The sequence below is a fragment of the Nocardia sp. MH4 genome (assembly GCF_019266065.1).
Lineage (GTDB): Bacteria > Actinomycetota > Actinomycetes > Mycobacteriales > Mycobacteriaceae > Nocardia > Nocardia canadensis.
In genome coordinates, this window is record NZ_LPNR01000096.1 from 1 (window position 1) to 57,339 (window position 57,339).

Below are 57,339 nucleotides of genomic sequence, written 5' to 3' on the forward strand. Positions count from 1 at the left end.
GCCCACGCGGCCCGGGCCGCCGCGGCCTACGAGGAGGCGATCCGCTTCGGGCAGTGGGCGATCGACGCGGCGGGCAGCACCGCGCCGGAAGCCGACCGCGCCGACCTGCTGCTCGACCTCGCCCGCGACGAGTTCGCGGCGGGCCGGATCGCCGACAGCCTCGCGCACTGCGTCCAGGCCGCCGCCCTCGCCGAGCGGGCCGCTCGCCCCGACCTGCTCGCCGAGGCGGCGCTGGTGGTCCACGGCGTCACCACGCCCACCGTGATGACCCAACTCGACCTGCTGTGCGACAACGCTTTACGTCGACTCGAACCGGGCACGCACGACGACCTGATCGCCCGGATCCTGGCCAGGCACGCCCTCTCGGCCGCCGACCGTGGCGCGGGCGCGACGGCCAGGGCGCTGTCCGAGCAGGCCATGCGCGCCGCCGCGCACTCGACCGACCCCGATGTCACGCTCGATGCCCTCCACGCCCGGCACCTGTCGCTGGCCGCGCCCGACTATCTCGACGAACGAACCGCCTTGGCCGCCAGGGCGATCGAGATCGCGGTCGACGCCGAGCAACCGCTGGCCCAGCTCTGGGGACACGTGTGGACCGCCGACGCGAGCCTGCAACGCGGCGACCTCACCGCCTTCGACAGCGCCCTGGACCACATCGACCTGCTGGTCGAGCGCCGTCGGCTGCCGCTCGCCCGCTGGCACCTGCTGCGCCTGCGCGCCACCCGCGCCGTCCTGGTGGGCGAACTCGCCGCCGCGCTCGACTTCGACGCCGCCGCCTATGAACTGGCCGTCGGCATCGGCGACTTCTCGCTGGCCGGACTGCACCACGCGTTTCGCGGGATGTACGCGGTGATCATCGGACATGTCGACCGCGCCGAGCTGACCGAAGCGGTCGCGTCACTGGCCTTCGCCCCGAAGATCCCGATCGCGCAGCTCTTCGCGCCGCTGATGCACGCGCTCGCCGGCGATCTCGACGAAGCCAGGGCCCTGTTCGCGCCCTTCCGGGAGCTCCCCGACACACTCGAGATCGGCGCGCGCTGGGCGGGCACCGTGTTCAGTGTCGGCTTGGTGGCCGAACTGCTCGACGACGCCGAGACCGCCGATCGCGTCTACCGCGCCCTGGCCGGGCAGGAAGGGCACTACTGCGCCGACGGCACCGGCGCGCTGATCTGCGTCAGCTCGCTGGCCAGGGTCCGGGCCGACAACGCGCGCGTCGCCGGACACCTGGACGCCGCGGTCGAGCTGTACCGGCGTGGCCTGGAGATGGACACCAGGATCGGCGCGCGCCCCTTCGTCGCGCTCGGCCACCTCGGGCTGGCCCGCACCTTGCTCGCCCGCGCCGAGTTCACCGCCGCGCGCGCCGCGGCCGAACAGGCGGCCGCCGGCTTCCGCAGGCTCGGCATGACCCATCGCCTGGCCGCCGCCGACGCGCTGCTCACCCGCATCACCGCCGCCGCCCGCTGCGCCGATCCGCTCACCCCGCGCGAGCGCGAAGTCCGCGAGCTGGCGGCGGCGGGACTGACGAATCGCGAAATCGCCACCCGCCTCGTTCTTTCCGAACGCACCGTGGAAACCCACGTCCGCAACATCCTCGCCAAACTGGGCGTCACCAACCGGACCGAGCTCGCCCGCGACACCCGCTGACGCAGGTCATGCCCCTGACATCGTGGCCGGTACGAGGGACGATCTTGCGGTTACAGTGGCCGGGCAAGTAATGCTCGTGCTCGGAGGGGACCGGTGGTGGAACAGGTATTCCAGGTCGATTTGCGTGGTGTGGTCGACCTGCTCAGTCACCACCTGTACGGCAGTCCGCGGGTGTATGTGCGCGAGCTGATGCAGAACGCCGTCGACGCGAGCACCGCGCGCCGGGCGCTCGACCCGTCGGCGCAGCTCAGCGTGCGGATCGAGACCGCCGACCGCACCGGCGACGGCAGCATCCGCATCCACGACACCGGCATCGGGCTCACCGAGGCCGAGGTGCACACCTTCCTGGCCACCATCGGCCGCAGCGGCAAGCGCGACGATCTCGGCTTCGCCAGGCACGAGTTCCTCGGCCAGTTCGGCATCGGTCTGCTCTCGTGCTTCCTGGTCGCCGACGAGGTCACCGTGCTGACCCGCTCGGCGCGCGGCGGGCCGACGGTGCGCTGGACCGGGTTCGCCGACGGCCGCTACCGCGTCGAACCCGCCTCGCGGGAACGCGAGGAACCGGGCACCACGGTCATCCTGACGCCCCGGCGCGGCGCCGAGCAGTGGCTCACCGGCGCCACCGTCACCGAGCTGGCCGCGCTGTTCGGCAGTCTGCTGCCGTTCGAGGTCACCGTCGACGGGCACTCGGTCACCGAGCCGGAGCTGCCGTGGCGGGCCAACCACCCCACCCCCGACGACCGCACGGCCGCCCTCGCGGCCTACGCCGAGGACACCTTCGGCTTCACCCCGTTCGCCACCTTCGATCTCAGCTGTGCCGAATCCGGCGTCACCGGGGTGGCTTTCGTGCTTCCGCAGCCGGTCAACCCGGCGGCCAAGGCCGGGCACCGGGTGTACCTCAAGCGCATGCTGCTGGCCGAGAGTGTCGCCGGGCTGCTGCCCGACTGGGCCTTCTTCGTGCGCTGCGTCGTCGACACCACCGAGCTGCGGCCGACCGCCAGCCGGGAGGCACTGTACGAGGACGACCTGCTCGAATCCACCAGGGAGGTGCTCGGCGGGCAGATCAGGGACTGGCTGGTGGAGTTGTCCACCGCCGACCCGGCCGCGCTCGCCCGCTTCCTGCGCGTCCACGATCTCGGCGTGAAGGCGCTCGCCCTGCACGACGACGACATGCTCCGGCTGGTCGATCGCTGGCTGCCGGTGGAGACCAACGCCGGGCAGATCCCGCTGGCCGAGTTCCGCCGCCGGTTCGGCGGGGTCCGCTACACGCCCTCGGTGGAGGAGTTCCGCCAGCTCGGCGCGGTGGCGGCCGCCCAGGGCCTCGGCCTGGTGAACGGCGGCTACACCTACATCACCGAGATCGTGGAGCGCCTGCCCGCGCTCGACCCCGAGATCCAGGTGACGCGCCTGGACACCGCCGCCCTGGCGACCCACTTCGACCTGGTCGACCCGGCGACCGAACTGGCGCTGCGCCCGTTCCTGACGACCGCCCAGCGGGTGCTCGACCGGCTCGAATGCGAGGTCGTGCTGCGCACTTTCGATCCGCCGTCGCTGTCGGCGCTGTATCTGCTCGACCGCGACACCCAGCATCGCGCCGAACTGCGGGCCACCCGCCAGGTCGCCGACGACCTGTGGGCCGACGTCCTCGGTGCCTTCGATTCCGGCCAGGACAGCGACCGGCCGCAACTGGTGCTCAACCACCGCAATCCGCTGGTGCGCCGCATCGCCGGGCTCGCCGACGCCCGGTTGGTGACGATGGCGGTCGAGGCGCTCTACAGCCAGGCGCTGCTGCTCGGCCAGCATCCGATGCGGCCGGTCGACACCGCGCTGCTGAACAAGTCGTTCGTCGGTCTGCTCGACTGGGCAGTGCACGATCCGCAGGGAGAGCTCTGATGTCCGACACCGTCGACGACCTGTGGCGGCTGCTCGCCCAGGCGGGCAACATGCCCTACGGCGACAGCAAAGACGCACTGCTGGAACAGGTCCTGCGGCACGCCGACGCCGGCGGGCACACCGACCTCGCGTTCCGCACCCGCATGCGGTTGATCACCGCCTACGCGCAGGGCATGAGCCCGGCCAAGCTGTTCGTCCCGTTCGCCCGCTGCCTGGCCGACTACGACCGCGACCCCGGCGCCTACGAGGAGTGGGTGGCGTCCGCGCTGCGCTGGGACTTCAAGTTCGCGGTGCGCGCGATGACGAATTTCCCCGAGGTGCCCAAGGATCGGGCGTTGGCCGCGCTGGACCAGATGGAGCAGCGCTATCGGCTGGAGGGCCAGAGCCTGCACGCGGTGCACGCTTACCGGCACTATGTCGCCGAGCATCTGGGCGACCTGGCCGAGGCCGAGCGCTGGTACGAAAGGTGGTGCACCACACCGCGCGACGAGAACTCCGACTGCGCAGGCTGCGACCCCACCGGCAAGGTCGCCTGGCTGGCGATGCGGGGTCGCGATGCCGAGGCCGTCGAGCTGGCCGCCCCTGTCCTGCGCGGCGAACTGCACTGCAACGAACAGCCGCAGCTGATCCTGACCGCGTTGCTGCTGCCCTACCTGCGCACCGGCCAGCTCGACGCGGCGCGCGACGCGCACCGCCGGTCCTACCGGGTGCTGCGCACCAAACCGCAGGACCTGCGGGCCATCGCCACCCACCTCGAGTTCTGCGCGTTGTCCGGCAATCAGGCACGCGGCCTGGAACTGCTCGACCGGCATCTCGGCTGGCTCGACCGCTCGCCCAATCCGTCGGCCGCCATGGACTTCGCCGCCGCGGCCGCGCTGCTGCTGCGCACGGTGGACGACGCGGGCCACGGCGACACCGTCGTCCGGCGGCCCGCGCACCTCGAGCGGCCCGCCGCCGAATCGACCGCGCGGGACCTGCGGCAGGAGCTGACCGCCGAGGCGCTGGCGATCGCGGCCCGGTTCGACCAGCGCAACGGCACCGCGCATCAGACCGAGCAGGTGCGCGCGGTGCTGGCGCGCACGCCGATCGTCGACCGGCTGCCGCTGTCGGCCGCCGCGGCGCACCGGGCACCCGTCGAGCCCGCGCCCGCCCCGATCGCACTCCCCGCCCTGACCACGGCCGAGCTGATCGACCGGGCCGAGCTGGGCCAGGAGCGCGACGCCACCGTCGAGGTGACCGCGTTGGCCCAGCGCCTGACCGAGGCCGCCGAGCCCACCGATCCCCTGCTGGCGGGCCGGCGCGCGGCCGTCCTGGCGCGCGAGTCCGCCCGGCACGGCGACAGCAACGAGACCGAATCCCTGCTGCGCCGAGCGATCGAGCACTACACCGCCGCCGGTGACGAGGACCGCAGGCAGGGGGGTCTCGGCCGCCTCGGTGCGCACCTGTGCAGGCACGGCGATCCCGCCGAGGCGACATCGCTGCTGCGTGCCTCGCTCGCGCACCTGGGCGCGTCCGCCGATCCGGCTGTCCGGGCCGGCGCGATCCTGCGACTGTCCGGCGGTCTGCTCGACCTGTTCGACCGCGGCCTGCTGGCCGACGACGATGCCGCCGAACTCCCCGAGCTGCTCGACCGCGCCGCGGCCGAGGCAGCCGCGTCGGGCGGCGACGAGCTGATCGGCGACGTCGCCAGGCAGCGGATGTATCTGTCCGAGAACAACTCCCGCATCGACGACGCCGACGCCGCGGCGCGCACGGCGATCTCCGCCTTCCATCGGGCGAACCTGCCGTTGCGGGCCGCGACCACGCTCTACCATCTGTCCGGAATCCGCCGGTCCGCAGCGGAGTTCGACACCGCGCTCACGCTGCTCGACGAGGCGATGCCGCTGCTCGATACCGACACCCCGATCGGATTCCGGATGGCGGTCTACGCCCGCCGTGGTGACCTGCTGCTGCACCTGGACCGTGCCGCCGAGGCCGTCGGCGAGCTGCTCACCGCGATCGCGATCGGCGCGCCCGTCGACCTGCCCCAGGTCCCATACGCGCGATGGGATCTGGCCATCGGCTACCGGTCGACCGGGCAGCTGCTCGATGCCGCCGAACAGGCCGAGTCGGCGATCCTCGCGCTGGATCGCGCCGGCGCGGGCGGCCCGGCCCGGGGCTGTCGCTACCTGCTCGCCGGTCTGCACCGCTCGCTGGGCGAGCACGATCAGGCACTCGCCGTGTACGACGCGATCATCGAATTCGACCGGGCCGTCGCCGATCTCGGTGACGAGGCCTACGTGCTCGCCGAGACCGCCGATCTGCTCGACTCGCTCGACCGCGATGCCGAGGCCGCCGAACGCTATCGCCTCGCCGCCGAGGTGGCGGCCCGGGTCGACGATCCGATCCGGGTCGCCTACTGCCGCTACAGCGCCGCGCTGTCGCTGCACTGGGCCGGGGATTCCGACGGCGCGGTGGCGGCCGTCGACGTCGCCGATGCCGCACTGGCCGAGCTCGCCGCGACCGGACCGGACGCCGATCTGCTCACCTGGCACCGGGCCCGGCTCGACCACAACGCCGCTCGAATCCTGCACTCCGCCTCTCGTTTACCCGACGCGTTGCCCCGCGCGGAAGCGGCGGCCGCCGGGTTCCGCGCGATCGAGGTCGTCGATCGGGCCGTGCGCGCCGACTACGACCAGGCGAGAATCCTGCTCGGCCTCGACCGCGCCGCCGAGGCCGAGAAGGTCCTCGCGGGCGCCGTCGCCGAACTCGACGACACCCACCCGGCCTACGGCCCGCTCTCCGGCCTGCTGACCGAAACCCGTTCCCGCCTCGGCTGATACGAAGGACCACGCCATGCAACCGCTCGGCAGCGACGATCCACGCCAGATCGGGGCGTACCGGCTGCTCGGTGTCCTCGGCGCCGGCGGCATGGGCAAGGTGTATCTGGGCCGCAACGCGGGCGGACGCACGGTCGCGGTGAAGGTGATCCGGCCGGACCTGCTGGGCGACCCCGAGTTCCGGACCCGGTTCCGCCGGGAAGTGGCCGCCGCGCGCCGGGTCGGCGGGGCGTTCACGGCGCCGGTCCTCGACGCCGATGTCGACGCCGATCCACCGTGGCTGGCCACCGGATACGTCGCCGGACTCGCGCTCTCGGACGCGGTGTCGCGGTTCGGGCCCTTCGCCGAGCCGTCGCTGCTCGCCCTCGGGCACGGGCTGGCCGAGGCGCTCGTCGCCATCCACGACGCGGGCATCGTGCATCGCGATCTGAAGCCGTCGAACGTGCTGCTGGCCGTCGACGGGCCCAAGGTGGTGGACTTCGGTATCGCGCGCGCCGTCGAGGACACCGCGCTCACCACCACCGGAAAGGTCATCGGCTCACCGGGTTTCATGTGTCCGGAGCAGGTGACCGGCGAAGCGCTCGGCCCCGCGTGCGATGTCTTCGCCCTCGGCGGCGTGCTGACCTTCGCCGCGTCAGGCCACGGCCCGTTCGGCACCGCCGAGATCGTGCAGATGCTGTGGCGCATCGTCTACGAGGAACCCCGCCTCGACGGCGTGCCCGCGCGGCTGCGTCCCCTGGTCGCCGCCTGCGTCGCCAAGGACCCCGCCGCCCGCCCGACTCCGCGGCAAGTTCTCGCCGAGTTCGCCGCCATCGGCCTGCCCGAGCGCACGGGTTGGCTACCACCGGCGGTCCTCGAAGACGTCAGCAGGCGCGCGGTCGCCCTGCTTGACCTCGATTCCGGCCCGGTCGACGGCCCTGCCGGTCCCAGCACGCCACCTCACCCGTCTCGGTCGAACACCAGTAGTCAGGCATTCTTGCCCGGCTCCACGGGTTCCGGTGGGCAGATACCGGTGCCAGGTGCCGCTGCGAACTTCAGCGGACCGGCATCGTCGCCCGGAAAGGCGGCAGGCCTCGACGGTCAAACGCCGCCGCCCGGCTCCGGAGCGGGGTTCACCGGGACTCCACCGCTGTCCGGCACTGCGACGGGCTTCGGTCGGCGCACGTCCTTTGCCGACAGCGGCGGGCCGAAACAGTCGGGCTACGCGACTGTCAGCGGGCCGGCCGGTGACATCACCGGTGGTACCCACGCGCCTTGGCAGGCACCGCCTGCCCGCTCGCGCCGAGGGCGCAACGCTCTGGTGGCCGCGGCGGTGGTCGTAGCGCTGGCGGTGGCCGGGGGTGCGTTCCTGATCGGCGTCCAGCTGCGCGGTCAATCGGACGGCAATAGCGTGGCGAACTCGACGTCGATCTCCACCGGCACCGAAGACTCCGAGCTCCCGCCCGCCACCGGAGCGGCGGTGTCGACGGTCCCCGCCGCGTTCGTGGGGAGCTGGCAGGGGCAGGCCACCGACGGGCCGGTGCGCTTCGACATCACCCTCACCATCAACGACGGCAAGGTCGGGCAGAAGGTAGCCACCGCGTCGAATACCGGCACGCTCTCCGGCGAGCGCTGCGAGCGCTCGGAAACCCTGGTCGAGGCCACCACCGACGGCCTCGTCTTCCGGGCGAAACTCACCGGCAAGAGCGCGAGTGGCTGTGTGGACGACGGTGCGACCTCGACGGTCACCCTCGGCTCGGACGGCACCCTCACCTACCGCACGCCGGGGCTGCTCGGTGGCACCATCACCGGGTTTCTGCGCAAGTCCTGACCACTCGCGATGACGATTGCCGACCAGTTGCCGACCACCTCGAAACGGGATCGAAACGGCGAACCGGGCACCCCGCGCGGCTGGTGGTGGTTCACTACCACCACGAGCTTGTCTGGACCTCCGACCAACACATCACCCCTGGTGATGCCGATCTCAACTTTCCAGCCGTTGCTATCTGGGTCACTACTATGCCAGACTCTCGTCCCACACTGTGAAGCCGTCCGGTCTCACAATGTCCGGAAAGGGAGTGGGTTGAGCGAGCGGCAAGAGCGCGAAGTTGCCACCCTCCCGACGGCTGCGCGGAAATCAGCCCCAGTCCACCAGCGTGAGCGCGGCGGCGGTCAGCAGATCGACCAGTTCGCCGACCGGCGGACGCGACTCCCGCAGCAGCCATTCGTGCGCGACGCCGTTGACCGCGCCGGTCAGCAAGCCCGTGGTGAGCTCCGCGTCGCCGCGCAGCCGCACCCCCTTGGCGGCCAGCGCCGTCTCGATCAGCGCCGACCAGGCGTGCCTGCGGGCGCGGCGATGGTTCTCCATCCGGTCGCTGACTCCGACGACCTCGATCAGCGCCACCTGTGCGCGGTACGGGTCGGAGCCGAGCGATTCCAGGTACGCGGCCAGTCCGCTGCGCAGCGCCGGCTCCGGTTCGGTGTGCTCGACCACCGCGGCGACGACCGCGGCCGCGGCGTCGTCCTGGATGCGGTCGTAGGCGGCGATGAGCACGTCCTCGCGAGTCTCGAACTCCTCGTAGAACTGCCGCTTGGACAGTCCCGCCGCCGCGCACACCTCGGCGAGCGAGCACGTCGGGTACCCGCGTTCGGCGAAGATTCGCGTCGCTGCTTCCAGGAACCGCTGGCGCCGTTCGGCTTTACGCGCGACGACTGTACGACCCCCATACCGTCTGTCCGCTGTAGTCACCTCTCCAATGTATCTGAAACCCCGGATCACACTTACATTTCCGGGCTGCTCCAACCAATCCCCACAAAGAAGGACGGCTGACCAGTGCTGCGCACCCGAGGCTCGCGGACCGCATTGTCCGCTCTCGTACTAGCGGTGAGTGCCTCACTCGCCGCACCTGCATCGACCATGGCTGCCCCGCGGCCTGCGGCTCAGCCGAGCGTCCCGGCGATCGCGGAGAACGTTCCCTCCGAGACGCTGGCCGCGCTGGCACCGTCGATCGTAAGCGCCGTCTCCGCGCCGGCCCCCATCGCCGACGGCGCGCAGGCCGCGATCCTGGCTCAAGCGCGCGTGCTGCTCGCCACGCCCGGCATTCCCGCGCAGGTCAAGGCGACCCTCGAGAAGGTCATCACCTTCCTCGACGGCAGCGGCGGTGGCGGTCCCGAGCTCCCGCCGTCCGACGGCCCGCGGATCGCGCAGTTCCTGTACCCGACCATCGGCAAGGGCTGCATCGGCCCGACCTCCGATTCCGTCGGCACCGCGCTGGCCGTACCCGGCCCGGCCGAGCTGCCGCCGCCCGGGCCCGCCGCGGGCCAGACCGGTTTCGTCTTCACCGCGCTGGGTACCAAAACGCCTACCGTCGCGCAGAACCCGCCGATGACGGTGCAGTGGGTCAACCTGGACAACCGGCGCACGGGCACCCAGCCGCTCACCACCGCGGCCGGGATCAACCCGGACGGGCCGGCCACCCTGTCCGCCATCGCCGACACCGGCTCGGGCCGGGTCGCCGCGGTGATCACCGGTTCGCTCACCACGACCACCGCCGACGGTGACCGGACCTGCTCGTTCGCCCCGACCCTCGGGTTCTTCTCCGTCGCCTGAGCCGACGCCACGTATTGGAGTTTCGTTCAATGAAGTTTGCCGTCCCCGGCTTGGTCAGTGGCCTGGCCGGCGCGATCCTCGGGGTGATTGCCGTGCTCGGCATCACCGCGGGCGCGCAACAGAATTCGATCCCCGCCCCCGAGACGACCGCTGATCCCGGTTCGTCGGTGCTGGGCAACGTGCAGTACGGAAGCCGATGAGCAACGGGCGCAGGCTCATCGCCTGCATTCTCGTCGGGCTCGGCGCGCTGCTGCTCGCCGCCGCCGTCATGATCCCCACCTACACCGTGGACAAGGTCGCCAAGACCCCGCTGGATCTGCGGATCACCACCGTCGCCAAGAGCGTTCCCGGCGAGGAAAGCCTGGTGCTGGACGCGAAGTCGCTGACCTCGCCCGAGGGCGCGGCCAAGATCGACAAGAACGTCCCCGTGGTCTCGCAGCGCTTCCTGACCGTCGAGGAGCCCTCGGGCGCCGACGAGATGACGGTCCAGGCCGGCCAGACCCTGCGTCGCGACGACCGCGACGGCGACACCGGCATCCTCACCGCCTCCATCGACCGGGTCACCATCGACCGCGTCACCGGCGAGCCGGTCGCCACCTCGCCCAACGGTTCCCTCGCGGTCACCGTCGACAAGTCGGGCGCCTCGGTGGCCGACGCGCTGACCCGTCAGGGTCTGCAGTACCGCTTCCCGATCGGCACCGAGAAGAAGTCCTACCCGTACTTCGACACCAACGCCCGCGCCACCCGGCCCATCGACTTCGTCGAGGAGTCCGAGATCAACGGCGTCCCGGTCTACCACTTCCGGCAGTCCATCCCGGTGACGAACATGAACGACGTGGTGCCCGCCGCGACCAACAAGCTCACCCTCCCCGCCGCCAAGTGGGGCCTCGAGGGCGACGAGCCGGTCACCATGACCCGCTTCTACACCAACACCCGTGACCTGTGGGTGGAGCCGAAGACCGGCGCGGTCCTCAAGGGCGGCGAGCAGATCCACCTGTTCTACGGCCGCAGCGCCAACCAGATCGACGTCACCGCGCTGAAGTCGCACCTGGTCTTCGACGAGGAGACCATCGACGCCCAGATGGCCGTCACCCAGAAGAGCCTCGACAAGCTCGACCTGTTCGGCAAGACCCTGCCGATCATCCTGGGCATCCTCGGCGCGATCCTGCTCATCGCCGGCGCCGTCCTCGGCGTCCTGAGCGCGGGCGGCTCCGCCGCCCGGCGCACCTACGACCCGCCCACCGAACAACTCCGCACCACGAACCTCTAGCTCGGTTCCCCTGCACAACGAAGCCTCCCCGGATCCCTCCGGGGAGGCTTCGTTGTCTCACGGCCCGAACGCGGACCAGTCCGGCCGGTTCAGCAGGCCCTGACAGCGAGTTCGCTCCGGCAACGCGCCATGGCGTCGACCACCAGCGGTGCGAAGCTCTCCGACAGCAGCCCGATCGTCTGCAACATGGGGATGTCGCCGTCCTCGGGCGCCGTCTCGAGCAGTGCCAGCCCGGTGGTCACCGCGCAGCGATCGGTGCCCCGCCGGATGAGCCACCGGCCGGTCGCACGGGCCCGTTCGGCATCGACGCGCTGTCCCGCGGCGACCACATGCTCGTTCCGGAACAGCGGCACGAACACCTGGTGACACGCGTCGGCCAGCTCGGCGGGCGCGCGGCCGGGGTCCGGATGTTCGCCGTCAGTGAACCGTGGCACGGGTCGGAACAAACCGGTATCCGACTGGGTTGAGTGAGCAAAGCTCAACTTTGGAAGGGTCGATATGACTACAGCTCAGAACCTGCCGGTGCTGTTCCTCACCGATCCGATCGTGCTGCCGGGCATGGTCGTGCCCATCGAATTGGACGAATCCGCGCAGGCCGCCATCGACGCCGCGCAGGCCGGGAAGACCGGCGCTGTGCTCGTCGCGCCCCGCCTCGACGAGGGGTACGCGTCCTACGGCGTCGTGGCCACGATCGAGCAGGTCGGACGGATGCGCGGCGGCGCGCCCGCCGCCGTGCTCAAGGCCGAGCGCAGGGCGCGGATCGGGCACGGCGTGACCGGGCCGGGCGCCGCCCTGTGGGTGGAGGCCGAACTCGTCGAGGAGCCCGCTCCCGACGCGCGCACCACCGAGCTCGCCGCCGAATACAAGAAGCTGGTCGTCGCGGTGCTCCAGCGGCGCGAGGCGTGGCAGATCATCGACATCGTCAATCAGCTCGACAAGCCCGAAGCCATCGCCGACACGGCGGGCTACGCCCCGTACCTGACCAACGACCAGAAGCGCGAACTACTCGAGACCCCCGAGGTCGCCGCTCGCCTGACCAAGCAGATCGAGTGGATCAAGGACCACATCGCCGAGGTCGAGGTCACCGACAAGATCTCCGAGGACGTCCGCGAGGGCATGGAGAAGAGCCAGCGCGAGTTCCTGCTCCGCCAGCAGCTCAACGCCATCCGCAAGGAGCTCGGCGAGGACGAACCCGACGGCGCCGACGACTACCGCACCCGCGTGGAGAACGCCGACCTGCCCGAGAACGTGCGCGCCGAGGCGCTGCGCGAGGTCGGCAGGCTCGAGCGGGCCAGCGATCAGAGCCCGGAATCGGGCTGGATCCGCACCTGGCTCGACACCGTCCTGGACCTGCCGTGGACGGTGAAAACCGAGGACAGCACCGATGTCTCGGCCGCGCGCGCCGTGCTCGACGCCGATCACCACGGTCTGGACGAGGTGAAGGACCGCATGGTCGAGTACCTGGCCGTGCGTGCGCGCCGGGCCGCGCGTGGTCTGGAGGTCGTCGGCGGACGTGGCTCGGGCGCCGTGCTCGTGCTGGTCGGTCCGCCCGGTGTCGGCAAGACCTCGCTGGGTGAGTCGGTCGCGAAGGCGCTGGGCCGCAAGTTCGTTCGCGTCGCCCTGGGCGGCGTGCGCGACGAGGCCGAGATCCGTGGCCACCGGCGCACCTACGTGGGCGCGCTGCCCGGCCGGATCGTGCGTGCGGTGAAGGAGGCGGGGTCGATGAATCCCGTCGTCCTGCTGGACGAGATCGACAAGGTCGGCTCCGACTTCCGCGGCGACCCGGCGGCGGCGCTGCTCGAGGTCCTCGACCCCGCGCAGAACCACACCTTCCGCGATCACTACCTCGACCTGGACCTCGACCTGTCGAACGTCCTGTTCATCGCGACCGCCAACGTCATGGACACCATTCCCGGCCCCCTGCTGGACCGCATGGAGCTCATCACCGTCGACGGCTACACCGAGGCCGACAAGGTGGCCATCGCCCGCGACTTCCTGGTGCCCCGGCAGCTGGAACGCAACGCGCTGACCGCCGAGGAGGTCTCGATCACCGACGCGGCGCTGCGCGAGATCGCGGCGAACTACACCAGGGAAGCCGGTGTGCGCCAGATGGAGCGCCTGGTGGCGAAGGCCCTGCGCAAGGCGGCGACCCGCCTGGTCACCGGCGATGCCGCCGACGAGAACACCCTGGTCGACAAGGGCGCGCTGGGCGAGGGCGCCGTGCTCGGGTACGACCCGGGGCTCGGCTACGACAACGTCATCGATATCGAGTCCGGTCCGCAGCCGGCCGGTCAGCTGACGAGTCTCGTGGTCGACGTCGAGAACCTGACCGACTACCTCGGCCGTCCCCGCTTCACCCCGGACTCGGTGGAACGCACCGCCGTCCCCGGCGTGGCGACGGGCCTGGCGGTCACCGGCGCCGGCGGCGATGTGCTCTACATCGAGGCCAACGCCGCCGAGGGCGAGCGCGCCCTGACCCTGACCGGTCAGCTGGGCGATGTGATGAAGGAATCGGCGCAGATCGCGCTGACCTACGTGCGCTCGCACCTCGAGGAGATCGGCATCGAGCCGAAGGTCCTGGACCGCAACATCCACATCCACTTCCCGGCGGGTGCGGTGCCCAAGGACGGACCGTCGGCGGGCGTCACCATGGTGACCGCCCTGGTGTCGCTGGCGCTGGGCCGTCAGGTGCGCGGTGATGTCGGCATGACCGGCGAGGTCACGCTGAACGGGCGGGTGCTGCCGATCGGTGGCGTGAAGCAGAAGCTGCTCGCCGCCCAGCGCGCCGGGCTGAAGACCGTCTTCATCCCGGCCCGCAACGAACCGGACCTCGACGAGGTCCCGGCCGAGGTGCTGGCCGCCCTGGATGTCCGCCCCGTCGCCGACGTGGCCGAGATCCTGGCCTACGCCATCGAGCCGATCGCCGAACCGGCCGCCGACGGCAGCTTCGCCGTCAGCGCCTGACCCACCACCGAACGGGCCGTGCACACCACCTGTGCACGGCCCGTTCGCTGTCCGTGAGAGCTATCGGCTGACGGTCGGCGGCAGTGCGGGCGCCTCCTCGGGCGCCGGGGTGACGATGGCCAGTTGGTCGGTGACGTAGCTGTCCTGGTCGTCGGTGTCGTCGTCCTCGTCGTCGAACTCGGTGTCCTCGTCGGCGCCCGCCTCCGCGACCCGCTCGAGGTCCTTCTCGACCCGTCGCGTCGTGCCCTGGGCGACCGCGCACAGGATCGGCTCCTCGCCCTCGGTCTCGGCGTAGACGTCGCAGTGGGTGACGGCCTGACGGCGGGTGGCGCCGAGCACGGTGGCGTGCACCCGCAGCCGCTCGCCGAGGGCGGGACGCAGGTAGGTGATGGTGAAGCCGCCGGTCAGCACGTTGGGACCCAGAACGGTGCCCGCGGCGAAGGTGAGCGCGTTGTCGGCCGCGTAGGCCAGCACGCCACCGTGCACGAATCCGAACTGCTGACCGTGCTCGGGCTGGATCTCGATCACCAGTGTGGCCGCACCGTCCCCGAATTCCGTGAGTTCGGTGCCGACGAGTCGGGCGAACGGTTGCGCGGCGAGTACCTGGCGGGCCAGGTCGAGGTCGAGGGTGGTGGCTTCGGTCGGCATCGGGTGTTCCGTTCTTCGAGCTCGGTCGTGACATCGGTTGGCGCGCTACGGATATTGCCATCCTGGGGCGGTGACGAGTACGCCAGTGCCGCACCGCGAGCTGCCCGGTTGCGCCGTTTTGTCGGTACCGTGCGGTAATACTTCACCCGTGCCCCAGTGGCTGCTGCATGTCGATCTCGACCAGTTCCAGGCGGCGGTGGAATTCCGGCGTCGTCCTGAGCTGCGCGGACTGCCGGTCATCGTGGGCGGCGAGGGCGATCCGGCGCAGCCGCGCAAGGTCGTCACCTGCGCGTCCTATCCGGCCAGGGCCTTCGGCGTGCGCGCGGGGATGCCGTTGAAGATGGCGCAGCGCAAGTGCCCGGAGGGCGTGTTCCTGCCGGTCGACATGGCCGCCTACGAGGTGGCCTCCGACGAGATCATGGCGACGCTCGGCCGGGTCGCCGGGGCCGTCGAGGTGTGGGGCATGGACGAGGCGTTCGTGGCCACCGACGGTGACCCGTGGCGGCTGGCCGCCGAGATCCGCCGTGCCGTCACCGAGCTGGGTCTGACCTGCTCGGTCGGCATCGGCGACAACAAGCTCACCGCGAAACTGGCCACCGGTTTCGCCAAGTCGACCGGCAAGACCTCCGCCGAGCCCGAGCACGACCCGGGCGCGGCGGCCGGGGTGTTCGAACTGACCGCGGCGAACTGGGCCGAGCTGATGGGCCACCGCCCCACCGACGCGCTATGGGGCGTCGGGGCCCGGATCGCCAAGCGGATGGCCGAGCTGGACATCGTCACCGTCGCCGATCTGATGGCCGCCGACCGGCAGCGCCTGGCCGCCGAGTTCGGCCCGAACACCGGCCCCTACCTGTGGGTCCTCGGTCACGGCAAGGGCGACACCGAACTCTCGACCACCCCGCGGATACCGGTGGGCCGCAGCAAGTCCGAGACCTTCCCGCACGATCTGACCGACCCGGACGAGATCCGCCGCGAAGTCGCGCGCCTGGCCACCGAGGTCGCCGAGGAGATGATCGAGCACCAGCGCATCAGCACCCGGGTCGCGGTCACGGTCCGCACGAAAACCTTCTACACCCGCAGCAAGCAGCGCAAACTCCCCCAACCGACCGCCGACGTCGCCACCATCGTCGACACCGCCCTGGCCATCATCGACCGCTTCGAACTCGACCGCCCCATCCGCCTCCTCGGCGTCCGCCTCGAACTCCTCCCGCCCGACGCGCCGGGCGGTTGAGCACCTCGGCGGGGTCTGCCGGTGCGCTGGTTCGCCTCGTATGCTCGGACCCATGGATTACTCCGCGATGGTGGCCCGTGAATCCGACGGTGGGATCGTGCTCGCTCGTGAGCAGGTCGGGGAGGATTTCCTCGGCGAGGGCGAGGTGACGATCAAGGTTCATTACTCGAGCGCCAACTACAAGGATCTCCTGGCGATCACGCCGCGCGGCGGCGTGGTGCGCAACTATCCGATCGTGCCCGGCATCGACCTCACCGGTGAGGTGGTCGCGTCCGAGACCGACGACTTCGCCCCCGGCGATCAGGTGATCGCGCACGGCTACGAGCTCGGTGTCTCGCGCAACGGTGGTTTCGCCGAGTACGCGCGGGTGCCCGCCGAATGGGTGGTCCGCCTGGACGGCCTGGACACCAGGGACGCCGCCACGATCGGCACGGCAGGCTTCACCGCGGCGATGAGCGTGCAGGCCCTGCTCGACAACGGTCTCACCCCCGACGACGGCGCGGTCCTGGTCACCGGCGCGACCGGCGGCGTCGGCACCGTCGCCATCGACATCCTCTCCGGCCTCGGCTTCGAGGTCATCGCCTCCACCGGCAAGACCGACGCGAGCGACCTGCTGGCCGAGCTGGGCGCCAACGAGGTCATCGGCCGCCTCCCGCTGGACCCGGACGCCAAGCCGCGCCCGCTCAACAAGGCGGTCTGGGCTTCGGCGGTCGACAGCGTCGGTGGCGCTTCCCTGGCCCACGTCCTGAGCGCCATCGGCTACGGCGGCGCCGTCGCGGCCAGCGGCCTCACCGGCGGCGCCGAACTGCCCGCCACCGTGCTGCCGTTCATCCTGCGCGGTGTCAGCCTGCTCGGCATCGACTCGGTGTTCCTGCCGATCGAGAAGCGTCGTGCGCTGTGGACCGCACTGGGCAAAGAGCTGCGCCCGCAGCACCTCTCGACGATCGAGTCGTTCGCCCCGATCACCGAGGTGGACCGAGTGCTGCGATCGATCAAGGACGGCACCCATTCCGGTCGCACGGTGATCGGGGTGGCGGGCGAGTTCTGAGCGGACCGGAGCACACCGTCGGCTGTCGACGGCGTACCGAGCGTCGCGCAGCCCTACTTCGCCGGGAACGATGGAGGGAACAGCTCCTCGACCGGCCTGCGCAGATAGTCGCGCTCGGAGTACGCCGCGCGCATCCGATCGAACAGCCCTTGCGCGCGGCACGACATCGCGGACAGGTCGATGCCGGGAATCGCGCCGTCCCGCAGGGTGATTCGTCCGGCGACCATCGAGAAGTCCGCCGCCCGCGCGGTGCTGTTCATGCACAGGGTGCGGATCGGATCATCGAGGACACCGTCGCGGGGATCGTCGAGGCGGAAGGCGACCAGGTCGGCGGTCGCCCCGGCCGCGAGTCTGCCCAGGTCGGGGCGTCGTAGGGCGTCCGCGCCGCCGAGCGTGGCCGCCGTCAGATACTCGCCGTAGGTCGCGCCGTCGAGCCGACGGGTGAGCAGTTTGGCGATGGTGACGCCGATGTCGATGCCGCGCACCAGATCCGGTGGGAAGGAGTCGGTGCCCAGCGCGATCCGCACGCCCGCCGCGCGGTAGCGGTCGAAGGTGTCCAGCGCCGAGGCGTGCCTGGCCGAGGTGAGCGGGCAGTGCACGATCGTGGCCCCCGACGCGGCCAGGGTGCCGAGATCGTGGTCGGTGTCCGCGTCGACCTGCGGGTGCGCGTCGAGGTAGATGCCGTGGGGGATCAGCAGATTCGGCCCGAGCAGTCCGGTCCGCGCCAGCACTTCCAGCGGCGGTGCGGCGAAGCGTTCCAGGATGAACTCGCGCTCCACCAATCCTTGGAGCGCGTGCAGGCGGACCAGGGCGCCGCTCGCCGAGGCGAGCTCGGCCGTGCGCCGCATCAGCTCCTCGGTGAGCGTCTCGATCCGGCACGGCAGCAGCGTGCCGTGCACGAGATCGGAGCCGCGCTCCGCGGCCCAGTCGAGAAACCTGGCCGCACCATCGAATCCGGCGCGGCCGAGTTCGTCGTTCCAGTAGACGGACCGCGTGCCGTCCGCGTCCACCACGTTGACCCCACCGCGATACGCGGGGCCGAGGTACACCCGCAGCCCGAGCCGTTGCGCCGCCTCGGCCATCGCGACGGCGTCGTCGAACGTCTCGGCCCAGTCGCTGTGTACTTCCGAGGCGATCGGCATCGCCGTCGTCACTCCGTGCAGCAGCAATTGGACGAAGCTGTATTCGCGGATGAACGCCCGCTCCTCGGCGTCGAAGACCGCCCGCCGTCGATGCGTGGCATAGTCCCGTGACCAGTGCAGGCCCAGACCCAGCTCGCGCGACTGCCACGAATCCAGAATCGTGTGGTCGATATCGGCGAGCGCGTCGAGATCGATGAGGCCGGGCAGCAACAGCGCGTTCCCGAGATCGATCACCTCGTCGGCCGGTTCCGCGCCGCGTGGCCCGACGGCCACGATGCGTGAACCCGCCACCACCACTTCGGCATCGGTGAGCAGCACGTGCCCACCCGCCGAGTCCGCCGCAGCGGCCTCGGTGCGCTCGGCGGAATACGCCAGCACATGCCGTGCGCGAATACTTCGTCGCACGCTCAGCTCCCTTCCCTGCCGAAACGTCCGGGGATCTCGAACCCCTCGATCGCTGTGTCGACCGAAACCACGGCGCCCCGATGGATGACGGTCCGGGCGGCGGGCCGATCCATCACGGCCGCCGTCGGGCTCACCGCGTCGACCAGGAAGAACTCCGCCGGATCACCGACCGCGACACCGGGATGCGGATCGAGCAGGTCGAGCGGACGCAGACTCCGATCGATCACGCTCGCGCCGCCCCAGGTCGCCACGGCCAGTGCGTGCTCCACGTGCTGATCCGACCCGTACCCGTTGACGAACGCGAGTTGCCACGCGCGGTCGAGCATGTCGCCGTTGCCGTAGGGCGACCAGTAGTCCCGCTGACCGTCCATCCCGACCCCGACCCGCACGCCGGCGGCCGCCAGGTCGAGCAGGGGCAGTGCCCAGCCCTGCGCGCCCGCCGCGTGCGTCAGCGCGATATCGAACTCCGCCAGCTGCGCGATTGCCCCCGGCACGCCGGGCAGGCCACTGGCCAGACACCGCGCGTGCGAGATGGTCACCCGACCGGTCATCCCGAGTGCCCGCACCCGCTCGATGATCAGCGACAACGTGAACAGCCCGAGCTCGCCCGCCTCGTGCAGATGGATGTCGACCCCGGCCTGATGCCTTTCGGCCAACCCGAATACCGCGTCGAGATGCCGTACCGGATCACGGTCGAGTTCGCACGGGTCCATCCCGCCGACCAGGTCGGCGCCGGCCGAGAGCGCCGCGTCCATCAGATCGACGACACCGGGTTCGAGCAGAATGCCGACCTGCGGGAACGCCACGATCTCCACGTCGCAGACGTCGGTGTAGCGTTCCCGCGCCGCGAGTTCACCCTCGAGCTTCGCGAGCCCGGTGTCGGCGTCCACCTGGGCGTGGCTGCGAATCCTGGTGGCGCCGTTGGCGACCGCGACGGCGAGGGTGAACGAGGCCCGCTCGGTCACCGAGCGCTCGGCCGTGCGCCACTGCGCCCGGTCGTTCATGATCCGGCCCCACCGGCCCGGCTCGCCGGTCTGCGCCCGGAACGGCAGCCCCAGGCGACTGGAATCCAGGTGCAGGTGCACGTCGGACAGGGCGGGCAGGAGCAGCCTGCCCGCGCCGTCGACCCGCTCGGCGGCCGTCCTCGTCGTGCCGGTCGCCGCGACCGCGGCGACCACGCCGTCCTCGATGAGCACGTCCACCGGCTCGGTGCCCCACGGGCGCACATCGCTGAGCAGCAGCGAATCCCCCATGGACTCAGTCCTTTCCGAAGCTCGCCAGGTCGACGGTGATCATCCCGTCCGCCCGGGGCTGCCACCGCAGCGCCGGGTCGACGGCGTAGCTGGCGTCCGGGGTGTAGAGGCCGATCAGCAGCGCCTTCGCGTCGTTGAGGGTGAACAGCTCGCGGTAGACGTCGATCCTGGCCTGCCCGGCGACGGTCCGGGTCTTGGCCACCAGCGCCTGGGTTTCCGGCAGCATCGCGTAGTCGTTCCACTGCCCGCCGAACATCGAGGCGATCGGCGCGTCACCGTCCATGGTGGAGGGGGCGTAGGTGTTGAGGTAGATGCCGGTGGCGGCCTTCTTGCTGTAGATCATCTGCGACAGGCTGCTCTGATCGGTGCCCTGCAACGTGATGGTGATGCCGACCTCGGCGAGGTTGGCCTGGATCGACTGGGCGATCTCCGAACTCAGCGGGATGCGCCCGTTGGTCGCGTACTGGAACGGGATCGGCGTCCCGCGGTAGCCCGCCGCGGCCAGCAACTGCTTGGCCTTGGCGGTATCACGCACCGGCGCCGGGTATTTCGGGTCGAATCCGCCGACGTTCTCGGCGACCAGCTGGTTGTCGACCGTCGCCCGGCCCGCCAGCAGGGTCTTCACGATGCCCTCGCGATCGATCGACAGCGCGATCGCCTCGCGGACCCGCTGGTCGGCCAGCGGACCGGCGGTGGCGTTCATGCCGAGGAAGGTGACACCGTTGGAGACCCGCGACTCGATCCGCACGCTGGATGAACCCTCCACGGCCGCTACCTGATTCGGGGCGACCAGCGCGATGTCGAGGCTGCCGGACTGGACACCGTTGAGCCGGGCGTCGGCGTCGGCCACCGTCTTGAAGGTGACCGCCTCCATCGTGGCCTTCTCGCCCCAGTAGTCCGGATTGCGCTTGACCGCGTATTCGACGCCGCGCGTGTAGTGATCGAAGACGAACGGCCCGGACCCGACCGGCGCGGCGGCGAATCCCGCGGACCCCAGCTTCGTGTACACCGACTCGGGCACGATCGAGACGCCGGTGGTGATCGTCGGCCACGCGGAGAACGGGGCGTTGAGGCTGAACACCACGGTGTTGCCGGGTCCGACGGCGGCGGAGGTGAACATCTCCATGTAGGTGGCCGGGTCGCCGGTCGGCGTCGCCTTGATCTGGTTGTAGGTGAACGCGACATCGGAGGCCTTCAGCGGCTCGCCGTTGTGGAATTTCACACCGTCGCGGATGGTGAAGGTCCACTGGGTGAAGTCGGCGTTGTGCTCCCACTTCGTCGCCAGCTTCGGCCCGATCACGCCTTCGCTGTCGAATCGGGCGAGCTGGTCGAAGGTCGCGAAGTAGTAGTTGTAGCCGGCCAGCGACCCGTCACTGATCGGGTCGGGCACGTCGGTCGGCTCGGTGACCGCGCCGACGACCAGCGTTGTCGCCGAAGCGGTGTCGGAACCCGCGGGCGCGCAGGCACTGAGGGTGAAGGTGGCGAAGGCGAGGACGGCGAGCCCTGTCGCCATCCCGCGGGTGATCGGTTTCATCGGTTTCCTTTCGACGGGCGTGCGAGCGGGTGCAGGCAGGCCGCGACATGGTCGGTACGACCCTGTGGTTCGAGTTCCGGTACGCGCGTCGCGCAGTCGGCGGTGGCGAGGGGGCAGCGGGTGCGGAAGGTGCAGCCGCTCGGTGGGTTCGCGGCATCGGGCAGTTCGCCGCGCACCAGCGTCGAGGTGTCGCGGCGGCGTCGATGCGGGTCGGGCACGGGCGCCGAGGCGATCAGGGCCCGCGTGTACGGGTGCGCGGGGCCGGTGAAGACGTCTTCGGTCGCGCCGATCTCGACGAGCTTGCCCAGGTGCATCACCGCGATCCGGTCGGACAGGTGGCGCACCACCGACAGATCGTGGGCGATGAACAGATACGACAGCCCGAGCTGTTCCTGCAGGTCCTGTAACAGATTGATGACCTGGGCCTGCACCGAGGCGTCCAGCGCGGAGACGGGTTCGTCGAGCACCAGCACCTCGGGCCCCGGGGCGAGCGCCCTGGCGATGCCGAGCCGCTGCCGCTGTCCGCCGGAGAACTCGGCGGGCTTGCGCGCCAGCGCGTCGCGGCCCAGTCCCACCTGATCCAGCAGCTCCACCACGCGCTCTCGCCGGTATCCGCCCGCGATGCGCAGCGGCTCGGCGACGATGTCGTGCGCGGTCATGCGCGGATCGAGGGAGGAGTACGGGTCCTGGAACACCAGCTGGACCCGGTTGCGCAGCGCGCGCCGGGCCTGCGGGCGCAGCGTCGCCAGATCGTGGCCGAGGATCCGGATCGAGCCCGCGCTCGGGGTATTGATCCCGAAAAGGGTGCGGACCAGCGTCGACTTGCCGCCGCCGGATTCGCCGACCAGGCCGAAGGTCTCGCCGCGGCGGACCGCGAAGCTCACGCCGTCGAGGGCGCGGAGCCTGCGTGTGCCGAGGAGCCCGCGCCTGCTGGTGAAGCTCACCTCCAGTCGGTCGACCCGGATGACGTCCTCGGGCTCGTCGATCGTCGTCATGCGGAGAGGTCCTGTTCGATCGGCGCGGACTCGATCGCGGGCGGGCAGGCCACCGCGCGCCCGCCGGCCAGCGGGACGAGAACCGGTGTGGTTGTCGAGCATTCGTCGTTCTTCCCGGCGAACTCGCAGCGCGGGGCGAAGCCGCATCCGGGCGGACGTCGCGTCGGTGACGGGGGCGAACCGGGGATGGCGTAGGCCCTGGCGCCGCCCGACTGTCCGAGCAGGCTGCGTTGCAGCCCCCGGGTGTACGGGTGGGTGGCGTCGTCGAAGATCTGCCACACGGTCGCGGTCTCGACGACCCGGCCCGCGTACATGATCGCCACCCGATCGGCGTACTGCGCGACCAAGCCGAGGTCGTGGGTGATCAGGACCATCGCCGCGCCACTGCGGGCGCGGGCCTGCGCCAGCACCTCCATGAGCTGGGCCTGGATGGTGACGTCGAGGGCCGTGGTCGGCTCGTCGGCGATGAGCACCGCCGGATCGTTGGCCATCGCCATGGCGATCACCGCGCGCTGCCGCATGCCACCCGACCACTGGTGCGGGTAGGCGCGGGCCCGCTCGGCAGGCTGGGGAATGCCCACGGCGGCGAGGAGTTCGACGACGCGCTGAGTGCGTGCCCGGGCGTCGAGCCGCTGGTGCACGGCCAGCGCGCGCCCGATCTGGACGCCGACCCGGCGGACCGGGTTGAGCGTGGTCATCGGGTCCTGGAAAACCATGCCGAGCTCGGCGCCGCGGAGCTTGCGCAGGGTCTCGTCGTCCGCACCGACGAGTTCGGCGCCACGGAAACGCACACTGCCCGAGAAGATCTCCAGCGGTGCGGGCAGCAGGCCGAGCACGGCGAGCATCGTCACCGACTTGCCGGAGCCGGATTCGCCGACGAGACAGAGCACTTCACCCTCGGCCAGCCGCAGGCTCACCGAGTCGACGAGCACCACCCGCTCCCCCGCCGCCGTCTCGTAGCCCACGGTGAGATCGGTGATCTCCAACAGCGCGCTCATGCCGCGACCTCCTTCGCGAGTGCGCCGCGCCGGGCCCGCCGCACCCGGCGCAGCCCCTGCCCCTCGTCGGTGAATCGCCTACTGGCCAGCAGGGTTCCGCCGATCACCAGCAGCAGGGCGACGGCGGGCACGATCGTCAGATACGGGGCTTGGCGCAGATATTTCTGCCCGTCGGTGATCATCAATCCCCAGCTCGGGGTGGGCGGTTGCACGCCGAGACCGAGGTAGTCGAACGAGGAGATCATGATCAGCACGTTGCCGAGATCGGCGGTCGCCAGGATCAGCACCGGCGCGGTGACGTGTCCGACGACGTGCTCGCGCATCACCCAGCCCGAGCGCGCACCGAGCAGCTTCGGCGCGATCACGAAATCGCGGCCGGACAGGCCCAGTGCCACCGAGCGCGCCACTCTGGCGTAGCCGACCCAGAAGGTGACGCCGAGGATCGTGGCCATCAGCACGGTGCTCGGTCCGCGAATGGCCGACACGGCCATGATCACCAGTGTCATCGGGACCGCGAGCTGCACGTCCGCGACGCCCATCAGCACGTTGTCGGTGACGCCGCGGAAGTAGCCCGACACCGTGCCGATCGCCATCCCGATCAGCGCGTTGACCGCCACGATCACCAGGACCAGCCCGAGCGTGATCCGCCCGGCCAGCGCCAGCCTGCTCGCCAGGTCACGGCCGAGCGAATCGGTGCCGAGCGGGTAGTGCCCGTCGGTGAACGGCCGGGTGAACGCGGACGCGAGGTGCTGCGCGTACGGGTCGTAGCCGGGAAAGAGCGGGTAGAGCAGTGAGAACAGGACGACGGCCAGGATCATCGCGACGCCGGCGATCGTGGCGTGCTGACGGGGGCGGATCACCGGACCCTCGCTCTCGGGTCGATGACGCCGTAGAGGACGTCGATGCCGAAGTTGACGATCACGAAGATCGTCGCGATCACCACCAGCCCGGACTGAACCACCGGAAAGTCCCGGTTGAACACCGCGTCGAGCATGAGCTGACCCAAACCCGGCCAGGCGAAGACGTTCTCGACGATGACCAGACCACCGAGCAAGGTGCCCAGGGTGATTCCGGAGATGGTGAGCACCGGCAGCAGCGCGTTGGGCAGGACATCGCGCAGCAGCACCGACGACCGGCGCTCGCCGCGCGCGTAGGCGGTGCGCACGTAGTCCTGAGAGCTCTCCGCGACCAGCGAGTTGTCCAGCAGCCGTGAATACACGACGAACTGCGCGGTCGCGATGGTCACCGCGGGCATGACGATCGCGAGCGGATCGGCACCGGCCAGTGACGGTAACCAGCCCAGCGTCACCGAGAACACCAGCACCAGCAGCAGCCCGAACAGGAAGTCCGGCACGGCGAGTCGGGCCGCGCCGAGTCCGAGTGCGACCCCGCGCAGCGACCAGCGGCCACTGAGATGGATGACGAGCACGACGGCGAAGGCCAGCGCGAGCCCGATCGCGAAGCCGGTGACGCCCAGTTGCAGGGAGGCGGGCAGACGCTGCAGGACCAGCGACATCGACGAGGTGCCGGTCTGCTGGTAGGAGTCCCCGAAATCACCCGACAGAATTCCGGTCAGGTAGTCGAGGTACTGGGTCAGCGGCGGCTTGTCGAAGCCGAGTTCGTGGTTGAGTGCCGCGATATCGGCCGCACTGGCGGTCTCGGGCAGCAGCGACGCGGCGGGGCTTCCGGTCAGCCTGCCGAGCAGGAATGCCAGTGAGATGACGGCGAAAACGGTGATCACCGCCTGCGCGAAGCGGCGGAGCAGATAGACGGCCAACTCGCATCCTCTCTGTGGCCGATGGTGAATCGGTATACAGAATTGGAGTTGGGTGTATCCCGCTTGTGTTCCGCACGTTTCGGTCCGGTGAATGATGCGGCTGGTCGAAAAGATATATATTTCGTGGTCAGTGGGTGTTTTCGAACCGCTGTCCGACGGCGTATCCGGCTTCGGTGCACCAGCGAACCCTGCGCGACCAGACGAAACAACGGTCGACCGAAGATATATTCGTAGACTTACTCCGTGGCCCGAGACCAACGTCGCCCGGCGGAAGCCGTCGACGACACCTCCCAGACCCGGCGGATCTACGACGAGCTTCGGCGCAACATCATCACCGGGGTATACCGGGAAGGCGAGAAGTTACCGGAGGCCCGCGTCGCCGCCATGCTCGGCACCTCGCGACTGCCGGTGCGCGAGGCGCTGGCGCTGCTCGAATTCGACGGCATCGTCAGCGCGCTGCCCCGGCGCAGCGCGGTCGTGCGCTCCTGGGATCGCGCGGCGGTGGAGGAACTCTTCGACGTGCGGATCGGGCTGGAACCGCTCGGCGCCCGGCTCGCCGCCGCCCGCATCCGGCAGGGTCACGACAGCGCACCGCTGCGAGCCGCGCTACGAGAAGCGCAGGTGGCCACCGACTCTCGTGATCCGCTGCGGATCGCCGAGACCAACGCGAAGCTGCACGGCGCGATCGTCGAACTGTCCGGCAACAGCCTGCTCACCCAGCTGATGCGCACCATTCTGGCCCGGATGGCGTGGCTGTTCTTCCTCACCGCCGACCGCGACACCGAGGAGCAGCGCGACGAACATCGCCACCTCATCGAGGCGATCTCCTCCGGCGACGAACGCCTCGCCGAGTACGCGATGCTCAGCCACACCGAGGCGGGCCGCACGCCGACGCTGGCCATCGTCACCGCGCTGCGCCACGCCGACCCCGCCTGACAGCGGGGTCGGCGCGGTTCGGTCAGGCCGCGGTGACAGGGACCGGGTCCTCGGCGAACTGGGTGCGGTAGAGCTCGGCGTAGCGGCCGTCGGCATTGAGCAGGTCGGCGTGGGTGCCGCGCTCGACGATGCGGCCCTGCTCGAGCACCACGATCTGATCGGCGGAGCGGATCGTGGACAGCCGGTGGGCGATCACCAGCGCGGTCCGGCCGTGCAGCGCCTCGGTGAGCGCTTCCTGCACCGCCGCCTCGGAGGTGGAGTCCAGCGAGGCGGTGGCCTCGTCGAGGATCACCACGCGGGGCTGCTTGAGCAGCAGGCGCGCGATGGTCAGGCGCTGGCGTTCACCACCGGAGAGGCGGTAGCCGCGCTCGCCGACGACGGTGTCGAGGCCGTCGGTGAGCGAGTCGACCAGCTCGCCGAGCCGGGCCCGGCGCAGCGCGTCCCACAGTTCGTCCTCGGTCGCCTCCGGCCGTGCCAGCAGCAGGTTGGCGCGGATCGTGTCGTGGAACAGGTGACCGTCCTGGGTGACCAGGCCGACCGTGCGCTGGATGGACTCGGTGGTCAGCTCGCGCACATCGGTGCCGTTGAGCCGGACCGCGCCGGAGTCGACGTCGTAGAGGCGCGAAACCAGCTGGGCGATGGTGGATTTGCCCGCGCCGGACGAGCCGACCAGGGCGATCAGCTGGCCGGGCTCGGCCCGCAGCGACACCTCGTGCAGCACCTCCACGCCGCCCCGGGTGTCCAGGGTCGCCACGTCCTCGAGCGAGGCCAGCGAGACCTTGTCGGCCGAGGGGTAGCCGAAGGTCACCGCGTCCAGCTCCACCGCGACCGGACCGTCGGCGACCGGGACCGCGCCGGGCGCGTCCTCGATCAGCGGCCGCAGATCCAGCACCTCGAACACGCGCTCGAAACTCACCAGTGCCGACATGATCTCCAGGCGCGCGCTGGCCAGCGCGGTGAGCGGGGTGTAGAGGCGGGTCAGCAGCAGTGACAGGGCGACGACCGAACCCGCGTCCAGACTGCCCTGCAGGGCGTACCAGCCGCCCAGGCCGTAGACCAGTGCCAGGGCCAGCGCGGAGACCAGGGTGAGCGAGGTGACGAAGGTGGTCTGCAGCATGGCGGTGCGCACGCCGATGTCGCGGACCCGGGTGGCGCGCACCGCGAACTCCGCGGACTCCTGCCGCGGCCTGCCGAACAGCTTCACCAGGGTGGCGCCCGGCGCGGAGAAGCGCTCGGTCATCTGGGTGCTCATGGCGGCGTTGAGCTGCGCGGCCTCGCGCTGCATGGCGGCCAGCCGATTGCCCGCCCGGCGCGCGGGGATCACGAACACCGGCAGCAGCACGAGCGCGAGCAGGGTGATCTGCCAGGAGATGCTGAGCATGACCGCGAGGGTCAGCGCCAGCGTCACCAGGTTGGTGACCACGCCCGACAGAGTGTCGCTGAACGCGCGCTGCGCGCCGATCACATCGCTGTTGAGCCTGCTCACCAGCGCGCCGGTCCTGGTGCGGGTGAAGAACGCGACCGGCATCTTCTGCACGTGATCGAACACGGCGGTGCGCAGGTCCAGGATCAGGCCCTCACCGATCCGGGCGGACAGCCACCGGATGACGATGCCGAGGCCGGCGTCGAGCACCGCCAGGCCCGCGATGGCGAGCGCGAGGATGACGACCGTGCGCGGCGCGGAGCCGCCGACGATGTCGTTGACGACGCGACCGGCCAGCACCGGCGTCGCCACGCCGAGCACCGCGGCGAGCACGCTGAGCAGCAGGAACGCCGAGATCCGCCGCCAGTGCGCCTCGGCGAAACGCAGAATGCGCCGCGCGGTGGACAGGCTGAACGGCCGCTCCTCCTCGGGCGCGTTCATCCGCCGGTACATCTGGCTGTAGGCCACCGATTCGATACTCACTGCCGCACTCCTCTTCGCTCCCCACCCATCGAACTCCTGCCCACCGACACTAAAACCTCAACAAAGGTTGACTGCAAATACATTTCCGGGACCGCCCGTTCCGCCGGCAGCGAACACCGGCGAAATAAGCTGGTCGGGTGGATGGCGACCGGAGTGCGGAGCTACTGGCCGATGCCCTGCGCGGCCGGCTCGACGGCGCGGTCGACGCGTCGGTCCGCCGCCGCGCCGAGTACTCCTCGGACGCCTCCAACTACCGGGTCCGGCCCACGCTGGTGGTGTTCCCGCGCCACGACGCCGATGTCGCCGCGACCGTCACCTTCGCCCGCGAACACGGGCTCTCGCTGACCGCGCGCGGCGCGGGGACCTCGGTGGCGGGCAATGCCGTGGGTCCCGGGATCGTGCTCGATTTCAGCAGGCATCTGCGGGGCGTGCTGGCGGTCGATCCGCAGGCGCGCACGGCCCGGGTGCAGCCGGGCGTCGTGCTGTCGGACCTGCAACGACGGCTGCGGTCCGATGGTCTGCGGTTCGGGCCCGACCCGTCCACCCAGGACCGCTGCACGCTGGGCGGGATGATCGGCAACAACGCCTGCGGGCCGCACGCGCTGGCCTGGGGGCGCACCTCCGATCGGGTGCGGTCGCTGCGCGTCGTCGACGGGACGGGCGCCGAACGGGTGCTCGGGGGCGACCTCGGCGTGGTTCCCGGTCTGGCCGGATTCGCCACCGCCAACCTCGCGGTATTGCGTACCGAGCTGGGCCGATTCGATCGGCAGGCGTCCGGGTACGGGCTGGAACACCTACTGCCGGAGCGTGGTTCGTCGATCGCGAAGGCATTCGTCGGCACCGAGGGCACCTGTGGACTGCTGCTCGAGGCCGAACTCGACCTCACCCCGGTGCCCGCCGCCACTGTGCTGACCGTGCTCGGCTACCCCGATATCGCCACGGCGGCAGACGATGTCGCCGCGGTCACCAGGTGCCGGCCGATCGCGGTGGAGGGCATCGATGCCGGTCTGGTCGACCGGGTCCGCGCGTATCGCGGCACGGTGCCCGCACTGCCGCGCGGGCGCGGATGGCTGTTCGTCGAGACGGCGGGGGCGAGTGCCGACGAGGCGTTCGCGCAGGCCGAGCGGCTGTGCCGGGAGGCGAACGCCGAGGACCATCGCATCGTCACCGATCCCGCTGCCGTGGCGGCACTCTGGCGGATCCGGGCCGACGGAGCCGGATTGGCCGGGCGCACACCGGACGGTCGTCCCGCCTGGCCCGGCTGGGAGGACGCCGCCGTCCCACCCGCTCAGCTGGGTCGCTACTTGCGCGAATTCGCCTCGCTCACCGCGGCGTACGAGGTCGACGGGCTGCTGTACGGCCATATCGGCGACGGTTGCATCCACGTCCGGCTCGATTTCCCGATCGCCGACGCGCCCCGGCGTTTCCGGTCCTTCCTGTTCGACGCCGCCGAACTCGTAGTGCGCCACGGTGGTTCGCTCTCCGGCGAACACGGCGACGGGCGCGCCAGATCCGAACTGCTCGCGGTGATGTACTCCCCCGCCGCGCGTGCCGCCTTCGCCGGGTTCAAGGCGTTGTTCGACCCCGACGACGTGCTCAACCCCGGCGTCCTCGTCGACGCGGCGCCCGTGGATGGCGACCTGCGAGTCGCGGGGCTGCGTCCGCTGCCCTCGGTGGGTGGTTTCGCGCTGGCCGACGATGCCGGCGATCTGTCCACAGCTGTGCACAGGTGTGTAGGAATCGGTAAGTGCCGGGCGGACACTCGCGCCTCGGGCGGCTTCATGTGCCCGTCGTACCTGGCAACCGCCGATGAGAAGGACAGCACTCGAGGCCGCGCCCGCGTCCTCCAAGAGGTCGTCCGCGGCGAACTCGATTGGCGCGCACCGGCGGTCGAGGAATCACTGGATCTGTGCCTGTCCTGCAAGGCCTGTGGATCGGACTGCCCGGCGGGCGTCGACATGGCCACCTACAAATCCGAAACCCTGTACCGCCGCTACCGAGGTCGCCCCCGGCCGCTCGACCACTACGTCCTGGGCCGACTTCCCCGCTGGCTCACTGTCGCCCAACGCTTTCCCCGCCTGGCCAACACTCTCGCCGCCCGCCCCCTGCTCCGCCGAACCGCCATGCGCGCGGTCGGCATCGATCCCCGCCGCCGCGCACCGGTCCTCGCGCCGACGCCGTTCCGCCGGATCTGGCAGGAAATCGGTGGCAACAGCCGCACCGAGCCCGCGGTCGCCGCCCTCGTGCGCTCCCGCCACCACCACCTACTGCCGCACTCGCGCACCGACGACCCCGCCGCCACCACCACGAAAGCGACGTCGACCGGGTCGTCGACGGGGAGCGAGCGCACGGTGCTGCTGTGGGTGGATTCCTTCACCGACACCTTCGATCCGGCGAACGCGATCGCCGCGACGGTGTTGCTCGAAGAACTCGGCTACCGGGTACATATCCCCACGGCTCGGGTCTGCTGTGGATTGACGTGGATAACCACCGGACAGCTCGACGGCGGGCGTGCTCGGCTGCGGGCGACGGTGGAGGCGCTGGCCGACCACGTGGCCGCGGGTGGACTGGTCGTCGGTCTCGAACCGTCGTGTACCGCCGCGCTGCGCGCCGACCTGCCGGAACTACTGGCCGATGATCCGCGGGCGGCGCGGGTCGCGGCTGCCGTTCGGACGCTGGCCGAGCTCCTGGTCGACCAGCCCGGATGGCGGCCGCCGCCCCGTGCGGGGGAACGGGTCGTGGTACAGCCGCATTGTCATCAGCATGCCGTCGGTGGGTTCGCCGCGGAGCGCAGGTTGCTGGCCGCGATGGGCGTCACCGTCGAGGAGCTGGCCGGGTGCTGTGGGCTGGCCGGGAACTTCGGAATGCAGAGAGGCCACTACGAGGTGTCCGTCGCGGTCGCGGAGAGTGCCCTGCTCCCGGCCCTGCGCGCAGCCCCGGACGGCACGACGTTCCTGGCGGACGGCTTCTCCTGCCGGACGCAGGCCGAGCAGTTGGCGAACGTCCGAGGAGTGTCGTTGGCGACGTTCCTCTTGCGCGGCTGAGGTGCGCGGCCGTCTGATGCGTGCGCCGTGTCCGGCGCCCGCGCGGTAGGCCCGCGGTCGAACGCGGCTCAGCTACCGCCGGGCAGGGTGCCGGGCGCGATCTGGTACCCCGAGCTGCCCGCCGACCCGCTGCCCCACGCCGCCAGCAGCCAGTTGAGTGCGTTGGTGATCATCGGGTACCTCCTGCATCGATGGGATGCCGGCTGTTTGCCAACACGATCTACATCGCGGTGAACGTGGCGAATATTACGAACACGCATCGGCGCGGGAGCGGGCGCGCACAATGGTCGGGTGCGCGATCAGACCCTCGACCCCGGCCTGACGACGGCCGGGCTGTCCAGGACCGTCCGGTCGAGCAGACCGTTCGACGTCGGGCTCACCGTGGTCCCGCTGCGGCGCGGCGGCGGCGATCCGTGTCACCACGTCGACGCCGACGGCGCGCACTGGCACGCCTCCCGGATGCCGACCGGGGTGGTCACCTACCGGCTCGTCCAGGACGGCCGCGACGGCGCGCACGCGCGCGCCTGGGGACCCGGCGCCGAGGAATTCCTGGCCGGGCTGGACCGGATGCTGTGCCTCGAGGAAGACCTGGCCGACTTCACGCCCGAGCATCCCAAGCTGGTCGAAGCCCATCGCGTGGTGCCCGGCCTGCGGATGCTGCGGACCGGGCTGGTGTTCGAATCGCTGGTGCCGGCGATCCTCGAGCAGAAGGTGCACACCAAGTCCTCGTTCGCGGCCTGGCGCAGCCTGGTCCGTGAGTTCGGCGCGCGGGCGCCGGGGCCCGCGCCCGCCGGGCTGATGGTCGCGCCCGACGCCGAGACCTGGCGGCGCATTCCGTCGTGGAAGTACCACCGGGCCAATGTCGGCCCGCAGCGGGCACAGACCATCGTGCGCGCGGCCCGGGTCGCCGACTCGATCGAGCGCACCGCGCAGCTCTCGCCCGGCGAGGCCGCGCGGCGGTTGCGCAGCCTGCCCGGCATCGGTGTCTGGACGGTTGCCGAGACCGCGCAGCGCGCCTTCGGCGACGCCGACGCCCTCTCGGTCGGCGACTACCACCTGGCCGCGACGGTCGGCTGGAGCCTGCTCGGCAGGCCGATCGACGACGACGCGATGATCGAGTACCTGGAACCGCTACGGCCGCACCGCTATCGGGCGGTGCGCCTGCTCGCGCTGAGCGGGCAGGCGCACAAACCGAAATTCGGGCCACGCACCCCGATCACCGACCACCGGCACCGCTAACGGATCGCGCGCTGGTCGAGCACGCAGTGCCCCGCGTCGACGAGGGTGGTGCGGGCCCGCCTGCGGACCCGGCACTCGTCGACCGTGCAGTCGAGGTGCAATTGCATTGCGGCATGGGCCTGTTCGGCGTCCATCGGGCCCGGATCGGTGCCGCAACCGAGTAGTGCAGCGGCAATATGCATGTTCACATCGCTCAATTGCATGTCTCCAGGAGAGCACGCAACCGTTCGGCTAACGGCCGGTACACGCCGATCCCGATATTTCGCGGCGAATTCCCAGCACGGCATCCAACGGGGAGTGCAGGATTCCCCATAGTGGACGAAATCCACCGCCATAGGCGGGGCTGTGGGCTGTGGCGGGTTGCGAGCACAGAAGGAGTGGGGCTGTGGCAGCGAACGCATCGACCGGAGTGGGCGGACCGGCGGCAGGAGTCTCCTCGACACTGCCGCGCCGCCAGCTCGGTCGCTATCTGCGCGATTGGCGGACCCAGGCGGGTCTGACGATCGCCGAGGCCGCCAAGTTGATGGAATGGGGCGCCAGCACGTTGCAGCGCCTGGAAAAGGGCCAGGCCGACCGCATCCGGACGATCGACATCCACGAGCTGTGCCGGATCTACGGTATTCCGGACGATCTCGCCGAGGGCTTGACGGGCCTCGCGCAGCAGGCCGCCGTCAAGAGCTGGTGGCACGCGTACGGCGATCTGATTCCCGAAAACTTCGACGTCTATGTGGGTTTGGAGGCATCGGCGCATCGGCTGCGGGCTTATCAGTCCGAATTGGTCCTCGGCCTGCTGCAGACGGCGGACTACGCGCGTGCGCTGAATCAGCTGGGCTATCCCAAGGATTCGGTCGACGAGCTCGATCGGCGGGTCGCGTTGCGGCTGCAACGACAGGCGTTGATCAACCGCAAGCATTCGCCCGCCGAGATCGATGTGGTTCTGCACGAATCGGTATTGCATCGCATCGTCGGTGATGCAAAGGTGATGGCTGCGCAGTTGCGACATCTTGCCGACGCGAGCACCCGAAGCAATGTGACACTGCGTATCCTGCCGTTTGCCGCCGGTGTTCCACTCGGAGTCTCCACCGGACCTTTCACGGTTCTCGAGTTCGGCACCGACAGCAAGGGGCAACCGGTCGAACCACCGGTGGTGTACGCCGAAGGCTTCACCGGCGATCTCTACCTGGAACGACGCGCGGATGTCAGAAGGTACGACCGGGCTCACGAGTGCCTCCAGCGTCATGCGCTGGATATTCAACCGAGTAGACACCTGCTGCGGCAGGTCGCGAAGGAGTATGTGGCATGAGTTTCGATCTCGTCGACGCACACTGGTTCAAGAGCACGCGCAGCGGCGCGGGCAAGGACTGCGTCGAAGTGGCATTCCTGTTCGGTGGTCGCGTCGGCGTGCGCGACAGCAAGAACCCGGCCGGCCCCGCGCTGGTCTTCGACGGCCCGAGCTGGGACGCCTTCACCCAGGGCATCGACAACGGCGCGTTCGCGTGCGCCCTGGGCGCACGGTGAACAGCAAGCGCACCATCGACACCACCGGCGCGACCTGGCTGCGCGCCGGGACCGCGGGGGAGGGCAGCAGCGTCGAGGTCGCCATGCTGCCCGACGGGTACGTGGCGTTGCGCGACGGCAAGAATCCCGACGGTCCGGTGCTGATCTTCACCCCGAGCGAGTGGACCGCGTTCACCGCGGGCGTGCACGACGGCGAGTTCGATCGCCCTTGATCACGTTTGGATCAAGGCCCGGCCGGGTAGCCCATCTACATGGACCGAGGGTTGAAGAAAATGCCACCCCGGTACCGGAGGCTGGCGCCTGAGGACGGAGTCGAGCGCCTGATCGTGATACTGCTGTTCGCGGTATCGGCGATCGGGATCTATGTGCTCACCGGTTCGCTTCTCGGCGCGCTGTTCATCGGATTACTGGTCGGATTAGTCGCGGTGGGGACTGTCGCCGTGTTGTAGAAGGCGATCGCCGCGGGGCACGCCATCACGTGCCCCGCGGCGAGTCGCCTACCGACGGAACAGTTTGTTGCCGAGCCACACAATCGGGTCGTATTTGCGATCGACAACGCGTTCCTTCAAGGGAATGAGCGCGTTGTCGGTGATCTTGATGTGTTCCGGGCACACCTCGGTGCAGCATTTGGTGATATTGCAGTAGCTCAGGCCCGCTTCCTCCTGTGCCATTTCCCGGCGGTCGGCGGTGTCGAGCGGGTGCATCTCCAGTTCGGAGATGCGCATCAGATAGCGCGGGCCCGCGAAGGCCTGTTTGTTGTCCTCGTGATCGCGGACGACGTGACAGGTGTTCTGGCACAGGAAACACTCGATGCACTTGCGGAACTCCTGTGAGCGTTCCACATCGACCTGTTTCATCCGGTAGTCACCGGGCTTCAGGTCCGCTGGAGGCGTGAAAGACGGTATCTCCCTTGCCTTCTCGTAGTTGAACGAGACATCGGTGACGAGATCCTTGATAATCGGAAAGGTGCGCATCGGCGTCACCGTGATCACCTCGTCAGGGGTGAAAGTCGACATCCGGGTCATGCACAGCAACCGCGGCCTGCCGTTCACCTCCGCCGAACACGAACCGCATTTTCCCGCTTTGCAATTCCAGCGGACCGCGAGGTCGGGTGCCTGGGTGGCCTGCAGGCGATGGATGATGTCGAGCACCACCTCGCCCTCGTTCACCAGCACCGTGTAGTCCTCCAGGCCGCCGCCGTCGAGATCACCGCGCCAGACCCGGAACCGGGCGTCGTACCCCATCGCTACGCCTTTCCCTCGGTCGAGCCGGCCGCCGGATGGGCGGCCAATTCCTGCTCGGTGTAGTACTTCTCGAGTTCGCTGAGCTCGAACAGGGCGAGCAGATCGTCGCGCATCGGCGTCTGATCGGCCGGGGTGACGGTGACCGCCGGGACCTGCCGGTCGGCCGTGGCCGGGTCCACCGCGCAGACCAGCAGCTTGTTGCGCCAGTCGGGGTTCATGCCGGGGTGGTCGTCACGGGTGTGCCCGCCGCGGCTCTCGGTGCGCAACAGCGCCGCCTCGGCGACGCATTCGCTGACCAGCAGCATGTTGGCCAGGTCCAGCGCCAGATGCCAGCCGGGATTGAACTGCCGTTTCCCCTCGACGGTGACCTCGGCGTACCTGGCGCGCAGCTGCGCCAGCTTTTCGATGGCCTCGCGCACCTCGTGTTCCTTGCGGATGATGCCGACCAGGTCGTTCATCGTCTGCTGCAACTCGCTGTGCAGGGTGTACGGGTTCTCCCCCGCGCCGGTGGCGGGCGGATCGAACGGTGCGAGAGCGGCTTTCGCCGCCGCCTCGATGTCGGTCTCGGCCGGCGCGGGCCGGTCGGTGAGCTGCTGGACGTAGGCCGACGCGCCGAGCCCGGCCCGTCGCCCGAACACCAGCAGATCCGACAGCGAGTTGCCACCGAGCCGGTTCGAGCCGTGCATGCCGCCGGAACACTCACCGGCGGCGAACAAGCCGGGCACCACCGCGGCGCCGGTGTCGGGGTCGACCTCGATACCGCCCATCACGTAGTGGCAGGTCGGGCCGACTTCCATCGGCTCGGCGGTGATGTCGACATCGGCCAGTTCCTTGAACTGGTGGTGCATCGAGGGCAGCCTGCGCACGATCTCGTCGGCGGGCATCCGGGAAGCGATGTCGAGGTAGACGCCACCGTGCTCGGTGCCGCGCCCCGCCTTCACCTCCTCGTTGATCGCCCTGGCGACCTCGTCGCGGGGGAGCAGGTCGGGGGTGCGGCGCGCGGAGTCGTTGTCGCGCAACCACTGATCGGCCTCGGCCTCGGTCTCGGCGTACTGGCCCTTGAACACCGGCGGGATGTAGTCGAACATGAAGCGCTTGCCGTCGGAGTTCTTCAGCACGCCGCCGTCGCCGCGCACGCCCTCGGTGACCAGGATGCCCTTCACGCTCGGCGGCCAGACCATGCCGGTCGGATGGAACTGCAGGAATTCCATGTTGATCAGCGTCGCGCCCGCCCGCAGGGCCAGCGCGTGGCCGTCGCCGGTGTACTCCCAGGAGTTCGAGGTCACCTTGTAGGACTTGCCGATCCCGCCGGTGGCCAGCACGATCGCCGGCGCCCTGAACAACACGAAGCCGCCGGATTCGCGCCAGTAGCCGAAGGCGCCCGCGATGCGGCCGCCGTCGGTGAGCAGTTCGGTGATGGTGCACTCGGCGAAGACCTTGATCCTGGCCTCGTAGTCACCGGTGGCCGCGTAGTCCTCCTGTTGCAACGAGACGATCTTCTGCTGCATGGTGCGGATGAGTTCCAGGCCGGTGCGGTCGCCGACGTGGGCCAGCCGGGGATAGGTGTGGCCGCCGAAGTTGCGCTGGCTGATTCGCCCGTCGGGCGTCCGATCGAACAGGGCCCCATAGGTTTCCAGTTCCCATACCCGGTCGGGCGCCTCCTGCGCGTGCAGTTCGGCCATCCGCCAGTTGTTGAGGAATTTGCCACCGCGCATGGTGTCTTTGAAATGGGTCTGCCAGTTGTCCTTCTCGTTGGCATTGCCCATCGAGGCCGCGCAGCCGCCCTCGGCCATCACGGTGTGCGCCTTGCCGAACAGCGACTTGCACACCACCGCGACCGAGAGTCCTTGCTCGCGGGCCTCGATCACCGCGCGCAGCCCGGCGCCGCCCGCCCCGATCACCACGACGTCGTAGTCGTGCCGTTCCACATCTGACATTCGAACTAGCTCCTGGTGTCGACGCGATTCAGTTGACGAACCGCAGGTCCGAAATGGTCTGGCTGGCCACCAGCATCACGTAGAAGTCGGTGAGCACGAGGGTGCCGAGGGTGGTCCAGGCCAGCGCCATATGGCGGGTGTTGAGCTTGGAGACCTGGGTCCAGAACCAGTACCGCACCGGATGGGCGGAGAAGTGCTTGAGCCTGCCGCCGGCGATATGCCTGCACGAGTGGCACGACAACGTGTAGGCCCACAGCAGGATGACGTTGACCAGCAGCACGATGTTGCCGAGGCCGAAGCCGAAACCGCCGGTCTCCCCGTGGAACGCGGTGATCGCGTCGTAGGTGTTGATCAGCGAGACCAGCAGCGCGACATAGAAGAAGTAGCGGTGCGAGTTCTGGATGATCAGCGGCAGTCGCGACTCGCCGGTGTAGCGCGCGTGCGGTTCGGCGACCGCGCAGGCGGGCGGGGAGAACCACACCGACCGGTAGTAGGCCTTGCGGTAGTAGTAGCAGGTCAGCCGGAAGCCGAGCAGGAACGGCAGCACCACGAACCCGAGCGGGATCCACATCGGCAGCTCGCCGAACGGCGTGCCGAAGTGGCTCGATCCCGGGACGCAGGAGTCGCTCAGGCAGGGGGAGTAGAACGGCGTCAGATAGTGGTATTGCGGCACCCAATAGGCCGTGCGCACAAAGGATCTGATCGTCGCGTAGACGACGAAGGCGCCGAGACCGATCGCGGTGAGCAGTGGTGGCAGCCACCAGCGGTCGGTGCGCAGGGTCCGCGCGGCGATGCGGGCCCTCGTCTTGCTGAACACGCCCGTCCCGGACGACGGGCTGGTGGTCGGTGCGGCACTCACGGTGGATGCCTCGCTGATCTAGGCCGTGCGGCGGTTGATCATTCCCCACCGCGATGGATTGTGATGTGGAGCACCATACGCCTGTGTTCTCGCCGCTCGAGCCGGGTCTCACGCAACCGCCTGTTCCACCCGCTGGTGATCTCTGTCACAGCAATAACTCCCGTGACAGTCGGTCACGCCGGTGCAACAAACCTGTGGTGCCCTGTCACTGGAATTCCCCGCACCGGGGAAAGGAGCGTGACGAGCAATGAGAAGAGCCGCGATCGTGGCACCCGTCCGCACGCCCAGTGGCGTGGAGGGTGGCGCGCTGTCCGGGATGCCCGCCGAGTGGTTGGCGACCACGGTCCTGTCGGCCGTGATCGAGCGCTCCGGGATCGACCCGCTACGCATCGAGGACGTCGCGATGGCGTGTGTCGACGGCGGGCTCTCCGACGTGCCCGCGATCGGCGCACTGGCCGCGCGCGGAGCCGGCCTGCCCTTCGCGGTGCCCGGATTCCTCACCGACCGGCACGGCGGGAGCGGCCTGCAGGCGGTGATCACCGCGGCGATGATGGTGCAGACCGGCGCCGCCGACGTGGTGGTGGCCGGCGGCGTCGAGTGCTCGCCGGCCCAAGCCGGACTGCCGGGCGGTCGCGAGGGACTGCACAACGCCGAGCGGCTCGCGCACTACTACGGCATCGACCGCAATGCCGCCGACGAATTCGCCGTGGCCAGCCACCGCAAGGCGGCGCGGGCGTGGCGGCAGGGCGCGTTCGGCGCGGAGGTGGTGCCGGTCGGCGTCGCCGCGGGTGCGCTGGAACACCAGATCCGCCGTGATGAGGGGGTGCGCGACGACCTGTCGACGCACACCCTGGCCGGGTTACGGCCGCTGCTCGTCGACGGCGTCGTCACCATCGGCAACATGAGTTCGCACCGGCTCGGCGCGTCGGCGTGCCTGGTCGTGGCCGAGGACCGGCTCGACGAACTGGGGTTGACCCCGATGGCGTTCCTCGCGGGCTGGGCCGCCGCGGGCTGCGACAGCGAGGGCCCGGCGCTCGGCGCGGCGCCCGCGGTATCGAAGCTGCTGGCCCGCACCGGCTGCTCGCTCGACGAGATCGACCTGCTCGAGATCAACGAGGGCTACGCGGTCGAGGTGCTCGCCCTGGCCACCGAATGGGAACTCGACCCGCACGACCGGCTCAACGTCAACGGCTCCGACATCGCCCTCGGGCACCCGGTCGGCGCCACCGGCCTGCGGATCATGACGACGATGCTGCACGAGCTGGGCCGCTGCGGCGGCCGCTACGGCCTGGAGGCCATCGCGCTCGGCCACGACCACGGGATCGCGGCGCTGTTCGAATCGGCCGATTCCGACGAACCGTCGGAGACCCCGCGCGGCGCCCGGTTCCACGGCGTCCGCCCCGGACGCCGGTTCGGCCGACACCGCGCCTGACAGGGGTCGGCGCGGCGACCCTGGGTGGCAGGACCGCCGCGCCGGTGAACAGGTCTGACTATTTGGTTCTGGGCCGGGAGTGGAAGCCGAGGCCCTCGTCCTGAGCGCCCATCCAGGCGGCCTCGTCGGACTTGCTGTCCGGGACGTAGATCGGTTCGGATCTGCGGGGGACGGCGAGCTCCGGCGGTGGCGCCTGCTCGAACTCCTCGGCATCGATGACGAGCCGCTCGAGGTCGTTCTCCAGCCGGCGCACGGTGGCCGCGTCGCCGTAGTTGGAGCGCAGTGCGCCGATCGATTGCCGGAGTTGACCGACCGCGTAGCGCAGTTCCGCGATATCGCTGCGTGTCATCGTTACCTCCTGTGTATATGGCGGGCATACCGACTCGCCGGATCACCTGGCACGCCCGTGAACTCCCGGGCCGCACTGCACCGAGCCGTGTGACTCACCACACAACGTGATCTCCACCACAATAACCGAGCTTTTCGGTTTACGCCCGGAGTTGGCCCGGATTCGGCGATTGCCGTCCGGTAACTCCGGTTCTCAGCCCGCGACCGCGTAGTGCTTGCGGACCCCGGCGGCGGCCCGCTCGACGAGCACGGCGATCGAGGTCGCGACCTCCTCGGCGCGCTCCAGGATGACGCTGTGTCCGGCGCCCTCGATCCGCACCAGTTCGGCGCCCGCCAGTTGCGAGGCCAGCACCACCGAGTGGGTGAACGGCACCATCAGATCGGCCGAGCCGGCCAGCACCAGGGTGGGCAGATCGCCGAGCCGGGCCAGGGTGCGCGCCTCGTCGAAGGTCAGCAGCGAGCTGAGGAAGCCCGACATCGTCAGCAGCGGCGTCTCGTTCAGGATCGCGGTCGCCACCGCGGCGACCCGCGGGTTCACCCGCCGCGTGCCGGTGGCGGCCTCGCGGATCAGCGGCCCGAAGATCCAGCGGGAGAAGCGCTTCGAGGCCTGCATCACCCGGGGTGCGCGCAGGACCGCGTGCTGTAACGAGGCGACGGCGTGCCGATTGAGCAGTCGGCCGAGGCCGACCTCGGTGATCCCGCCCGCCGCGCCCGCGATCAGTCCGATCCCGGCGACGCGGGTGCCGATGGACGCGGGGAACAGCCGGGCGTAGGCCAGCAGCACCATCGCTCCCATCGAGTGGCCGACCAGCACGACCGGCCCGGTCGGCGCGACGGCGCGCAGCACCGCGTCGAGGTCGGTGGCCAGCTGATCGATGGTGTAGGTCGCGTGGTCGGCGTGGCCGGATTCGCCGTGGCCGCGGTGGTCGTAGAACACCATCCTGGTGTCGGCGTCCCAGTGTCGGAGCAGGTGCTCGCGCAGGAACGCCCACGATTCGGTGTGCAGGCAGTGGCCGTGGACGAAGACGACGGTCAGCGCGGCGTCGGCGGCCCCGAAGGTGCGGACCGCGATCGGCACACCGTCGTCGGTGACGACGGTGGCGCGCCGACCGAGAAGATCGGTGGTGGCGAACGACTTCGACATAGCGGCCTCCTGTGGTTCTGGAGCGCTGGCCGCGGCCCGCCATGAGGAGAGTCGCGTACTGAGTTATTCGAATCAGATTTCCGGCCCGTTAGCCCGCCAATCCTGGCGTTATCCAGCCGATGCGCAACCGAATCCGGGCGGGCCCTGGTCGTTATGCAGGAGATTCTTCGGCTATCTAGCCCTCTAACTAGAGATCCTTAGATCGTCGTCGAGAGCTCTCTCGAGGGTTGTCTTAGTCCTTCTAGGAAAGTAGCTAGAGAGAAGTAGAGGGCTATACGCTCCGCAGATACCGGCCGAAGTGGGGGACCGTGAAACCGATCGTGCCGCGCTCGGCCGAGTAGATCAGGCCCTTCTTGATGAGCCCGTCGCGCGCGGGCGAGACCGAGGCCGGCTTGCGGCCGAGCTCGGCGGCTACCGCCGACGTGGCGACCGGGCCGTCGTCGCCGGCCAGGTCGGCCATCGCGCGCATGTACTCGCGCTCGGCGGGCGTCGCGCGCTCGTACCGGGAGCCGAAGAAGCCGACCGCCAGTTCCTCCTCGGCGGCGGGCGCTGCCACCTCGACGTCCTCGGCGGTGATCGGACTGTCGGGCGCCTGGTCCCAGGCCGCCTTGCCGTAGGCCTGCACGAAATACGGGTAGCCGTCGGCCTTCTGGTAGAGCGAGTCCAGCGCGTCCTCGGTGAATTTCACCTCTTCCCGCTCGGCGGGGGCGATCAGCGCGAGGTCGGCCGACTGCCGGTCGAGCCGGTCGATGCGGTGATAACTGAACAGTCGCTCCGAGTAACTCTTCGAAGCCGACAGCACCGCGGGCAGATGCGGCAGCCCGGCGCCGACGACGATCAGCGGCGCGCCGTCCTGGCTCAGCTCGTGGCAGGCGCCGCAGATCGCCGAGACGTCGGCCGGGCCGAGATCCTGCATCTCGTCGATGAAGATGCCGATCCCGACGCCGATATCGGCCGCCAGCGCCGCGGCCTCCTTGAACAGCTCGATCAGGTCGATCTCGATGTCGCCCGAATCGGCGCGGCCGGTCACCGCGGGCACATCGATGCCGGGCTGCCAGCGTTCGCGCATGCCCTTGTCGGCGGTGGCGCGCAGGGCGAAGGCCTTGAGGATGCCGAGGAAGTCGTCGACGTGCTCGGGATTGCGGTGCGCCATCGCGATCGCGCGCACCGCCATGTGCAGCGCCGAGGACAGTGGCCTGCGCAGATCCTGGTCCGGTCGCGCCTCGATCTTGCCGGTGCCCCAGCCGCGCGAGATCGCCGCCGAACGAAGCTGGTTGAGCAGCACGGTCTTTCCGACCCCGCGCAGCCCGGTGAGCATCACGCTGCGCTCCGGCCTGCCCCTGGCCACCCGCTCGAGCACGATGTCGAAGGCGGCGAGTTGCTTGTCACGTCCGGCCAATTCGGGTGGACGTTGGCCGGCGCCGGGAGCGTAGGGATTGCGCACGGGGTCCATGCCGGACAACCGTAGCGCGGATCAGCGGGGGAATCTCGGTAACTCTGGGCTGTGTCCTAGATACTGCTAGCGAACCGGAGACGACGTCATCGCAGCGGAACGGAGTGACATGCCCGAGGAACCCCAGTGGGACGCGCACGGAGAGCCGATGGCGACCTCGACGGCCGCCCTCCTCGACGGCCTGCGGCTGCCTGCGGACGCGCACCTGACCGAGTCGATCCGGGTGTTCCTGCGGGCCGCCGTCGAGGGGGAGGGCGGCGACGATCCGGAGGCGCTGGCCGCGCTGGCGCTGGGCCCGCTGTTGATCGCGCTCGGGCGGCTCGAGATCGACCTGGCCGACGCGCGCACCCGCATCGCCGACCTCGAACAGGTGCTCGGCGGGCGCGACGGCCGCGCCCGATAACGCGACGGCCGATCGGGATATCGGACCGTTACGCGCGGCGACACGCCGGAACGACAGCGCTTGTCCAGGGCTTTCCCGAGTGCGGGAAAACAACTTGCGTGCTTCGCTGGACAGCTTCCATCACAGGCCGTAATCTTCTCGTGACTTAGTGGAGTCTGTCGCTTCGTCAGAGAAACGGCGCCATTGAGTCACCGCCGAATAGTTGTCGTCGCCAAGCGATTCCGGCGACCCGGTGGTGGAGCAGCAAGATCGGAGACTCGTCTCGGTGGGTAAACACAGCTTGCAGCGGGATTCTCGACTGCCGAATTCCGTCAAGGGTGCGCTCGTCATGGGTGCGGTGGCCGCCACGACTGGTGCGATGCCTGCGATTTCGCAGGCCGCCACGATCAACATTCCCGGCCTCGGTAACTTCGATCTGCCGCCGGAGCTCGAGCAGCCCGCGCAGCAGGTGGAGAAGCAGCTTCAGGCGATGGTCGCCCCGCAGGGCCAGGCCGCCCCGCAGCTGCCGAGCGTCACCTTCGACAACCCCTTCCAGCAGCAGCAGTCCGCGGGCAACATCGCCCTGGACGCGGCGCGGACCAAGCTCGGCGCGGTCTACAGCTGGGGTGCCGCCGGCCCGTCGAGCTTCGACTGCTCCGGCCTCGTGCAGTGGGCCTACCGTCAGGCCGGAATCGAACTGCCGCGCACCAGCTTCGAGCAGTCCCACGTGGGCGCGCCGGTGTCCTTCGACAACCTGCAGGCCGGTGACATCGTCATCACCAACGGTGGCGGTCACGTCGGCATCTACGCCGGCAACGGTCAGCTGCTGAACGCGGTGCAGTCGGGCACCCCGGTGTCCTACACCCACCTCAGCGCCGACGACGTCGTCACGGCTCGCCGTATCGTCTAAGGGGTGACCCCCGCGGAACAACGCTCCGTCACCCAGGCACGCGTCGACTCGTGGATCTGGGCGGTGCGCTTGTTCAAGACGCGCTCGGCCGCGGCGGAAGCCTGCCGCGCCGGGCATGTGCGAATCAACGGTGTCACCGTCAAACCCGCGCAGCAGGTGCGGATCGGTGACGAGATCCGGATCAAGCACGCGGGCCTCGAACGCATCGTCGTCGTCGAGCGGATCATCCACAAGCGCGTCGGGCCACCGATCGCCGCGCAGTGCATGATCGATCGCAGCCCGCCGCCACCGCCGAAGGAAGTCCTCGCCTCGATCCCGCAGCGCGATCGCGGTGCGGGCAGGCCGACCAAACGGGAACGCCGCGAAACGGATCGACTGATGGGCCGCACCGACTAGCGCAGCTCTGACCACGCGCTAGGTCGATACCTTCGCCGCCAGTCTGCTCGACGCGATCGTCGCGATCCCGATCGTGCACAGGGTGGCCAGCATGATCGCCGAACCCTCGCCCGGCACGAGCATGCCCAGCTGACTGCCCACCGTCACCGCGGCGACCGGCACCCCGATCTGTGCCGCCGCCAGCGTCCCGTACGACAGCGGCTGACCCAGCACCCGCGTGGTCCAGTGCGCGACGACCGCGCCGACGCCGAGGGTCAGGCCGAGCAGGATGAACTGCGGATGCGCGCCGAGTTCGCGCAGGTCGAGTCGGGCTCCCAGCCAGACGAAGAACAGTGGCGCCAGCAGCCCGTCACTGATCGCGAATACCTGCTTGGCCACGCGCCGGGGCTCGCCGATCCCCGCCACCGCCAGCCCGGCCGCGAAGCCGCCGAGCATGATCGACACATGCATCGAGCTGGCCACGCCGCACAGCAGGAAGACCAGCACCAGGCTCACCCGCAGCTCGAGGGTGAACTTGCGTTCCTCGGACACCTCGTGCACCTGCCGGCGCGCGCCGGTCTTCTCCAGATACCGCAGGATCAGGAACATCACGCCGGCGCAGGCCGCGACGACCACCGCGCCGATCGCGGCCCGCAGCGCGTTGTCCGGATCGATGACCAGGGGCAACGCGACGATGCAGGCGGTGTCGGCGATGGCGACCTGCGCGGTGAGCGCGAGCACCGGCGGTCCGCTCAAGCGCAGCGAGTCGATGATCGGCAACGCCATCGCCGCCGAGGACGACGCCATCAGCACCGCGTAGATCCCCGTGTGGCCCATGCCGAAGGCCTGTGACACGCCCCAGCCCCCGCCCGCGGCGACGACGCCGACCAGCACCGCTCGCAGCGCGCCCGCGCCGAGCGCGCCGCGCACGGCGGGATCGCGCACCGGCACGTGCGTACCCGCCGCGAACATCACCAGCGCGAAACCCATGTCGGCCAGGAACACGAAGATCGGATCGCTCGCGTCGAGGATTCGCAACCCGGTCGTACCGAAGACGACCCCGGCCAGCAGCTCACCCAGGATGACCGGCAGATGCAGCCGCTTGGGCAGGGCGAGCAGTGGTCCGATCACCCCGAGCGCGACGATCAGCGCCAGGGTCGCGAAGGTCACGGCATCGCGGCGATCTTGGCGGGGATCTCGGCGTTCTCGTCGGCGAAGTAGAGCGCGCAGACCCGGTGGTACCCGTCGGCGATCAGCATCGGCACGTTCTTGCGGCAGTCGCCGCGGACCAGCAGGATCGGCGAGAGCTTCTTGCCCTCGTTGATCTTGAGCAGGTCCTTGCGCACGTGGGGATTGTCCGGGGTCAGGGCCTCGAGCTGGGAGGCGCGCAGGATGTCTTTCGCCTTCTTCACGACCACCGGTGCGCTGCGGAGGTCGGCGACGATCGCCTCGACCACCGTCGCGTCGCCGAGCAGTTCGAGATAGTCGGCGGCGGCCGGGTAGTCGTGTTCCTCCGGGGTGGCCTTCCATTGCACCTGGATGATTTGGTCTGCCATCGAATCATCATCCGCCGCTGCGGCCGGGTTAGCGGGAGAGTCGCTGGATGTTGTCGTTTGTTTGCGCGATCGGTATCCGGGCGGCGGGCCCCGAAAAGTACGCGGTGGTCGGGGTGTGGGCTATCGCCTACGGTGGCACCTATGGGTGAGCGCAGCACGATGTTATCGACGCTTCTCGCCTGCTGTGTCGCTGTCGTCGCGACGGTTCCGCGGCTGCTGTGGCCGCGCGCCGCCGACACCGCGTTCCTGGCCGCGCTGGAATCGGCGCCGTTGCCGCCCGCGCGCGCGACGGTCTCGCTCACCGCGCTGGTCCAGGCCGAGATGTCCGCGCCGACAGCGATCGTCGCCGAGGGCGTGCGGACGCTGCGGTCGACGCCGCTGACCATGTCGACCTTCCTGGTGCGCCACCCGTCGGCCACCTTCCTGGTCGACCCGGCGATCTGCGCGGGCGTGCACGAGCGAGTGCTGCCCGAACTGCCGTTCCCCGTCCCGCTGCTCGTGGCCCCCGGCCAGCCGGTGCGCGGCTTGAGCGAAGTCCTCGCCGCCCACGACCTGACCGGCGCCGACATCGATTTCGTGCTGCCGACGCACCTGCACTGGGACCACGTCGCCGGGCTCTACGAGCTGCCCGGCTGGGTGCCGATCCGGGTGCCCGGCGTCGAATACCGCTGGGCGATGGGCGGATCGCGCGCCCCGCTGGGTGTCGCCCGTGGCCCCCTGCGTGGACGCGTATTCGACCTCTACGACCTCGACGGACCGCCGGTGCTCACCTTCACCCGCAGCCACGACCTGTTCGGTGACGGCTCGGTCGTGCTGGTCGACCTGCCCGGGCACACGCCTGGCAGCATCGGCGTGCTGCTCGCCGTCGACGACGGCTCGCGGGTGCTGCTCGCGGGCGACGCGGTGTGGAGCACGCTGCAGGTGGAGTTGCTGCGCGAGAAGGCCCCGCTGCCCGGCGACCTCGTCGACGACGATCGCGATACCGCCTTCGAGACGGTGCACCGGCTGCACGCGCTGCCCGAGGAGATCGAGCTGATCCCCGGCCACGATCGCGCCGCCGTCACCGCCCGCGCCCCGCACTGAGCCTCAGCGCGCGGCCAGCCCCTCGGCCACGCTCGCATAGCGCGGCCGCCAGTCCAGCTCCGCGTGCGCCAGCGCGCTCGAGATCCGCATCGATGTGTCCGCCATCAGCGCGCCGATATAGGGCACGGCCAGCCGGATCATCCACGCGGGCAGCCGGATCGGCCGGGGTGTGCCGTGGCTGCGGGCCACCTCGGCGAAGAACTCGCGCCAGGTGATCGGGGTGTCGTCGGCCAGGTTGTAGGCGCTGCCCGGCGTACCGCGGTCGAGCGCGGCGACCGTCGCCGCGGCGGCGTCCTCGACATGGATCCAGCTGTTCATCCCGCCGGCACCTAGCGGGCCGACCGGCGCGTGCTTGCGCATCATGTCGGCGAACAGGTCGCTGAACGCGCCCGGCCCGTAGAACAGCCCGTACCGCAGCGCGATGCCGTCGACGCCCGGCGCCTCGAACACCTGCTGCTCGCCCGCGACGGTCGCGCGCACCACCTCGTCGGCGACGCCACCGGTGTACACCCCGAACGGATCGCGCTCGGTCAGCGGCCGGTCGCCGTGATCGAGGTAGCCGTAGCCGAGGATCAGCGACTGGGTGACGAAGCGGCCCGCGCCGACCAGCTCGGCCGCGGCCAGCAGATTGGCGGTGCCGACGGTGCGCAGCAGGCCGGTCGGGTCATCGGCCGGAATCCGGCGCTGCACCTTGGCATCGCGCAGCGCGGTCGCCTCGTGGATGACGGCGTCGAACGCGGTGCCGTCGAGCGCGCGCAGCAGCCCGTCGCGATCGAGCACGTCGGCGGTGACCGGGTCGGCGCCGAGCTCGCGCACCAGCGGATGGGCGTCGGGGCTGCGCACGATGGCCGACACGCGGTGCCCGTTCGCGGTCAGCGCGCGGATCAGTGGACGGCCGATGGCGCCGGTGGCGCCTGCGAGCAGAACCTGCATGGGAGTTCCTTCCGGCGGAGTGAGTGTTTCCCTGCTTCCTGGACGGATCGAGCCGGTGCGATGTGACGGTCTGTGATGGGCTTCACCCGGTGTACGGTGGCCGGGAATTGGGCCGATGTCACGGCGGGTCGACGGCGTGTCGGTGTGTATCGTGCGGCTCATGCGAGTCGACGGTCGGGAGATCCCGGTCACGGGAAGTCTCCTGCAGCCGCTGATCCGGCGTACCAGCGACATCATCCGGGTCGTGCTGGCGGCGATCGGGGTGGGTGTGGTGGTCGCGGGCTCGCTGATCACCAGGCCGGAGTGGTTGGCGCTGGAACGGTCGGTGTCCAAGATCGTCGACTTCCTCAGCCCGGACCAGTCCACCCTGGTGTATCTGGTCTACGGCATGCTCATCCTCGCGCTGCCGTTCGCGATCCTGATCGAGCTGGTCTTGCGCAGGCAGTGGAAGCTGCTGGCGGGCTACGCCGCGGCCGGTCTGCTCGCAGTCCTGGCGCTCTCGATCACCGGCGCGGGCATCTCCACCCCGAAATGGCATCTGCCCGCACCGGATCGCTTCGACACCTTCCTCTCGCAGTTCCTCGACGACCCACGCTGGATCGCGATGCTCGCGGCGATGCTCACCGTCTCCAGTCCGTGGCTGCCGCCGCGGCCGCGGCGGTGGATGTGGTTTCTGCTGTTGATGTTCGCGCCCATCCATCTGGTCGTCAGCTCGGTGGTGCCCGCGCGGGCCATGCTCGGGCTGGTGGTCGGCTGGCTGGTCGGCGCGGTGATCGTCTGGCTGGTCGGCACCCCGGCGCTGGAGGTGCCGCTGGAAGCGGCGGTGCGGGTGCTGGCTCGGCGCGGCTATACGGTGCGGGCCTTCCGGGTCGACCGGCCCGCCGGACGCGGTCCGCTGCTGCTGGCGACCGACGTCGACGGACCCGAGTCCGAGATCGTCGTCGAGCTGTACGGCCGCGATCAGCGCAGCTTCGGCGCGATCCGGCAGCTGTGGCGCTGGATCACCTTCCGCTCCAGCGAGACCGCGCCGCTGCACGGTTCGATGCACCGCGCGGTGGAACACCGGGCGCTGATGGGCATCGCCATCGGCGACCTCGGCATGGCCGACAGTCATCAGGTCGCGGTCGCCGGCCTGGACCGTGGCTGGATGCTGTACGCGCACACCGTTCCCCGCGGCACCCCGATCCGCAAGCTGTCCGCGCAGGTGCTGCCCGGAGTGTGGCGGACGCTGCTGCGCCTGCACGAGAACCAGATCAGCATGGGCGACCTGCAACCCGACTACGTGCGAGTCCACCAGGGCGACACCCTGTTCGGCGGTTTCGCCTTCGCCGAGTTCGGCGCGGCCGACGCGCAGCGCCAGACCGACATCGCCCAGCTGCTGGTCTCGACGACCTCGCTCTACGGCAAGCACGAGGCGGTGTCGGCGGCGATCGAGGTGCTCGGCGAGAGCGCGGTGGTCACCGCGGCCCGGCGGCTCACCAAATCGGCCATGCCGACCGGCATCCGCAAGTCGGTGCCGCAGTGGACCAAGGTCCTGGCGACCGCGCGCGAGGAGGTCCGCGAGCAGACCGGGCACGACCGCATCCATCCCGAACAGCTCACCCGCTTCACCCGCAATCAGCTCATTCAGCTGGTATTGCTGTTCGCCCTGGTCTACGTGGCGTATCCGTTCTTCAGCCAGGTGCCGACCTTCTTCAGTCAGCTGCGCACGCTGAACTGGTGGTGGGCGCTGCTCGGCTTGGTGATCTCGGCACTGACGTATGTGGGCGCGGCCGCCGCGCTCGGTGCCTGCGCGGACTGGATCGTCCGGTTCCGCGATCTGTTCCTGGAGCAGCTGGCCAATACCTTCGTCGCCACCACCACGCCGGCGGGCGTCGGCGGTTTGGCGCTGAGCGTGCGCTTCCTGCAACAGGCCGGGATGACGACCATGCGCGCGACCGCGGCGGTGGCGCTGCAGCAATCGGTGCAGGTGATCACGCACCTGGTGCTGCTCGTCGTGTTCAGCGTGGTGGCGGGCACCTCCACCAATCTCGCGCACATCGTGCCGGACGCGACCGTGCTGTACCTGGCCGCGGGTGTCGGTGTCGGCCTGATCGGCGCGTTCATGTTCGTGCCGAAACTGCGCCGCTGGGTGAATCACTCGGTGCGCCCGCAGCTCAAGGAGGTTCTCGGCGAACTCGTCGACCTGGCCCGCGATCCCATCCGGTTCTCGATGATCGTCGGCGGATGCGGCGCGATCACCCTCGGGCAGGCGCTGGCGCTGTGGGTCAGTGTCGAAGCCTTCGGCGGTGGTACCGATTTCGTCGCGGTCACCATCGTCACCATGATCGGCGGCACGCTGGCCTCGGCCGCGCCGACCCCGGGTGGCGTCGGCGCGGTCGAGGCCGCGTTGATCGGTGGTCTGGCCGCCTTCGGTGTTCCGGCCGAGATCGCGGTGCCCGCCGTGCTGCTCTATCGCGTGCTGACCTGCTGGATTCCCGTCGCCCTCGGCTGGCCGATCATGCGCTGGATGGGCGAGAAGCAGATGATCTGAGGCGCTCAGTCGGCGCGCAGGTCCAGCCGTCGACGGCGGCGGCGTCGCCGGTGCGCGGGGTGCCGAGGTAGTCGGCGACCACGTTGACGGCCTCGGTACAGCCCGGCCTGCCCGCGTCGGAGGCGAAGGCGATGACATCGGCGGTGCCGCCGTTGCCGCCGGTGACCGGACCGCAGTTCACGTCGGCGAGCGGGGGCGGCTCCGGCGCGGGCGGGTGGGTCGGGCTCGGCGGCGGCAGCGGTGCGATCGAGGTGCCGGTCAAAGACCCGCGATCACGACGAGTCCGGCGACGGCGCCCGCCGCGAGCCGAGTGGTTTGCACGCCAACCTCCAGGTGAATGTTTAGCTCCCCCGTTGCTCGCGTATTCAATCATGGTGGCGCGCAATGCTGTCTGATCCACACGGACGCGTTCCCCGCTATGTTTTCCCCGTTCGACTCGCGTGCTACCGGACATTCCGGGAGTTGCCCGTGGCTTGCCGAGAAGTCCGTACGGTCGGTTCCGCCCAGCGATCGGCCGCCCGACGTGAACCGCCCCACAGCCGTCGCGGGTGCGTGCGGGGTGCGGTTCGAGCGCATAAACTGTCTGGGACGTAGCCGGATGATGACCGAGAGGTGTTGTTTCGATGGGATCCCGGACGGTGGTCGCCGACGTCGCCGACGAATTGGCGCGCCGGGTCGCGACCGGCGAATACCGGCCCGGCGAACTGATGCCGTCGGTCCGCCAGGTCGCCGACGAATTCGGGATGAACCGGGCCACCGCGCAACTCACCCTCGGCAGGCTGGAGTCCTACGGCTTCGTCGAGGCCCGGCGCGGCAAAGGTTTCACCATCCGTGACGTCAGGGAAGAGGGCGGCATGGATGTCTATCGGCATCTGTTCCGGTTCTCCGTCACCGCGCCCGCCGTCGCCGCCGAGATGTTCACCGACATCGTCGAGGTGGAGCGCGGCATCGTGCTCGAGGCGTTGCTCGGCTACACCGCCGCCGAGAAGGTGCTCGATTCGGCGGAGCTCGCCGCCGCCGTCGACGAGCTCGAGGCGATGGCCCGGCAGAGCGTGCCCGACCACGTCCGGATCATCACCGCCGAGATCGCGCTGGTGCGCAAGTTGCTGGGCGTGCTCGGGATGAGCATGCAACGCGCCGTGCTGAATTCGGTCGCCGACATGGTCACCGAGGTGCCCGAGGCGGTCGCCGCCTACTTCGCCGTCGCCGCCGATCTGCACGTGCTCGTCTGGCGCGCGCTGCTAGCGGTGTGGGACGCCGACTCGGGCCCGTCCGAGGCGCAACTGGCCCTGTTCGAGGACCTGTTCGCGCTCTACCACCAGAAGGTCATCGCCCGCTTCGACGAACTCGTCGGCGCGACGCCGATCGAAACCACGGCCGCGACCGCCTGACCGCATCGTCTCAGCTGTCTGGGTCGGCGGGCTTGGTGGTCTCCACCTGGTGATACCACGGCAGGTGATGGCCCTGCGGCAGCATCGAATCGATGATGGGGCCGACATGCGGTGTCCGCGTCGAGGACAGGCCGGAGCCGACCATCACCCCGAGCGCGATCGACATCACCGACAGCAGCGCCGACACCACCACCTCGAGTCCGCTCGCCGCCGTGGTGCCGGTGGTGTGCAGAACCACCTCGGAGATCCCGGTCAGGCTGATGCCGCCCGGCACCAGCATCCAGAACGCGGGCAGGAAGGCCACCTGCCGCGGCGGGGCGTGCTTGCGGCCCTGGATCAGATACGCGGCGGGCACCGCGATGAGACCACCGAGGAACGCGCCGGTCAGCGGCCCCGACAGCGTCTTACCGACGAACTGCGCCAGGTAGGTGACGTAGAGGACCAGCAGCAGCCACCCCACCGAGTTCTGCGGCGCGCTCGATCGCCAGGAGTGTCCGAACCCGATCAGCAGCACCCCGATCACCGGCGCCCACCAGCCCAGCTGGGCCTGGCTCACCGCCGGATTCGACAGCGGTCCCAGCAGGCTGATGCCCACGTAGAGACCGAGGGCGAGCAGGAACAGCATGTTGATGCCGTAGACCACCCGGCTCGCGCCCGCGACCATCGACCCGGTCGCCAGCTCGATCGTGCCGTTGGTGAGCATCGCGCCCGGCAGCAGCGTGGCGATCGCCGGGATCACCAGCTGGGTCGGCTGACCACCCGACAGCGTGCCGGGAAAGCCGAACGCCAGCACCGCGACCAGCGCCGCCGCGACCACCGGCAGTGCCAGCGACAGCAGCCGCACCTTATCGGCGAGCTGGGTCAGCGCGCCGACGACGAGCCCGAGCACCACATAGCCCACCAGCGCCCTGGCCGCCGGATTGAGCATCATCCCCAGCCCGACGGTCAGCACCACCTGGCCGAGCAGGATCAGCCACGGCGGGCTGCCCGGTTCGGCCGACAGGATCGCGTCGAGCTCCTTCGACGCTTCCGTCGGCGGCGGCGCGTCCGCCTCGATGTGGTCGATGAGCCGGTAGAGCCCCGCGATCTGGTCCAGCGGCAGCGTGCCGACCGAGGCGTCGAGCATGTCGATCGCGGACCCGTCCGGGGTGCGCACGCGCACGAACACCGCGGTGGGCAGGACCATGAAGTGGATGTTGTCGGTGCCGTAGCGCTTGGACAGTTTGTCCAGGATCTCCTGCACGCGTGCCGAAGTCTCGCTGGCGCCGACGAGTGCCACGCCGATGCGGCACAGCAGATTCAGCAGGTCGGCGGGTACCGGCGGGTCGGCCGGACGCGGCGGCGCGGGCGGGCCGGCGATGTAGTCGGCCCGCACCCGGGCGATGGCGCGGGTGACCCGGCGCCGCGTCGCTGCCCAGGAAGAGCTCTTGCCGTCCGAAGCCATGTCACCGCCGCAGTGTTTTCGGAGCGCTGGCGCGCTCGAGTCGCGGCCCCTGGGTCTCGCCGATCAGATGCCGTCGCTTGCTCCTGCATCGCTTGCGTAACGGCACCTGATCGGCGAGACGGCCGCGACGGCCGCTTCGCGGCCTGCCCCTCCGCGAGGTCGGGGCGTGCGGACCGGGTTCATCGGGGCCGGGTAGACCGGTAGCTGGAAGGCTACCCGAGCCCCGTCGCTCAGCCGTTGAGCTTGGTCAGCCGGTCGCAGGCGGTGACGTACTCCTCGACGAGCCGGTTGACCACGTCGGCACTGCGCTCGATCTTGTTCATCATGCCGACGACCTGGCCGACCGGGTTGAAGTTCACGTCCTTGGCCGCCTCGGGGTAGCGGTGGCCGCGCTTCACACCGTCGAGGGCCACCATCATCTGCAGCGGCATCGGCAGCGGGTCGGGGTTCTCGGTGTCCTCCCACGCGTCGGTCCAGTCGTTGCGCAGCATGCGGCAGGGCTTGCCGGTCCAGGAGCGCGAACGGATGGTGTCGTGGCTGGTGGCGTCGAGGTAGGTGTCCATCTGCGCGGGCGGCACATTGGCCTCCTCGACGGTCAGCCACAGCGAGCCGGTCCACGCGCCCGCCGCGCCCATCGCCAGCGCCGCCGCGACCTGCGCGCCGTTGCCGATGCCGCCCGCGGCCAGCACCGGCGTATCGCCGATGGCCTCGATGACCTGCGGCCACAGCACCAGCGAGGACACCTCGCCGCAGTGCCCGCCGCCCTCGGTGCCCTGGCAGACCACGAAGTCCAGCCCGGCCGCCTTGTGGTTCATCGCGTGCTTGACCGACCCGCAGAGCGCGCCGATCACCCGGCCGGAGTCCTGGATGCGCTTGACGACGTCCTCGGGCGGGGTGCCGAGGGCGTTGGCGACCAGCTTGGCCTTCGGGTGGTTCAGGATCACGTCGACCTGCGGGCCCGCGGTGGTCGCGGTCCAGCCGAGCAGCTCGTTGTGGTGCTCACCGTCGGGCAGCGCGGGTACGCCGTGGTCGGCCAGGATCTTCTGGGCGAAGTCGCGATGGCCCTGCGGAACCATCTGCGCCAGCTGCTTTTCCAGCTGCTCGGGGGTCAGGCCCTCCACGCCCTTGCCCTCGTACTTCGACGGGATCACCAGGTCGACGCCGTAGATGCCGTTGACGTGCTCATCGAGCCAGGCCAGCTCCACTTCGAGCTGTTCGGCGGTGAAGCCGACGGCGCCGAGCACGCCGAGTCCGCCCGCGTTGCTCACCGCAGCCACGACGTCGCGGCAGTGAGTGAAGGCGAAGATGGGGAACTCGATGCCGAGTTGTTCGCAGAATTCGGTACGCATACCGAACTGTAACACGTTCTAGTTTGCCCGATAAGGGGCAATTTTCAGGCGGCCGCGTCCTCCAGTTCGGTCAGCGAATCCTCCAGGTGATCGAGCAGTCGATGCAGGTCGGGCAGGGTGCGTCGGCAGCCGACCAGGCCGAAATCGAGGTTGTCGCCATTCGAGGTGAGGGTGATGTTCACGGCCTGGCCGTCCAGCGGAATGGACAGCGGGTAGCTCGCGTCCAGTCGCGCGCCGTTCCAATACAGCGGCTCCCGCGCGCCCGGCACATTCGAGATGACGATGTTGAACGGCGGCGTCGCCATCGAGGCGAAGCCGGGCAGCAGCATCGCCGCCATCGGGCTCAGCATCACCCCGGCGACGGCGAGCGTCTGCGCGGGCGTCAGCGAGCGGTAGACCTCCTTGTTGCGCCGGGTCGACTCGCTCACCACCCGCAGCCGCTCCAGTGGATCGGCGATGTCGGTGCCCAGATTGCACAGCAGGGCCGCGATCTTCACGCCCTGGGTGTCGGTGTCGTCCTCGTCGCGCAGCGACATCGGCACCATCGCGATCATCGGCTTGTCCGGCAGCGCGTCGTGTTCGAGCAGGTAGGCGCGCAGCGCGCCCGCCGACATCGCCAGCACCACATCGTTGACGGTGGTGCCGGTCGCCTTCTTCACCTGCTTGACGCGGTCCATCGACCAGGTGCGCACCGCGCATTTGCGGGCGCCGCCGATCGGCACGTTGAACAGCGTGCGTGGCGCCTCGAACGGCAGCGTCAACTGCTGCTGGAGCAGCCCGGTGCGGGTCGCCCGCATCAGCGCGGCGGTCGAGGAACTCGCCGCGCCGAGGCCGCCGAGCAGTCCGCCCAGCCGGGAGCGCTGTTCGCGCGGCGCGTCCGGACGCTGCTTGCGCGGGAGGTTCCACGGCGTCTTGATCTCGGTCGCGAACGGGTCGGTGGTGAGCGTGCGCCGCAGTAGACGCTGCGCGGAGACACCGTCGATCAGCGAGTGGTGCATCTTCGAGTAGAGCGCGAACCGGCCGTCGGCCAGGCCCTCGACGAAATGCATCTCCCACATCGGGCGATGCCGGTCGAGCAGGGCGCTGTGCAGGGTCGAGGCGTGGTCGAGCAGCTGCCCGATCCGCCCCGGCGCCGGTAGCGCGCTGCGCTGTAGGTGGAAGTCCAGGTCGACGTCGTCGTCCTGGGTCCAGGCCAGCTGGGGTGCGCCGAGCCAGGTGGCGGGGCGCTTGCGGAAGGTGGGCCGGAAGGTTTTGTCGGCGAGCAGGATATCGCGGAACTCGCGCAGATAGTCCGGGCCCGCGTCCTCGGGCGGCTCGAACAATTGCAGTGAGCCCACGTGCATCGGGTGCTCACGGGATTCCGCGAGCAGGAACAGCGCATCCAACGGCGCGATGAACTCCATAACAGATCGCCCCCTGACGAGAGTGGTTCGGTGCAAGTCTGTAGACGATCGACCACGCTGTCGGGTCGGCACGGTGACGCATCACATGCCGCTTTCCAAGCTACCCGGCTCACCCCGCTCGCGTCAGGTGAACGACCACACCGCCGTACTACCCGACCTCGGAGGCGCGTTCCGCGAACCAGACGGGATGCTCGAGCGGATCAGGCGCAGGGGCACCGATGCCGCGCTAGGGGGTCAGACCTGGGCGGGCGCGGCCTGACGCGTCTCGACCGTGGCGTCGGTGAGGTCGGCGAGGTCGGCGATGCGCAGCTCGGCGGTCTGGTGCTCGACCGCCGGCTCGAAACCCGTTTCCTCGACGGGAGTTTCGGCGACCGGCTCGGCGACCTGCTCCGCGACCGGCTCGGGCGCCTGCGGCTCGGGCGCCGGAACCGGCGCGACGGCAGGGCCTTTCGTGGTGGCGATGTCGATGCCCAGTTCGATCCTGGTGGTCTCCACCAGTGCCCGCTCCTGCTCGGCCGCGTGCCGCATGGCCTTCTGCCACAGCGACGCCATCTCCTCGAGCTCCTCGACCGTGGCCTCCACGTCGATGTGCAGCTTCAGTCGCTGCATGGTGATGTGCTGGGCGGCGGTGAGGGTGCGGAGCAGGTCTTCGCACTTGTTCGGGATCCGGCGGTGCGCAACGACCCGCAGCCGGGTCAGCATGCCGTTGGGGCGATCCCAGATCACCTTGTGGATCTGGGCGCCGACGCTGTCGATCTCCTCCGTGGTGACGAGGTCCCACTCCCCGCAGCTGGTCAGATCGGCGCGCACCGAGGCCGAGGTCTCGAGGATCGAGGCGACCGCCGCGAGCACCGCCTCCCGGCGCCACGCCTCGTGATCGCGCTGGTCACCCACCATGTTCGACAGCTCGACATTGCGCTGCGCGGCGTCGAGTGCCTGCCTGCCGCGCTCGTCGGCCGCCGCGATGCCCTCGCGGTGGGTGCGGTTGTTGGCGATGACACCGACCAGAACTGCGGCGGCGACGACGAGCGAACCGAGGAGTGGGAGCCACTGAGTCACCAGCCGATCATTGCACCGAGGCACCGCGCAGTCATCATGATCGGCGCGTTGCCTGGCGATGTCGTACGGAGTGTCGCGGTCAGCGGGACGTGGGAACGCGGTGCAGGAAGCCGACGAGCGGCGCCAGTTCGGGGATCTGCTCGGCGTCCGAAAGCGCTTGTTCCAGTACCCGATCGTGCGTGGGACGCGCCTTTTCGTAGGCGGCCCTGCCGGTTTCGGTGAGCTCGGTGTAGATGCCGCGCCGGTCGTCCGCGCACAACACCCGGACCAGGAACCCGCGATCCTCGAGCCGGTTCACCAGCCGGGTCGTCGCGCTGGCCGACAGCGCCGCCGCGCGGGCCAGCTGCGAGATGCGCATGTGCCAGCCGTCCTGGCGGGCCAGGGCGTCGAGCACCGTGAATTCGACGACCGACAGTGCGTGCTCGCGCACCAGCTCGCGCTCGAGTGCGGTCTCGATGTGCCCGTGCAGCGCGGCCAGGGTGCGCCAGCCGGTCGCCCGCACCTCGACGGCGTCATCCGCAATACCCATGCGCCGAGTATAGCTGGCGGTTGCAATAGAGCGCGTGTGCAACTATCGTCGCCTAGCGTTAGTTGCACACGCGTGTTATCGGCGTAGAACGGAAGGAAGCGCTCACATGCCACTCGGTCTCA

The 57,339-nt window shown here is 69.8% G+C and carries 51 protein-coding genes and 1 pseudogene (1 of these 52 only partly in view); 25 read left to right on the forward strand and 27 right to left on the reverse strand.

From position 1 onward, the window contains the following. The 4 genes from ATM97_RS13490 to ATM97_RS13505 all read left to right on the forward strand — a co-directional run. On the forward strand, positions 1-1,644 hold a 1,644-nt coding region (locus ATM97_RS13490), incomplete at its 5' end, for a helix-turn-helix transcriptional regulator (protein WP_218718352.1). Between the two features lie 93 nt (positions 1,645-1,737). Continuing rightward, positions 1,738-3,537 (forward strand): HSP90 family protein, encoded by a 1,800-nt coding sequence (locus ATM97_RS13495; protein WP_308248470.1) that lies wholly within the window; start codon positions 1,738-1,740, stop codon positions 3,535-3,537. Then, positions 3,537-6,356: a hypothetical protein gene (locus ATM97_RS13500; RefSeq protein WP_218718353.1), complete on the forward strand. Its 2,820-nt coding sequence runs from the start codon at positions 3,537-3,539 to the stop codon at positions 6,354-6,356. Before ATM97_RS13495 ends, ATM97_RS13500 begins: the two co-directional genes overlap by 1 nt. A 16-nt stretch (positions 6,357-6,372) precedes the next feature. Continuing rightward, positions 6,373-8,166 carry a serine/threonine-protein kinase gene (locus tag ATM97_RS13505; RefSeq protein ID WP_218718354.1) on the forward strand — a complete coding sequence of 598 codons (1,794 nt, stop codon included), beginning with the start codon at positions 6,373-6,375 and terminating at the stop codon, positions 8,164-8,166. Positions 8,167-8,472: 306 nt separating this feature from the next. Here ATM97_RS13505 and ATM97_RS13510 read toward each other — a convergent pair whose 3' ends face one another. Next, entirely contained in the window at positions 8,473-9,084 is a 612-nt protein-coding gene (locus tag ATM97_RS13510) for a TetR/AcrR family transcriptional regulator (protein ID WP_218718355.1), read from the reverse strand. Between the two features lie 84 nt (positions 9,085-9,168). Here ATM97_RS13510 and ATM97_RS13515 point away from each other — a divergent pair, with 84 nt between their 5' ends. Genes ATM97_RS13515 through ATM97_RS13525 form a run of 3 tightly spaced genes read left to right on the forward strand, consistent with a single transcriptional unit; the run spans position 9,169 to position 11,215 of the window. Beyond that, positions 9,169-9,945, forward strand: a complete 777-nt coding sequence (locus ATM97_RS13515) for a hypothetical protein (RefSeq protein WP_218718356.1) — start codon at positions 9,169-9,171, stop codon at positions 9,943-9,945. Positions 9,946-9,974: 29 nt separating this feature from the next. Further along, a complete protein-coding gene (locus tag ATM97_RS13520; RefSeq protein WP_218718357.1) occupies positions 9,975-10,145 on the forward strand; it encodes a DUF2613 domain-containing protein in 171 nt (56 codons plus the stop codon). Further along, positions 10,142-11,215 carry a DUF3068 domain-containing protein gene (locus ATM97_RS13525; RefSeq protein ID WP_218718358.1) on the forward strand — a complete coding sequence of 358 codons (1,074 nt, stop codon included), beginning with the start codon at positions 10,142-10,144 and terminating at the stop codon, positions 11,213-11,215. Before ATM97_RS13520 ends, ATM97_RS13525 begins: the two co-directional genes overlap by 4 nt. Before the next feature lie 89 nt (positions 11,216-11,304). Here the strand turns inward: ATM97_RS13525 and ATM97_RS13530 are convergent, their stop codons facing one another. After that, positions 11,305-11,649, reverse strand: a complete 345-nt coding sequence (locus ATM97_RS13530; protein WP_218718359.1) for a hypothetical protein — start codon at positions 11,647-11,649, stop codon at positions 11,305-11,307. Positions 11,650-11,713: 64 nt separating this feature from the next. Between ATM97_RS13530 and lon the strand changes: the two genes are divergently transcribed. Beyond that, on the forward strand, positions 11,714-14,179 hold the full coding sequence (gene lon, locus ATM97_RS13535) for an endopeptidase La (RefSeq protein ID WP_218718360.1): 2,466 nt from the start codon (positions 11,714-11,716) through the stop codon (positions 14,177-14,179). Between the two features lie 240 nt (positions 14,180-14,419). On the opposite strand, the pseudogene ATM97_RS13540 reads toward lon, so the two are convergent. Then, a pseudogene (locus ATM97_RS13540) lies at positions 14,420-14,827 on the reverse strand (PaaI family thioesterase); the annotation flags it as partial. A gap of 148 nt (positions 14,828-14,975) precedes the next feature. On the opposite strand from ATM97_RS13540, the gene ATM97_RS13545 reads away from it, so the two are divergent. Together ATM97_RS13545 and ATM97_RS13550 are read left to right on the forward strand one after the other, a co-directional pair. Beyond that, positions 14,976-16,058, forward strand: coding sequence for a DNA polymerase IV (locus ATM97_RS13545; protein WP_218718362.1), 1,083 nt, complete (start codon positions 14,976-14,978; stop codon positions 16,056-16,058). 52 nt (positions 16,059-16,110) lie between these two features. Continuing rightward, positions 16,111-17,106: an oxidoreductase gene (locus ATM97_RS13550; RefSeq protein ID WP_218718363.1), complete on the forward strand. Its 996-nt coding sequence runs from the start codon at positions 16,111-16,113 to the stop codon at positions 17,104-17,106. A 53-nt stretch (positions 17,107-17,159) separates the two neighbouring features. Here ATM97_RS13550 and ATM97_RS13555 read toward each other — a convergent pair whose 3' ends face one another. From ATM97_RS13555 to ATM97_RS13580, 7 genes are read right to left on the reverse strand one after another with little or no spacing between them, the layout of a single operon-like run. After that, positions 17,160-18,653 (reverse strand): chlorohydrolase family protein, encoded by a 1,494-nt coding sequence (locus tag ATM97_RS13555; protein WP_308248471.1) that lies wholly within the window; start codon positions 18,651-18,653, stop codon positions 17,160-17,162. Between the two features lie 2 nt (positions 18,654-18,655). Next, complete coding sequence (locus ATM97_RS13560) at positions 18,656-19,906, reverse strand: amidohydrolase family protein (RefSeq protein ID WP_218718364.1); 1,251 nt, start codon at positions 19,904-19,906, stop codon at positions 18,656-18,658. Between the two features lie 4 nt (positions 19,907-19,910). Continuing rightward, positions 19,911-21,440, reverse strand: a complete 1,530-nt coding sequence (locus ATM97_RS13565; RefSeq protein WP_218718365.1) for an ABC transporter substrate-binding protein — start codon at positions 21,438-21,440, stop codon at positions 19,911-19,913. Beyond that, complete coding sequence (locus ATM97_RS34890; RefSeq protein WP_308248472.1) at positions 21,437-22,435, reverse strand: oligopeptide/dipeptide ABC transporter ATP-binding protein; 999 nt, start codon at positions 22,433-22,435, stop codon at positions 21,437-21,439. Before ATM97_RS34890 ends, ATM97_RS13565 begins: the two co-directional genes overlap by 4 nt. After that, entirely contained in the window at positions 22,432-23,433 is a 1,002-nt protein-coding gene (locus tag ATM97_RS34895; RefSeq protein WP_308248473.1) for an ABC transporter ATP-binding protein, read from the reverse strand. The genes ATM97_RS34890 and ATM97_RS34895 overlap by 4 nt, the downstream gene beginning before the upstream one ends. Continuing rightward, a complete protein-coding gene (locus tag ATM97_RS13575) occupies positions 23,430-24,293 on the reverse strand; it encodes an ABC transporter permease (protein ID WP_218718366.1) in 864 nt (287 codons plus the stop codon). The genes ATM97_RS34895 and ATM97_RS13575 overlap by 4 nt, the downstream gene beginning before the upstream one ends. Then, positions 24,290-25,210 carry an ABC transporter permease gene (locus ATM97_RS13580; RefSeq protein ID WP_218718367.1) on the reverse strand — a complete coding sequence of 307 codons (921 nt, stop codon included), beginning with the start codon at positions 25,208-25,210 and terminating at the stop codon, positions 24,290-24,292. The genes ATM97_RS13575 and ATM97_RS13580 overlap by 4 nt, the downstream gene beginning before the upstream one ends. Before the next feature lie 243 nt (positions 25,211-25,453). On the opposite strand from ATM97_RS13580, the gene ATM97_RS13585 reads away from it, so the two are divergent. After that, positions 25,454-26,146, forward strand: a complete 693-nt coding sequence (locus ATM97_RS13585) for a GntR family transcriptional regulator (protein WP_218718368.1) — start codon at positions 25,454-25,456, stop codon at positions 26,144-26,146. Positions 26,147-26,168: 22 nt separating this feature from the next. Here ATM97_RS13585 and ATM97_RS13590 read toward each other — a convergent pair whose 3' ends face one another. Continuing rightward, positions 26,169-28,052 carry an ABC transporter ATP-binding protein gene (locus ATM97_RS13590; protein WP_218718369.1) on the reverse strand — a complete coding sequence of 628 codons (1,884 nt, stop codon included), beginning with the start codon at positions 28,050-28,052 and terminating at the stop codon, positions 26,169-26,171. A gap of 137 nt (positions 28,053-28,189) precedes the next feature. Here ATM97_RS13590 and ATM97_RS13595 point away from each other — a divergent pair, with 137 nt between their 5' ends. After that, complete coding sequence (locus ATM97_RS13595) at positions 28,190-31,096, forward strand: FAD-binding and (Fe-S)-binding domain-containing protein (protein WP_218718370.1); 2,907 nt, start codon at positions 28,190-28,192, stop codon at positions 31,094-31,096. Between the two features lie 291 nt (positions 31,097-31,387). After that, positions 31,388-32,335, forward strand: a complete 948-nt coding sequence (locus ATM97_RS13600) for a DNA-3-methyladenine glycosylase 2 family protein (protein ID WP_308248474.1) — start codon at positions 31,388-31,390, stop codon at positions 32,333-32,335. Here ATM97_RS13600 and ATM97_RS13605 read toward each other — a convergent pair. Continuing rightward, positions 32,332-32,538, reverse strand: coding sequence for a hypothetical protein (locus tag ATM97_RS13605; protein ID WP_218718420.1), 207 nt, complete (start codon positions 32,536-32,538; stop codon positions 32,332-32,334). The genes ATM97_RS13600 and ATM97_RS13605 overlap by 4 nt on opposite strands. Positions 32,539-32,720: 182 nt before the next feature. Here ATM97_RS13605 and ATM97_RS13610 point away from each other — a divergent pair, with 182 nt between their 5' ends. From ATM97_RS13610 to ATM97_RS13625, 4 genes are read left to right on the forward strand one after another with little or no spacing between them, the layout of a single operon-like run. Next, complete coding sequence (locus ATM97_RS13610) at positions 32,721-33,638, forward strand: helix-turn-helix transcriptional regulator (RefSeq protein ID WP_308248475.1); 918 nt, start codon at positions 32,721-32,723, stop codon at positions 33,636-33,638. Beyond that, entirely contained in the window at positions 33,635-33,853 is a 219-nt protein-coding gene (locus tag ATM97_RS13615) for a DUF397 domain-containing protein (protein WP_218718371.1), read from the forward strand. Before ATM97_RS13610 ends, ATM97_RS13615 begins: the two co-directional genes overlap by 4 nt. Next, entirely contained in the window at positions 33,850-34,065 is a 216-nt protein-coding gene (locus ATM97_RS13620) for a DUF397 domain-containing protein (RefSeq protein ID WP_218718372.1), read from the forward strand. The genes ATM97_RS13615 and ATM97_RS13620 overlap by 4 nt, the downstream gene beginning before the upstream one ends. A 39-nt stretch (positions 34,066-34,104) precedes the next feature. Beyond that, the gene (locus tag ATM97_RS13625) at positions 34,105-34,302 is read left to right on the forward strand and encodes a hypothetical protein (protein WP_218718373.1); all 198 of its coding nucleotides are present in this window, start codon (positions 34,105-34,107) and stop codon (positions 34,300-34,302) included. 48 nt (positions 34,303-34,350) lie between these two features. Here ATM97_RS13625 and ATM97_RS13630 read toward each other — a convergent pair whose 3' ends face one another. From ATM97_RS13630 to ATM97_RS13640, 3 genes are read right to left on the reverse strand one after another with little or no spacing between them, the layout of a single operon-like run. Continuing rightward, the gene (locus ATM97_RS13630; RefSeq protein WP_218718374.1) at positions 34,351-35,097 is read right to left on the reverse strand and encodes a succinate dehydrogenase/fumarate reductase iron-sulfur subunit; all 747 of its coding nucleotides are present in this window, start codon (positions 35,095-35,097) and stop codon (positions 34,351-34,353) included. A 2-nt stretch (positions 35,098-35,099) separates the two neighbouring features. Next, a complete protein-coding gene (locus ATM97_RS13635) occupies positions 35,100-37,034 on the reverse strand; it encodes a fumarate reductase/succinate dehydrogenase flavoprotein subunit (RefSeq protein ID WP_218718375.1) in 1,935 nt (644 codons plus the stop codon). Between the two features lie 28 nt (positions 37,035-37,062). Next, positions 37,063-37,893 carry a hypothetical protein gene (locus ATM97_RS13640; RefSeq protein ID WP_218718376.1) on the reverse strand — a complete coding sequence of 277 codons (831 nt, stop codon included), beginning with the start codon at positions 37,891-37,893 and terminating at the stop codon, positions 37,063-37,065. Between the two features lie 247 nt (positions 37,894-38,140). Between ATM97_RS13640 and ATM97_RS13645 the strand changes: the two genes are divergently transcribed. Further along, positions 38,141-39,325 carry an acetyl-CoA acetyltransferase gene (locus ATM97_RS13645; RefSeq protein WP_218718377.1) on the forward strand — a complete coding sequence of 395 codons (1,185 nt, stop codon included), beginning with the start codon at positions 38,141-38,143 and terminating at the stop codon, positions 39,323-39,325. Between the two features lie 58 nt (positions 39,326-39,383). Here the strand turns inward: ATM97_RS13645 and ATM97_RS13650 are convergent, their stop codons facing one another. The 3 genes from ATM97_RS13650 to ATM97_RS13660 form a co-directional block, all read right to left on the reverse strand. After that, the gene (locus tag ATM97_RS13650; RefSeq protein WP_071930967.1) at positions 39,384-39,674 is read right to left on the reverse strand and encodes a hypothetical protein; all 291 of its coding nucleotides are present in this window, start codon (positions 39,672-39,674) and stop codon (positions 39,384-39,386) included. Between the two features lie 192 nt (positions 39,675-39,866). Then, positions 39,867-40,817, reverse strand: coding sequence for an alpha/beta fold hydrolase (locus ATM97_RS13655; RefSeq protein ID WP_218718378.1), 951 nt, complete (start codon positions 40,815-40,817; stop codon positions 39,867-39,869). A 271-nt stretch (positions 40,818-41,088) separates the two neighbouring features. Continuing rightward, entirely contained in the window at positions 41,089-42,270 is a 1,182-nt protein-coding gene (locus ATM97_RS13660) for an AAA family ATPase (RefSeq protein WP_218718379.1), read from the reverse strand. A gap of 109 nt (positions 42,271-42,379) precedes the next feature. Here ATM97_RS13660 and ATM97_RS13665 point away from each other — a divergent pair, with 109 nt between their 5' ends. From ATM97_RS13665 to ATM97_RS13675, 3 genes are all read left to right on the forward strand, one after another. Continuing rightward, positions 42,380-42,673: a hypothetical protein gene (locus ATM97_RS13665; protein ID WP_218718380.1), complete on the forward strand. Its 294-nt coding sequence runs from the start codon at positions 42,380-42,382 to the stop codon at positions 42,671-42,673. Positions 42,674-43,001: 328 nt separating this feature from the next. Continuing rightward, positions 43,002-43,562 carry a C40 family peptidase gene (locus ATM97_RS13670; protein ID WP_189031567.1) on the forward strand — a complete coding sequence of 187 codons (561 nt, stop codon included), beginning with the start codon at positions 43,002-43,004 and terminating at the stop codon, positions 43,560-43,562. A 3-nt stretch (positions 43,563-43,565) separates the two neighbouring features. Then, on the forward strand, positions 43,566-43,958 hold the full coding sequence (locus ATM97_RS13675; RefSeq protein WP_218718381.1) for an RNA-binding S4 domain-containing protein: 393 nt from the start codon (positions 43,566-43,568) through the stop codon (positions 43,956-43,958). An 18-nt stretch (positions 43,959-43,976) separates the two neighbouring features. On the opposite strand, the gene ATM97_RS13680 is transcribed toward ATM97_RS13675, so the two are convergent. Then, a complete protein-coding gene (locus ATM97_RS13680) occupies positions 43,977-45,107 on the reverse strand; it encodes a cation:proton antiporter (protein WP_218718382.1) in 1,131 nt (376 codons plus the stop codon). Continuing rightward, positions 45,104-45,493 carry a hypothetical protein gene (locus ATM97_RS13685; protein WP_218718383.1) on the reverse strand — a complete coding sequence of 130 codons (390 nt, stop codon included), beginning with the start codon at positions 45,491-45,493 and terminating at the stop codon, positions 45,104-45,106. Before ATM97_RS13685 ends, ATM97_RS13680 begins: the two co-directional genes overlap by 4 nt. 159 nt (positions 45,494-45,652) lie before the next feature. Between ATM97_RS13685 and ATM97_RS13690 the strand changes: the two genes are divergently transcribed. Further along, positions 45,653-46,576, forward strand: coding sequence for an MBL fold metallo-hydrolase (locus ATM97_RS13690; RefSeq protein WP_255587703.1), 924 nt, complete (start codon positions 45,653-45,655; stop codon positions 46,574-46,576). Between the two features lie 3 nt (positions 46,577-46,579). Here ATM97_RS13690 and ATM97_RS13695 read toward each other — a convergent pair whose 3' ends face one another. Next, positions 46,580-47,509 carry an NAD(P)-dependent oxidoreductase gene (locus ATM97_RS13695; protein ID WP_218718385.1) on the reverse strand — a complete coding sequence of 310 codons (930 nt, stop codon included), beginning with the start codon at positions 47,507-47,509 and terminating at the stop codon, positions 46,580-46,582. A 160-nt stretch (positions 47,510-47,669) separates the two neighbouring features. On the opposite strand from ATM97_RS13695, the gene ATM97_RS13700 reads away from it, so the two are divergent. Beyond that, positions 47,670-50,042, forward strand: a complete 2,373-nt coding sequence (locus tag ATM97_RS13700; RefSeq protein ID WP_218718386.1) for a lysylphosphatidylglycerol synthase transmembrane domain-containing protein — start codon at positions 47,670-47,672, stop codon at positions 50,040-50,042. On the opposite strand, the gene ATM97_RS13705 is transcribed toward ATM97_RS13700, so the two are convergent. Then, on the reverse strand, positions 50,008-50,304 hold the full coding sequence (locus ATM97_RS13705) for a hypothetical protein (RefSeq protein WP_218718387.1): 297 nt from the start codon (positions 50,302-50,304) through the stop codon (positions 50,008-50,010). The genes ATM97_RS13700 and ATM97_RS13705 overlap by 35 nt on opposite strands. Positions 50,305-50,665: 361 nt before the next feature. On the opposite strand from ATM97_RS13705, the gene ATM97_RS13710 reads away from it, so the two are divergent. Then, entirely contained in the window at positions 50,666-51,433 is a 768-nt protein-coding gene (locus tag ATM97_RS13710) for a GntR family transcriptional regulator (protein WP_218718388.1), read from the forward strand. A gap of 10 nt (positions 51,434-51,443) precedes the next feature. Here the strand turns inward: ATM97_RS13710 and ATM97_RS13715 are convergent, their stop codons facing one another. The 5 genes from ATM97_RS13715 to ATM97_RS13735 form a co-directional block, all read right to left on the reverse strand. Further along, the gene (locus ATM97_RS13715) at positions 51,444-52,877 is read right to left on the reverse strand and encodes a threonine/serine exporter ThrE family protein (protein ID WP_218718389.1); all 1,434 of its coding nucleotides are present in this window, start codon (positions 52,875-52,877) and stop codon (positions 51,444-51,446) included. A 230-nt stretch (positions 52,878-53,107) separates the two neighbouring features. Further along, complete coding sequence (locus ATM97_RS13720) at positions 53,108-54,226, reverse strand: nitronate monooxygenase family protein (RefSeq protein ID WP_218718390.1); 1,119 nt, start codon at positions 54,224-54,226, stop codon at positions 53,108-53,110. A 44-nt stretch (positions 54,227-54,270) separates the two neighbouring features. Beyond that, on the reverse strand, positions 54,271-55,629 hold the full coding sequence (locus ATM97_RS13725; RefSeq protein WP_218718391.1) for a wax ester/triacylglycerol synthase family O-acyltransferase: 1,359 nt from the start codon (positions 55,627-55,629) through the stop codon (positions 54,271-54,273). Positions 55,630-55,863: 234 nt separating this feature from the next. Further along, positions 55,864-56,688: a hypothetical protein gene (locus tag ATM97_RS13730; protein ID WP_218718392.1), complete on the reverse strand. Its 825-nt coding sequence runs from the start codon at positions 56,686-56,688 to the stop codon at positions 55,864-55,866. Between the two features lie 79 nt (positions 56,689-56,767). Further along, on the reverse strand, positions 56,768-57,217 hold the full coding sequence (locus tag ATM97_RS13735) for a MarR family winged helix-turn-helix transcriptional regulator (RefSeq protein ID WP_218718393.1): 450 nt from the start codon (positions 57,215-57,217) through the stop codon (positions 56,768-56,770). Positions 57,218-57,323: 106 nt separating this feature from the next. Here ATM97_RS13735 and ATM97_RS13740 point away from each other — a divergent pair, with 106 nt between their 5' ends. After that, positions 57,324-57,339, forward strand: the 5' portion of a protein-coding gene (locus ATM97_RS13740) for an MFS transporter (RefSeq protein ID WP_218718394.1). 1,154 nt of this gene lie beyond the right edge of the window; 16 of the gene's 1,170 nt are visible here — the first part of the coding sequence; it begins with the start codon at positions 57,324-57,326; its stop codon lies beyond the right edge, outside the window.

What these genes read in the sequence shown, in the direction of transcription:
- ATM97_RS13500 (WP_218718353.1), top strand. Translation starts at nt 3,537, where the DNA reads ATGTCCGACACCGTCGACGACCTGTGGCGGCTGCTCGCCCAGGCGGGC.
- ATM97_RS13505 (WP_218718354.1), top strand. Translation starts at nt 6,373, where the DNA reads ATGCAACCGCTCGGCAGCGACGATCCACGCCAGATCGGGGCGTACCGG.
- ATM97_RS13520 (WP_218718357.1), top strand. Translation starts at nt 9,975, where the DNA reads ATGAAGTTTGCCGTCCCCGGCTTGGTCAGTGGCCTGGCCGGCGCGATC.
- ATM97_RS13525 (WP_218718358.1), top strand. Translation starts at nt 10,142, where the DNA reads ATGAGCAACGGGCGCAGGCTCATCGCCTGCATTCTCGTCGGGCTCGGC.
- lon (WP_218718360.1), top strand. Translation starts at nt 11,714, where the DNA reads ATGACTACAGCTCAGAACCTGCCGGTGCTGTTCCTCACCGATCCGATC.
- ATM97_RS13550 (WP_218718363.1), top strand. Translation starts at nt 16,111, where the DNA reads ATGGATTACTCCGCGATGGTGGCCCGTGAATCCGACGGTGGGATCGTG.
- ATM97_RS13560 (WP_218718364.1), bottom strand. Translation starts at nt 19,906, where the DNA reads ATGGGGGATTCGCTGCTGCTCAGCGATGTGCGCCCGTGGGGCACCGAG.
- ATM97_RS13565 (WP_218718365.1), bottom strand. Translation starts at nt 21,440, where the DNA reads ATGAAACCGATCACCCGCGGGATGGCGACAGGGCTCGCCGTCCTCGCC.
- ATM97_RS34890 (WP_308248472.1), bottom strand. Translation starts at nt 22,435, where the DNA reads ATGACGACGATCGACGAGCCCGAGGACGTCATCCGGGTCGACCGACTG.
- ATM97_RS34895 (WP_308248473.1), bottom strand. Translation starts at nt 23,433, where the DNA reads ATGAGCGCGCTGTTGGAGATCACCGATCTCACCGTGGGCTACGAGACG.
- ATM97_RS13605 (WP_218718420.1), bottom strand. Translation starts at nt 32,538, where the DNA reads ATGCAATTGAGCGATGTGAACATGCATATTGCCGCTGCACTACTCGGT.
- ATM97_RS13615 (WP_218718371.1), top strand. Translation starts at nt 33,635, where the DNA reads ATGAGTTTCGATCTCGTCGACGCACACTGGTTCAAGAGCACGCGCAGC.
- ATM97_RS13625 (WP_218718373.1), top strand. Translation starts at nt 34,105, where the DNA reads ATGGACCGAGGGTTGAAGAAAATGCCACCCCGGTACCGGAGGCTGGCG.
- ATM97_RS13630 (WP_218718374.1), bottom strand. Translation starts at nt 35,097, where the DNA reads ATGGGGTACGACGCCCGGTTCCGGGTCTGGCGCGGTGATCTCGACGGC.
- ATM97_RS13635 (WP_218718375.1), bottom strand. Translation starts at nt 37,034, where the DNA reads ATGTCAGATGTGGAACGGCACGACTACGACGTCGTGGTGATCGGGGCG.
- ATM97_RS13645 (WP_218718377.1), top strand. Translation starts at nt 38,141, where the DNA reads ATGAGAAGAGCCGCGATCGTGGCACCCGTCCGCACGCCCAGTGGCGTG.
- ATM97_RS13650 (WP_071930967.1), bottom strand. Translation starts at nt 39,674, where the DNA reads ATGACACGCAGCGATATCGCGGAACTGCGCTACGCGGTCGGTCAACTC.
- ATM97_RS13655 (WP_218718378.1), bottom strand. Translation starts at nt 40,817, where the DNA reads ATGTCGAAGTCGTTCGCCACCACCGATCTTCTCGGTCGGCGCGCCACC.
- ATM97_RS13660 (WP_218718379.1), bottom strand. Translation starts at nt 42,270, where the DNA reads ATGGACCCCGTGCGCAATCCCTACGCTCCCGGCGCCGGCCAACGTCCA.
- ATM97_RS13665 (WP_218718380.1), top strand. Translation starts at nt 42,380, where the DNA reads ATGCCCGAGGAACCCCAGTGGGACGCGCACGGAGAGCCGATGGCGACC.
- ATM97_RS13670 (WP_189031567.1), top strand. Translation starts at nt 43,002, where the DNA reads ATGGGTGCGGTGGCCGCCACGACTGGTGCGATGCCTGCGATTTCGCAG.
- ATM97_RS13685 (WP_218718383.1), bottom strand. Translation starts at nt 45,493, where the DNA reads ATGGCAGACCAAATCATCCAGGTGCAATGGAAGGCCACCCCGGAGGAA.
- ATM97_RS13690 (WP_255587703.1), top strand. Translation starts at nt 45,653, where the DNA reads ATGTTATCGACGCTTCTCGCCTGCTGTGTCGCTGTCGTCGCGACGGTT.
- ATM97_RS13695 (WP_218718385.1), bottom strand. Translation starts at nt 47,509, where the DNA reads ATGCAGGTTCTGCTCGCAGGCGCCACCGGCGCCATCGGCCGTCCACTG.
- ATM97_RS13700 (WP_218718386.1), top strand. Translation starts at nt 47,670, where the DNA reads ATGCGAGTCGACGGTCGGGAGATCCCGGTCACGGGAAGTCTCCTGCAG.
- ATM97_RS13710 (WP_218718388.1), top strand. Translation starts at nt 50,666, where the DNA reads ATGGGATCCCGGACGGTGGTCGCCGACGTCGCCGACGAATTGGCGCGC.
- ATM97_RS13715 (WP_218718389.1), bottom strand. Translation starts at nt 52,877, where the DNA reads ATGGCTTCGGACGGCAAGAGCTCTTCCTGGGCAGCGACGCGGCGCCGG.
- ATM97_RS13720 (WP_218718390.1), bottom strand. Translation starts at nt 54,226, where the DNA reads ATGCGTACCGAATTCTGCGAACAACTCGGCATCGAGTTCCCCATCTTC.
- ATM97_RS13725 (WP_218718391.1), bottom strand. Translation starts at nt 55,629, where the DNA reads ATGGAGTTCATCGCGCCGTTGGATGCGCTGTTCCTGCTCGCGGAATCC.
- ATM97_RS13735 (WP_218718393.1), bottom strand. Translation starts at nt 57,217, where the DNA reads ATGGGTATTGCGGATGACGCCGTCGAGGTGCGGGCGACCGGCTGGCGC.